At 63.2% G+C, this 56,368-nt stretch carries 51 protein-coding genes (2 of these 51 running past the window's edge); 25 read left to right on the forward strand and 26 right to left on the reverse strand.

The genetic code is table 11. The features are described 5' to 3' along the window. Positions 1–91, forward strand: partial view of a glycoside hydrolase family 15 protein gene (locus RS897_RS19435; protein WP_315838121.1) — the end only. The gene continues 1,715 nt to the left of window position 1, outside the view; 91 of the gene's 1,806 nt are visible here — the last part of the coding sequence; its start codon lies off the left edge, out of view; it ends in the stop codon at positions 89–91. Between the two features lie 148 nt (positions 92–239). Here RS897_RS19435 and RS897_RS19440 read toward each other — a convergent pair whose 3' ends face one another. From RS897_RS19440 to RS897_RS19470, 7 genes are all read right to left on the reverse strand, one after another. After that, a complete protein-coding gene (locus RS897_RS19440; protein WP_315838122.1) occupies positions 240–1,046 on the reverse strand; it encodes an HAD family hydrolase in 807 nt (268 codons plus the stop codon). After that, entirely contained in the window at positions 1,043–1,594 is a 552-nt protein-coding gene (locus RS897_RS19445) for a gluconokinase (RefSeq protein ID WP_315838123.1), read from the reverse strand. The genes RS897_RS19440 and RS897_RS19445 overlap by 4 nt, the downstream gene beginning before the upstream one ends. After that, positions 1,591–2,322, reverse strand: a complete 732-nt coding sequence (gene pgl, locus RS897_RS19450) for a 6-phosphogluconolactonase (RefSeq protein ID WP_315838124.1) — start codon at positions 2,320–2,322, stop codon at positions 1,591–1,593. Before pgl ends, RS897_RS19445 begins: the two co-directional genes overlap by 4 nt. Continuing rightward, a complete protein-coding gene (gene zwf, locus RS897_RS19455; RefSeq protein WP_315838125.1) occupies positions 2,319–3,836 on the reverse strand; it encodes a glucose-6-phosphate dehydrogenase in 1,518 nt (505 codons plus the stop codon). The genes pgl and zwf overlap by 4 nt, the downstream gene beginning before the upstream one ends. 51 nt (positions 3,837–3,887) lie before the next feature. Then, positions 3,888–4,874, reverse strand: coding sequence for a phosphogluconate dehydrogenase (NAD(+)-dependent, decarboxylating) (gene gnd / locus RS897_RS19460; protein WP_315838126.1), 987 nt, complete (start codon positions 4,872–4,874; stop codon positions 3,888–3,890). Positions 4,875–4,892: 18 nt separating this feature from the next. Beyond that, complete coding sequence (locus RS897_RS19465) at positions 4,893–7,742, reverse strand: bifunctional transaldolase/phosoglucose isomerase (RefSeq protein ID WP_315838127.1); 2,850 nt, start codon at positions 7,740–7,742, stop codon at positions 4,893–4,895. A 251-nt stretch (positions 7,743–7,993) separates the two neighbouring features. Further along, the gene (locus tag RS897_RS19470) at positions 7,994–8,479 is read right to left on the reverse strand and encodes a MarR family winged helix-turn-helix transcriptional regulator (protein ID WP_315838128.1); all 486 of its coding nucleotides are present in this window, start codon (positions 8,477–8,479) and stop codon (positions 7,994–7,996) included. A gap of 130 nt (positions 8,480–8,609) precedes the next feature. Between RS897_RS19470 and RS897_RS19475 the strand changes: the two genes are divergently transcribed. The 6 genes from RS897_RS19475 to fahA are packed head-to-tail and all read left to right on the forward strand — an operon-like array spanning position 8,610 to position 14,736. After that, positions 8,610–10,226 (forward strand): FAD-dependent oxidoreductase, encoded by a 1,617-nt coding sequence (locus RS897_RS19475; protein ID WP_315838129.1) that lies wholly within the window; start codon positions 8,610–8,612, stop codon positions 10,224–10,226. A 9-nt stretch (positions 10,227–10,235) separates the two neighbouring features. Next, on the forward strand, positions 10,236–10,445 hold the full coding sequence (locus tag RS897_RS19480; protein ID WP_315838130.1) for a DUF2783 domain-containing protein: 210 nt from the start codon (positions 10,236–10,238) through the stop codon (positions 10,443–10,445). Between the two features lie 24 nt (positions 10,446–10,469). Then, positions 10,470–11,426: an MBL fold metallo-hydrolase gene (locus tag RS897_RS19485; protein WP_315838131.1), complete on the forward strand. Its 957-nt coding sequence runs from the start codon at positions 10,470–10,472 to the stop codon at positions 11,424–11,426. A gap of 2 nt (positions 11,427–11,428) precedes the next feature. Further along, positions 11,429–12,775: a homogentisate 1,2-dioxygenase gene (hmgA, locus tag RS897_RS19490; protein ID WP_315838132.1), complete on the forward strand. Its 1,347-nt coding sequence runs from the start codon at positions 11,429–11,431 to the stop codon at positions 12,773–12,775. A gap of 14 nt (positions 12,776–12,789) precedes the next feature. Further along, positions 12,790–13,437 (forward strand): maleylacetoacetate isomerase, encoded by a 648-nt coding sequence (gene maiA / locus RS897_RS19495; protein ID WP_315838133.1) that lies wholly within the window; start codon positions 12,790–12,792, stop codon positions 13,435–13,437. A gap of 27 nt (positions 13,438–13,464) precedes the next feature. Beyond that, positions 13,465–14,736, forward strand: a complete 1,272-nt coding sequence (fahA, locus tag RS897_RS19500) for a fumarylacetoacetase (protein WP_315838134.1) — start codon at positions 13,465–13,467, stop codon at positions 14,734–14,736. A gap of 206 nt (positions 14,737–14,942) precedes the next feature. Here fahA and RS897_RS19505 read toward each other — a convergent pair whose 3' ends face one another. Next, positions 14,943–15,548, reverse strand: coding sequence for a c-type cytochrome (locus tag RS897_RS19505; protein ID WP_407654517.1), 606 nt, complete (start codon positions 15,546–15,548; stop codon positions 14,943–14,945). Positions 15,549–15,646: 98 nt separating this feature from the next. Further along, complete coding sequence (locus RS897_RS19510) at positions 15,647–16,906, reverse strand: PQQ-dependent sugar dehydrogenase (RefSeq protein ID WP_315838135.1); 1,260 nt, start codon at positions 16,904–16,906, stop codon at positions 15,647–15,649. A 633-nt stretch (positions 16,907–17,539) separates the two neighbouring features. Here RS897_RS19510 and RS897_RS19515 point away from each other — a divergent pair. After that, the gene (locus RS897_RS19515; protein ID WP_315838136.1) at positions 17,540–18,238 is read left to right on the forward strand and encodes a pirin family protein; all 699 of its coding nucleotides are present in this window, start codon (positions 17,540–17,542) and stop codon (positions 18,236–18,238) included. A gap of 102 nt (positions 18,239–18,340) precedes the next feature. On the opposite strand, the gene RS897_RS19520 is transcribed toward RS897_RS19515, so the two are convergent. Beyond that, positions 18,341–19,258, reverse strand: a complete 918-nt coding sequence (locus RS897_RS19520) for a LysR family transcriptional regulator (RefSeq protein ID WP_315838137.1) — start codon at positions 19,256–19,258, stop codon at positions 18,341–18,343. A 288-nt stretch (positions 19,259–19,546) separates the two neighbouring features. Here RS897_RS19520 and RS897_RS19525 point away from each other — a divergent pair, with 288 nt between their 5' ends. From RS897_RS19525 to RS897_RS19535, 3 genes are all read left to right on the forward strand, one after another. Beyond that, the gene (locus RS897_RS19525; protein WP_315838138.1) at positions 19,547–20,395 is read left to right on the forward strand and encodes an alpha/beta hydrolase; all 849 of its coding nucleotides are present in this window, start codon (positions 19,547–19,549) and stop codon (positions 20,393–20,395) included. A 9-nt stretch (positions 20,396–20,404) separates the two neighbouring features. Then, complete coding sequence (locus tag RS897_RS19530) at positions 20,405–21,631, forward strand: efflux RND transporter periplasmic adaptor subunit (protein ID WP_315838139.1); 1,227 nt, start codon at positions 20,405–20,407, stop codon at positions 21,629–21,631. A 145-nt stretch (positions 21,632–21,776) separates the two neighbouring features. Further along, positions 21,777–24,998, forward strand: coding sequence for an efflux RND transporter permease subunit (locus RS897_RS19535; protein WP_315838140.1), 3,222 nt, complete (start codon positions 21,777–21,779; stop codon positions 24,996–24,998). Between the two features lie 180 nt (positions 24,999–25,178). Here the strand turns inward: RS897_RS19535 and RS897_RS19540 are convergent, their stop codons facing one another. The 5 genes from RS897_RS19540 to kdgD form a co-directional block, all read right to left on the reverse strand. Beyond that, entirely contained in the window at positions 25,179–26,474 is a 1,296-nt protein-coding gene (locus RS897_RS19540; RefSeq protein ID WP_315838141.1) for a TRAP transporter large permease, read from the reverse strand. Continuing rightward, positions 26,465–27,022: a TRAP transporter small permease gene (locus RS897_RS19545; protein ID WP_315838142.1), complete on the reverse strand. Its 558-nt coding sequence runs from the start codon at positions 27,020–27,022 to the stop codon at positions 26,465–26,467. The genes RS897_RS19540 and RS897_RS19545 overlap by 10 nt, the downstream gene beginning before the upstream one ends. An 82-nt stretch (positions 27,023–27,104) precedes the next feature. Then, the gene (locus tag RS897_RS19550) at positions 27,105–28,079 is read right to left on the reverse strand and encodes a TRAP transporter substrate-binding protein (protein WP_315838143.1); all 975 of its coding nucleotides are present in this window, start codon (positions 28,077–28,079) and stop codon (positions 27,105–27,107) included. Positions 28,080–28,471: 392 nt separating this feature from the next. Beyond that, a complete protein-coding gene (gene gudD / locus RS897_RS19555) occupies positions 28,472–29,821 on the reverse strand; it encodes a glucarate dehydratase (protein WP_315838144.1) in 1,350 nt (449 codons plus the stop codon). 38 nt (positions 29,822–29,859) lie between these two features. Continuing rightward, a complete protein-coding gene (gene kdgD / locus RS897_RS19560) occupies positions 29,860–30,786 on the reverse strand; it encodes a 5-dehydro-4-deoxyglucarate dehydratase (protein ID WP_315838145.1) in 927 nt (308 codons plus the stop codon). Positions 30,787–30,885: 99 nt separating this feature from the next. On the opposite strand from kdgD, the gene RS897_RS19565 reads away from it, so the two are divergent. The 5 genes from RS897_RS19565 to RS897_RS19585 all read left to right on the forward strand — a co-directional run bounded on the left by RS897_RS19565 (position 30,886) and on the right by RS897_RS19585 (position 34,953). Continuing rightward, positions 30,886–31,152: a hypothetical protein gene (locus tag RS897_RS19565; protein ID WP_315838146.1), complete on the forward strand. Its 267-nt coding sequence runs from the start codon at positions 30,886–30,888 to the stop codon at positions 31,150–31,152. Then, positions 31,149–31,937, forward strand: a complete 789-nt coding sequence (locus RS897_RS19570; RefSeq protein WP_315838147.1) for a FadR/GntR family transcriptional regulator — start codon at positions 31,149–31,151, stop codon at positions 31,935–31,937. Before RS897_RS19565 ends, RS897_RS19570 begins: the two co-directional genes overlap by 4 nt. 49 nt (positions 31,938–31,986) lie before the next feature. Continuing rightward, positions 31,987–32,799, forward strand: a complete 813-nt coding sequence (locus RS897_RS19575; protein WP_315838148.1) for an NAD-dependent epimerase/dehydratase family protein — start codon at positions 31,987–31,989, stop codon at positions 32,797–32,799. Between the two features lie 169 nt (positions 32,800–32,968). Beyond that, entirely contained in the window at positions 32,969–34,072 is a 1,104-nt protein-coding gene (locus RS897_RS19580; protein ID WP_315838149.1) for a mandelate racemase/muconate lactonizing enzyme family protein, read from the forward strand. A 38-nt stretch (positions 34,073–34,110) separates the two neighbouring features. Then, the gene (locus RS897_RS19585) at positions 34,111–34,953 is read left to right on the forward strand and encodes an amidohydrolase family protein (protein ID WP_315838150.1); all 843 of its coding nucleotides are present in this window, start codon (positions 34,111–34,113) and stop codon (positions 34,951–34,953) included. Here the strand turns inward: RS897_RS19585 and RS897_RS19590 are convergent. Both RS897_RS19590 and RS897_RS19595 read right to left on the reverse strand, forming a co-directional pair. Next, complete coding sequence (locus tag RS897_RS19590) at positions 34,860–35,189, reverse strand: type II toxin-antitoxin system RelE/ParE family toxin (protein WP_315838151.1); 330 nt, start codon at positions 35,187–35,189, stop codon at positions 34,860–34,862. The genes RS897_RS19585 and RS897_RS19590 overlap by 94 nt on opposite strands. Then, positions 35,186–35,413 (reverse strand): hypothetical protein, encoded by a 228-nt coding sequence (locus RS897_RS19595; protein WP_315838152.1) that lies wholly within the window; start codon positions 35,411–35,413, stop codon positions 35,186–35,188. Before RS897_RS19595 ends, RS897_RS19590 begins: the two co-directional genes overlap by 4 nt. A gap of 255 nt (positions 35,414–35,668) precedes the next feature. On the opposite strand from RS897_RS19595, the gene RS897_RS19600 reads away from it, so the two are divergent. Together RS897_RS19600 and glsA are read left to right on the forward strand one after the other, a co-directional pair. Then, positions 35,669–36,835, forward strand: coding sequence for an acyl-CoA dehydrogenase family protein (locus tag RS897_RS19600; protein ID WP_315838153.1), 1,167 nt, complete (start codon positions 35,669–35,671; stop codon positions 36,833–36,835). 232 nt (positions 36,836–37,067) lie between these two features. Next, the gene (gene glsA / locus RS897_RS19605) at positions 37,068–38,912 is read left to right on the forward strand and encodes a glutaminase A (protein WP_315838154.1); all 1,845 of its coding nucleotides are present in this window, start codon (positions 37,068–37,070) and stop codon (positions 38,910–38,912) included. Positions 38,913–38,986: 74 nt separating this feature from the next. Here the strand turns inward: glsA and RS897_RS19610 are convergent, their stop codons facing one another. Then, positions 38,987–39,202 carry a CsbD family protein gene (locus RS897_RS19610; RefSeq protein WP_315838155.1) on the reverse strand — a complete coding sequence of 72 codons (216 nt, stop codon included), beginning with the start codon at positions 39,200–39,202 and terminating at the stop codon, positions 38,987–38,989. A gap of 121 nt (positions 39,203–39,323) precedes the next feature. Here RS897_RS19610 and RS897_RS19615 point away from each other — a divergent pair, with 121 nt between their 5' ends. Further along, positions 39,324–39,869: a cupin domain-containing protein gene (locus tag RS897_RS19615; protein ID WP_315838156.1), complete on the forward strand. Its 546-nt coding sequence runs from the start codon at positions 39,324–39,326 to the stop codon at positions 39,867–39,869. A gap of 20 nt (positions 39,870–39,889) precedes the next feature. Here RS897_RS19615 and RS897_RS19620 read toward each other — a convergent pair whose 3' ends face one another. Beyond that, positions 39,890–40,804, reverse strand: a complete 915-nt coding sequence (locus RS897_RS19620) for a LysR family transcriptional regulator (protein WP_315838157.1) — start codon at positions 40,802–40,804, stop codon at positions 39,890–39,892. 151 nt (positions 40,805–40,955) lie between these two features. Here RS897_RS19620 and RS897_RS19625 point away from each other — a divergent pair, with 151 nt between their 5' ends. The 4 genes from RS897_RS19625 to RS897_RS19640 are packed head-to-tail and all read left to right on the forward strand — an operon-like array spanning position 40,956 to position 45,975. Then, on the forward strand, positions 40,956–42,260 hold the full coding sequence (locus RS897_RS19625; protein ID WP_315838158.1) for a CitMHS family transporter: 1,305 nt from the start codon (positions 40,956–40,958) through the stop codon (positions 42,258–42,260). Positions 42,261–42,279: 19 nt separating this feature from the next. Next, positions 42,280–43,617, forward strand: a complete 1,338-nt coding sequence (locus RS897_RS19630; RefSeq protein WP_315838159.1) for an acyclic terpene utilization AtuA family protein — start codon at positions 42,280–42,282, stop codon at positions 43,615–43,617. 2 nt (positions 43,618–43,619) lie between these two features. After that, on the forward strand, positions 43,620–43,940 hold the full coding sequence (locus RS897_RS19635) for an AtuA-related protein (protein ID WP_315838160.1): 321 nt from the start codon (positions 43,620–43,622) through the stop codon (positions 43,938–43,940). A gap of 13 nt (positions 43,941–43,953) precedes the next feature. After that, positions 43,954–45,975, forward strand: a complete 2,022-nt coding sequence (locus RS897_RS19640) for a 3-hydroxybutyrate oligomer hydrolase family protein (protein WP_315838161.1) — start codon at positions 43,954–43,956, stop codon at positions 45,973–45,975. On the opposite strand, the gene RS897_RS19645 is transcribed toward RS897_RS19640, so the two are convergent. From RS897_RS19645 to hpaH, 7 genes are all read right to left on the reverse strand, one after another. Continuing rightward, the gene (locus RS897_RS19645; protein WP_315838162.1) at positions 45,976–47,988 is read right to left on the reverse strand and encodes an alkyl/aryl-sulfatase; all 2,013 of its coding nucleotides are present in this window, start codon (positions 47,986–47,988) and stop codon (positions 45,976–45,978) included. Positions 47,989–48,200: 212 nt separating this feature from the next. Continuing rightward, complete coding sequence (locus tag RS897_RS19650; RefSeq protein WP_315838163.1) at positions 48,201–49,832, reverse strand: thiamine pyrophosphate-dependent enzyme; 1,632 nt, start codon at positions 49,830–49,832, stop codon at positions 48,201–48,203. 16 nt (positions 49,833–49,848) lie between these two features. Further along, positions 49,849–50,721, reverse strand: a complete 873-nt coding sequence (locus RS897_RS19655; protein ID WP_315838164.1) for a fumarylacetoacetate hydrolase family protein — start codon at positions 50,719–50,721, stop codon at positions 49,849–49,851. Positions 50,722–50,733: 12 nt separating this feature from the next. Next, complete coding sequence (hpaD, locus tag RS897_RS19660) at positions 50,734–51,717, reverse strand: 3,4-dihydroxyphenylacetate 2,3-dioxygenase (protein WP_315838165.1); 984 nt, start codon at positions 51,715–51,717, stop codon at positions 50,734–50,736. A gap of 41 nt (positions 51,718–51,758) precedes the next feature. Further along, positions 51,759–53,300 carry a 5-carboxymethyl-2-hydroxymuconate semialdehyde dehydrogenase gene (gene hpaE, locus RS897_RS19665; RefSeq protein ID WP_315838166.1) on the reverse strand — a complete coding sequence of 514 codons (1,542 nt, stop codon included), beginning with the start codon at positions 53,298–53,300 and terminating at the stop codon, positions 51,759–51,761. A gap of 14 nt (positions 53,301–53,314) precedes the next feature. Continuing rightward, positions 53,315–53,707 (reverse strand): 5-carboxymethyl-2-hydroxymuconate Delta-isomerase, encoded by a 393-nt coding sequence (locus RS897_RS19670; RefSeq protein WP_315838167.1) that lies wholly within the window; start codon positions 53,705–53,707, stop codon positions 53,315–53,317. A gap of 16 nt (positions 53,708–53,723) precedes the next feature. Beyond that, complete coding sequence (hpaH, locus tag RS897_RS19675; protein WP_315838168.1) at positions 53,724–54,530, reverse strand: 2-oxo-hept-4-ene-1,7-dioate hydratase; 807 nt, start codon at positions 54,528–54,530, stop codon at positions 53,724–53,726. Positions 54,531–54,765: 235 nt separating this feature from the next. Here hpaH and hpaR point away from each other — a divergent pair, with 235 nt between their 5' ends. Both hpaR and RS897_RS19685 read left to right on the forward strand, forming a co-directional pair. After that, positions 54,766–55,230 carry a homoprotocatechuate degradation operon regulator HpaR gene (gene hpaR / locus RS897_RS19680; protein WP_315838169.1) on the forward strand — a complete coding sequence of 155 codons (465 nt, stop codon included), beginning with the start codon at positions 54,766–54,768 and terminating at the stop codon, positions 55,228–55,230. Positions 55,231–55,314: 84 nt separating this feature from the next. After that, positions 55,315–56,368, forward strand: the 5' portion of a protein-coding gene (locus tag RS897_RS19685) for a tryptophan 2,3-dioxygenase family protein (RefSeq protein WP_315838170.1). The gene runs 17 nt beyond the window's last position; 1,054 of the gene's 1,071 nt are visible here — the first part of the coding sequence; its start codon is at positions 55,315–55,317; its stop codon lies off the right edge, out of view.

Raw genomic sequence — 56,368 nt, forward strand, 5'->3', positions numbered from 1 at the left:
GCTGACCCATATCGCGCTGATCAACACCGCGCATAATATTTACGAGGCCGTGCAGTCGAGCAAAAAGCCGGTGGTGCAGCGGTCGAAGTGAAGTAAACCCTCATGGTGAGGAGCGCGGAACGCGCGTCTCGAACCATGAGGTTGAGGCGTTAGCCGCAGGGGGCCACATCCTTCGAGACGGCGCTTCGCGCCTCCTCAGGATGAGGAGAAACGACGAACATTGCGTCGAGCTTCTGCACTCAGCCGTTTTTTCGCAAAATCTCCGCCATCGCCTTCGCGAATCCATCCTCCGCGTTTGACGCGGTCACGTGACTGGCCTGCGCCTTCACCGCGTCGCTGGCATTGCCCATGGCGAACGACAGGCCGCTGGTGCGGAACATCGGCACGTCGTTCTGCATGTCGCCGATGGTCGCGACGTTGGCGAGCGGAACTCCAAAACGCGCCGCAATGGCGGTGACGAACGTGCCCTTGTCGACACCGGGCGGAGTGATATCGAGGTAATAGTTCTGCGATCGCGCCACATGAGCCTGCACGCCGATCTGGGCCTGCAACTCCGCCTCGCAGGCGGCGAGCAGGGCGAAATCCGCGCTGACGCCGACGATCTTGCAGGCCTTGTCGACATAAGGCGTGTCGTCGGTGACGAACACCGCGTCGGTCTGGACGGTGTTGCGTTCGTGCGGCACATACTGGCCGTCGTCACGGTGGGCAATCCATTGGCGGTCGGTAAAGATCCAGACATCGACACCCTTGCGCGCCAGGAAGGCAAGGCTGAGCTGCGCGGCCTTCGATGGAATGATCTCCGCCTGCACCACCGACAGATCGGGGTTGATGATTGCGCTGCCGTTGAACGCGCCGAACGGCAGATCAATCCCGAGGGTCTCGACCACCGCCCGCATGCCGAAGCTTGGCCGGCTGCTGGTGATGGTGAAGCGGATGCCGCGGTCGCGCAGCGCGCGCACGGCATCTCGTGTCGGCTGCGTCAATCGCTTGTCGCTGGTCACCAGCGTGCCGTCGACGTCCGAAATCACCAGTTGGATCTCGTTCATCGGCTTCGTTCCTTGATTGCGTTGGCAAGCGCCAATCGATCGATGATGTTGGTGACAATAATTTCGACATCGGCGTCGATATCGACAGTGACCACCGGCTCGTCGGGCGTTGGCTCTTCCAGGGCGGCCAACTGACTATCCAGCAGCGAGGCCGGCATGAAATGACCGTGACGGCCGGCGAGGCGCGCCGCGATCAAGTTACGCGTGCCCCGGAGATAGACGATCTGCACATCGCTGCGGCCATGCACCAGTACATCGCGATACGATCGCTTTAGCGCCGAACAGGCGATAATCACCGGCCAGCCGGTCTCGGCCTTGCGGTCGATGGCGTCGGCAATCGCGCGCAGCCAGGGCCAGCGGTCGTCGTCGGTGAGGGGAGTGCCGGCGTGCATCTTGTCGATGTTGGCCTGCGGGTGAAACGCGTCGGCATCCTCGATGGCAAAGCCGGTGCGGCGCGCCAATGCTTCGGCCACCGTGCTTTTGCCGGAGCCGGAGACACCCATCAGGATGATGGCGACGGGAAGCAGTGCTCTGGGCTTTTCGGTCATGGTGATGGCGCCGCCGCCTGGTCCAGCATCCACAGCGTGTTGCCGCCAGCTGCGCGTGCATGGCCTGCGGGCAGATCCTCGCCGGCGAACATGCGGCGCAGGATCTCCTGCTTATCGTGTCCTGCGGCCAGAAATAGCATCTCGCGGGTCTGCGCCAGGCAAGGCAGTGTGAGGCTCACGCGCGGTACAAAGGGCGCGACATTGGCGTGGGCGACGCCGACGACCGAGCGGGAGTGCTCTTTCAGCGCTGCGGCGTTCGGAAATAGCGAGGCGGTGTGGCCGTCGGGGCCGACGCCCAGCAACACCAGATCGAACAGGAGCTGTCCCGCGCGTCGCGTCGCCTGGAAATCCCTCAGCTCAGCCTCGTAGGCTGCGGCCGCATCGTCCGGCGTTGCAGCCGTCGTTGCGATGGCGTGAATGTTGCCGGCGGGCGCACAGACATCGAGAAAGGCGCGGCGCGCCATGCCCATATTGTTCAGGGGATCGTCCGGCGGCACAAAACGGTCGTCGCCGATGAACCAGTGCACCTGCAACCAGGGAATCCGCTCCCGCCACGGCGGCGTCGCCAGCAACTCGTACAGCCGTTTCGGCGTCGAGCCACCGGTCAGGCAGACCGCCGGATGATTGCCGCCGTCGGCGATTCGATCGACCACGCGCTGCGCCGCTGCTTCAGCCAGCGCTTGCGCATCCGGCACCACGATCACGTCGCGGGAATGATCCGTGCTCATGAACCGTTGAGCCTGCGCCAGCGGCGGCCGTCGCGCTCGATCAGGCCATGGGCTTCGCGCGGGCCGTCGGTGCCGGCGCGGTAGAGGGCAAGCCCTTCGCCGCCGGCTTTGGCCCATGCATCGAGGAACGGCTGCACCGCCTGCCAGCCGGCTTCGACGCTGTCGGCGCGCTGGAACAGGATGTTGTCGCCGATCATGCAGTCATAGATCAGGGTCTCGTAACCGGTGCTGGGCGAGGCCTTGAAGTAATCGCGGTACTTGAAGCCCATTTCGACGCCGTCGATCGCCACCGTCGGCCCCGGCACCTTGGTGTTGAACTGCAGGGTGATGCCTTCGGTCGGCTCGATCCCGATCACCAGATAGTTCTGCGACAGCCGCTCCACCTCGGTGGCGCGGAACATCGAGAACGGCGCCTGCTTGAAGCGGATCGCGACTTCCGTGCGTTTCGAGGTCAGCGCCTTGCCGGTGCGCAGATAGAAGGGAACGCCGGCCCAGCGCCAATTGTCGATGGTCAGTTTCATCGCGGCAAACGTCTCGGTGACGCTCAGGGGATCCACATCCGGCGTATTGCGGTAATCGCCGATCTGCTTGTCCCCGACCCGTCCTGCGACATACTGGCCGCGCACCGAGTTGTTCAGCGCTTCTTCCGGAGTCTGGATCTGCACGGCGGCGAGGACCTCGCCTTTCTCGGAGCGCACCGAATGGGCGTCGAACCGCGACGGCGGCTCCATGGCCACCAGCGACAGCAGCTGAAACAGGTGGTTCGGCACCATGTCGCGCATCGCGCCGGTCGCATCATAGAAGCTGCCGCGGCGGCCGACATCGAGAACTTCCGACACCGTGATCTGGACGTGGTCGATATGGTTGCGATTCCAGATCGGCTCGAACATGCCGTTGGCAAACCGAAACACCAGGATGTTCTGCACCGTCTCTTTGCCGAGATAGTGGTCGATCCGGTAGATCTGGTGCTCCTCGACGATCCTGAGCAGGTCGTGGTTGAGCTGCTTGGCGGAGGTGAGGTCGGTGCCGAACGGCTTTTCGATCACCAGCCGCCGCCAGGCGCCATTCTCCTCCTGCAACAATCCGGTGCGTCCCAGTTCGTCACAGATCGGCTTGAACGCGGTCGGCGGCACGGCGAGGTAGAACAGGTGGTTCTTGACACCGCGTTTTGCGAGCTCGTCGAGGCGCGCCTTCAGCCGGTCGAACGATCCCTCTTCGCTGGGATCGGCGTGTACGGCGCTGACGCAGTCGAACAGCTTCTTGGCGACATCCTTGTCGATCGGCCGGGTGGCGAACTGCTGCAGGGCCTTCATCAGGTCGTCGTGCAGCGACTGGCTCTGTATCTCGGTGCGGGTGACCCCGACTACGCAGAAGTCGTCCGGCAACAGCCCGGCTTCGGCGAGATTGTACAGCGCCGGCGTCACCAGGCGATGGGCGAGATCGCCGGTCACGCCGAAAATGACGAAGCAGCAGGGCTCGGGGACTTGCGGTTTGGCGGTGGTATCTGAACTCATAAGAGACCTTGCGCAGAAGAAATCTTGGACAGGATTTGGGAGACTTGCGTGTCAGGATTTCTTTGGCGGCTCGACGTGGCCGCCGAAGCCGTGGCGCATCGCTGAAAGAATCTTCTCGGCAAAGGTGTGCTCTTTGCGCGAGCGGAAGCGGGCATAGAGCGCCGTGGTGATCACTTCTGCCGGCACAGATTCGTTGATCGCCGCATCGATGGTCCAGCGGCCTTCGCCGGAATCCTCCACAAAGCCGGAATAGGCATCCAGCGTTTCGTTGCCGGCAAGCGCGGTCGAGGTCAGATCGAGCAGCCATGATGTGACGACGCTGCCGCGGCGCCAGACTTCGGCGATATCGGCGAGCTCGAGATCGAGGCGATGCTCTGCGGGCAGTTCCTCGATATTGGCGTTCTTGAGGATGTCGAAGCCTTCGGCATAGGCCTGCATCAGGCCGTACTCGATGCCGTTGTGCACCATCTTGACGAAGTGGCCGGCGCCGTTACGTCCGGCGTGGATATAGCCCTGCTCGGCGCGCGGATCGCGGCCGTCGCGGCCCGGCGTCTTTTGAATGTTGCCGGCGCCTGGTGCCAGCGCCGCGAAGATCGGATCGAGCCGGTCGACGATGGGCTTTTCGCCGCCGATCATCATGCAGAAGCCGCGTTCCAGCCCCCACACCCCGCCGCTGGTGCCGACGTCGACATAATGGATGCCTTTTTCCGCCAGCGTTTTTGCGCGACGGATATCGTCCTGCCAGAAGGTGTTGCCGCCATCAATGATGGTGTCGCCCTTCTGCAGCACGCCGCCGAGCGCCGTGATGGTGTCCTCGGTGATTTTGCCCGAGGGCAGCATCACCCAGACCGTTCGCGGCGCGTCCAGTTTCTTGACGAGGTCGTCGAGCGACGCGCTTGCGGTCGCGCCGTCGTCGGCGAGCTGGCTGACAGCTTTGGGGTTCTGGTCATAGACCACGACATTGTGTTTGCCCTTGGCGATCAGGCGGCGTGTGATGTTGCCGCCCATGCGCCCAAGGCCGATGAGGCCGATCTGCATTTGTCTGTCCTATCTATCTTACTTGAGCGCGGAATCGACCGCCGCATGAATCGCCGATAGTCCCTTGGCGAGATCGCCCTTGATGTGCAGCCGCAGCGCGCGCCGTCCCCGCTCGGTCAGCACGTCGAAATCGCCGCGGGCCTGCGCCGCCTTGATCACGCCGAAGCTTGCTTTCTGTCCGGGCACGGCCAGGTCCTGCGCATCGTCAGCGGTGATCTGCAGGAACACGCCGGTGTTCGGCCCGCCCTTGTAGGCCTGTCCGGTGGAGTGCAGGAAACGCGGGCCGAAGCCGACACAGGTGGCCACATGCTTGCGGTCGCGGATCGCCATGCGCATGGTGTGCGCCGTGGCGAGATGCGCCTCGTCGCGGTCGATGTAGGCGAGCACGGCGGCATAGTCGCCGCCCTGGATGCGCCCGAAATGTGCCTTCAGCCAGGAGGCGATCCCGCCATTGGCGCCGGCCTTGCGCAAGGCCTCGGCATTCTTCGCATCGGTGTAGATCGCGATCGATCCGTCGGTTGTCACGGCGGTCTCATCGGGCAGGGCGCCGGTTTTCTCAAACGCCGAGGTCAGCTCGCGGGTCTTGATCTTGGCGGCTTCAACGTCGGGCTGGTCGAACGGATTGATGTTCATCACCGAGCCGGCGACCGCTGTCGCGATCTCGAACCGGAAGAACTCCTGGCCGATATGTAGGGGATCGGTGACGGCAATGCGGATCACCGGATGGCCGGCCTTTTCCAGCGCCGCGAGTGAAGCTTCGCGCTCCTGGTCGCCATCGTCCTTCAGGCGCAGATCGATGAACACCCGGTCGTTGCCATAGACGTCGGGCTTGCCCAGGGTCTCGCCCTCAAGCGGGATCAGCGCCTTGCCGTTCTTGCCGGTGGATTCCGCGATCAGCTGTTCGCCCCAGGCGCCGAAGTCGGCAATCGGTTTCGACACCGTCAGCGTGATCTTGTCGCGGCCGTGTTGAGCGGCTGCGCCCAACGCCAATCCCAGTTGCACGCCGGGGTTTTCGTCCGGCGGCACATCCGGTCCGCAGGCGCGGATCATGGCCGCGGTGGCATCGAGGAATTTGGGGAGGTCGAGACCGCTGGCTGCGGCCGGCACCAGGCCAAAGGGCGAGAGCACCGAATAGCGCCCACCGATGGTGGGCTCGCCATGGACGATATGGGCGAAGCCGCGGGTCTTGGCGACCTTTTCGAGCGAGGATCCGGGATCGGTGATGGCGACAAAATGGCTGCCCGCCTTGTCGCCGAGCTTTTCACCGGCCCGGGCGAAGAAATAGTCCATCAGCGCGTTCGGCTCGGTGGTACCGCCGGACTTGCTGGAGACGATGAACAGCGTGGACTCCGGCTTGATCCTGGCGTCCAAACGCCGGACCTGGGCAGGATCGGTCGAATCCAGCACATGCAGCCTGGGGAAGCCCGCGCTGGAGCCAAAGGTGGTGGCGATCACTTCCGGGCCGAGGCTGGAGCCGCCCATGCCGAGCACCACGGCGTCGGCAAACTTGTTGTCCTTGACCCATTTCGCCAGCGCCTGATAGCGCGGCAGTGCGTCCTGTTCGCGGGTGAGGGCATCGAGCCAGCCCAGCCACTTGTTCTCGTCTTGGTTCGTCCAGACCGAGGCATCGCGGGCCCACAGCGCGCGGATCTTGCCACTGGCGCGCCAGTCGTTGGCGAGCTCCTTGAACGATTTCTCGGCACCGGCCGCAAGGCGGATCGATTGGCCATCGATGCGGGACGACAACAGCGCCGCGCGCTTGTGCGCCACCGCGCCCAGCAGCTTGTCGAAGGCCTCGGCGAACAGCTGCACGCCCTCGTCGACCAGTTTCTCGGTGATCGTTTCAAGCGAAATTCCGGCCTGCGCCAGTGCCGAGAGCACGCGCTGCGCTTCCGGCACATTTTCCTCCAGGCTGTCGCGCAGCTTGCCATGATCGCGGAAGGCGTCGAGGGTGGCGGGCGGCACAGTGTTGACGGTGTCGCGGCCGATCAGCTCTTCCACATACAGCACGTCGCTGTAGGCCTTGTTCTTGGTGCCGGTGGAGGCCCAGAGCAAACGCTGCACTTTAGCGCCCTTGGCGGCGAGTTTTTTCCAACGGTCCGAGGCGGCGATTTTCTTGTAGTGCTGGTAGGCGAGTTTGGCGTTGGCGATCGCCACCTTGCCCTTCAGCGCTTCGAGCGCGGCTTTCTTGTCCTTGTCGTTGGCGGCTGCGATCTTCTGGTCCAGCTCCTTGTCGACTGCGGCATCGATCCGGCTGACAAAGAAACTCGCGACACTGGCGATCTTTGAGGGATCATTGCCGCCGGCCACCCATTTTTCCAGGCCGGTGATATAGGCGTCCAGAACGCTTGCATAAAGCTTTTGCGAAAACAGCAGCGTGATATTGACGTTGATGCCCTGCGCAATCAATTTTTCAACGGCCGGCAGGCCTTCATGCGTGCCCGGCACCTTGATCATCAAATTGTCGCGACGGACCTCGCGCCACAGCCGCTCCGCTTCCGCGATAGTGCCGGCGGTGTCGCGCGCCAGATAAGGCGACACTTCGAGGCTGACATACCCATCATCGCCCTTGGCCTGGTCGTAGAGCGGACGCAGCACGTCGGCGGCATGCTGGATGTCCTCGATCGCGAGCGCCTCATAAAGGTCGCCCACCGGGCGGTCGCGCTCTTTCAAGAGGTTGGAAATCGTCTCATCATACTCGGCACTGCCGCCGATGGCCTTTTCGAAGATCGCCGGGTTCGACGTCACGCCGCGAACCCCGTCCTTGTCGATCAGCGCCTTCAAATCGCCCTTGGCGATGAAATTGCGTGCCAGAAAATCGAGCCAGACGGCCTGACCATGCTTTTGAAGCTGTTGAATGGGATTCATGATGCCTGTTCACTTCGATCCGGCGCGGGGCCGCGCCGATTACCAAATCGATTGCCAAGGGAGGTAACGCAGGACCCCCTCAAAAGTATCCCGGAACGGACACCAATATCTCTAATTTATTTGGAGAAATTCCCGAGTCAAAGCCTTGGTCGCAGGCTTGGCGATGGCGCCGCCTCCAAAATGCCATTCCCGGCGAATTCAATATGCTGTGAATTCACAATGCGGGTTGTGCGCACGTCGATCGGCGCGCTTTAAGCGCGTTCGTGGTCTTTCGGGGCGTCCGGCTGAGCTTCGGTTTGCGTCAGCTCGAAGCTTTTTTCGATCTTGGCCAGCGCATTTTCAAACTGTCGCAATTCCGTCGCCGACAGGCACGACAATATTTCGCGTTCGCGATTCAGTAGCCGGGGAATCAACCCCTGGTACATGGCCTTGCCTTCGCGTGAGAGCTGCAGGCTGTATTCCCGTCGATCCACCTGACTTTCCACCCGCTCGATCAGCCCGCGTTCGAGCAGGCTGGTCACCGCGCGGCTGATGGTCGATTTGTGAGTGCTGGTGTGTTGCACGATGAACTGCGCCGTGCAGGGCCCCTCGCGAAAGCCCAAGGTGGCGATCACCCGCCATTCCGGAATTTCGATGCCGTAACGGTCGCGATATTCACTCGACAATGCCGTACTGATTTCCGCCGACAGCCGGTTCATGCGAAACGGGACGAACTTCAGCAGGTCGAGTTTCTTCATCAAAGCGGTCCAGCACGGTTGACGGCCCGGAGGTCGGGGGAGTATATAGTTGCACGTGAGACTAATTTTAGCGTCCGGCGCCCGATAACGCCAGCACTTTATAAGAGAGACGCAAAGCGGGAGGATTTTGATGACCGCCGGTGCAGCGACCCAGTTCGGCTATCAGCGCCATCCGGACCAGGACCGTCCGGAGGGCTCAAATGCCCACCACCCGGTGGTTGTGGTCGGCGCCGGCCCCGTGGGGTTGTCACTGGCGATCGATCTGGCCCAGCGCGGGCACGGCGTGGTGCTGCTGGATGACGCAGACCGGATCGGCGAAGGCTCGCGCGCGATCTGCTTCTCCAAACGTTCGCTGGAATTCTGGGACAGGCTCGGCGTCGGCCAACGCATGGTCGACAAGGGCGTGGTCTGGAGCGTGGGCAAGATCTTCCACGGCGCCTCGCAGGTCTATCAGTTCAATTTGCTGCCCGAGGATGGCCACAAGATGCCGGCCTTCATCAACCTGCAGCAGTTCTATGCCGAGGCCTATCTGGTGGAGCGCGCGGCGGAGTTGCCGGGCATCAGCCTGCGCTGGCGCAACAAGGTCACGGGCCTCGCGCAGCGCAACGATCATGTCAGCCTCACGGTCGAGACGCCGGAGGGGCCTTATCGTCTGGCCGCCACCCATGTGATCGCCTGCGACGGCGCGCGCTCGTCGCTGCGGCAGATGGTGGGCGCGGATTTCGCTGGGCAAGTGTTCGAGGACCAGTTCCTGATCGCCGACGTCAAGATGGCGGCGGATTTTCCGAGCGAGCGCTGGTTCTGGTTCGATCCGCCGTTTCATGCGGGACGTTCGGCGCTGCTGCACAGCCAGCCGGACAATATCTGGCGGCTCGATCTGCAGCTCAGCCCGGACGCCGATCCGGTGGTCGAGAAAAAGCCGGAGAATGTGCGACCCCGCATCGCGCGGATGCTGGGGCACGACGACTTCGCGTTCGAATGGATTTCGCTGTACAAATTCCAGTGCCGCCGGATGGAGCGCTTCATCCATGGCCGGGTGATCTTTGCCGGCGATGCGGCGCATCAGGTGTCGCCGTTCGGTGCCCGCGGCGCCAACTCCGGGCTGGAAGACGCCGAGAACCTGGCGTGGAAGCTGTCGCGGGTGCTGCAGGGGACGTCGCCGGAATCCTTGCTCGAGACCTACAACATCGAACGCAGCGCGGCGGCGGACGAGAACATCCGCGAATCCACTCGCTCCACCGATTTCATGGCGCCGAGTTCGCGCGAGGAAGAACGGCTGCGGCGCGCCGTGCTGGCGCTGGCCAGCGAAACCGAGTTCGGCAAGCGTATGATCAATGGCGGCCGGCTGTCAGTGCCGTCGACCTATCAGACGCCACTGTCGAGCGACGATGCCGAGGCATGGGCCGGCGGCGTGAAGCCCGGTGCTTCGCTGCTCGATGCGCCCCTGGCCACTCGCGAGGGCGGCAAGACCTACTTCAGCGATGCGTTCAACGGCGCCGGCCGCGGCTTCACGCTGCTGCAGTTCGCCAATGGCGAGGCGGTGACGGCGCCTGACGGCGTCGATGTCGTCAGCATTGGGCCGAACGAAACCTTGACGGATGCGTCGGGTCTCTTGGCAAAGCGCTATGATGCGGCTCCCGGCACCGCTTATTTGTTTCGTCCCGATGGTTACGTTGCTGGCCGGTTTCGGCATCCGACCCGCGCCGCGCTGGAAACAGCGCTGGCGCGTGCGTCCGGGATTCAGTGAGAGGCGGCCATGGCCCTGTCGACCAGCTCCAATTTTGCCAAGCCGGACGATGCGTTCCGGCTTGTGGTCGAGGCGCATCGCGGCCTCGCCGATGACGCCAGTGCGGAGCTCGATGCCGCGCTGGTCCTCATCCTTGCCAATCATATCGGTGATATCGACGTCCTGCGCGACGCGATCGCCCTTGCCAAGCGCGGCCTTGCGAACAAGGCCGCAACGTAACGATCTAAAAGGAAAGACTATCGCATGAGCGCCAAAGGCTTCGCTTCAACGACCGATCTCGCTGATAAAAAGATCACGTTTTCCGAGATCGGCACCGATCTCTACGCGTTCACCGCGGAAGGCGATCCGAACACCGCCATCATTGTCGGCGACGACGGCTGCCTGGTGTTCGACGCTCAGGCGACGCCGGCCATGGCCAAGAGCGTGATCGAACGGGTCAAGACCGTCACCGACAAGCCGATCAAGTATGTCGTGTTGTCGCATTATCATGCGGTGCGGGTGCTCGGCGCATCGGCTTATCAGGCCCAGGGCGTCGTCGCCTCGAGCGAAACCTATCGGCTGATCCAGGAGCGCGGACAACAGGACTGGGATTCGGAATACGGCCGGTTTCCGCGGCTGTTCCGTGATGCCGAGAGCATTCCCGGGCTGACCTGGCCGACCCTGACGTTCGAAGGCGAGATGTCGATCTTCCTCGGCAAGCGCGAGGTCAAGCTGATTCAGCTCGGCGCCGGCCACACCTCCGGCGACATCGTCGCCTGGGTGCCCGATGCCGAGGTGATGTTCTCGGGCGACCTGATCGAATACCACTCCGCCTGCTATTGCGGCGACGCGCATCTGCGCGAATGGCCGATGACCCTGAACGAGATCCGCGAGTTCAATCCCAAGGCCATCGCGCCGGGCCGCGGTGATGCGTTGAAGGGGACTTCCACCGTCCGCGAGGCCATCGCCATGACCCGCGACTTCGTCACCACATTGTATGGCACCGCGGAGACCTCGGTCGCGAAGGGGCGTAGCCTCAAGGATAACTGGGCCGCGACGCGCGAGGCGATGGATCCGAAGTTTTCCAAGTTCGCGATCTACGAGCACTGCCTGCCGTTCAACGTCTCCCGTGCCTTCGACGAGGCGTCGGGGATCGACGATCCGGTGATCTGGACCGCGGAGCGTGATCAAGAGATGTGGGCGGCCCTTCAGGGAGGATGACCATGAATTACAACGCAGCTCCTGGCGTGATCGTAAAATCCAACGCCAACGTCACCCCCGGCTACATGTCCGGGTTCGGCAACAGTTTCGAGACCGAAGCGTTGCCCGGCGCGTTGCCGATCGGGCGCAATTCGCCGCAGCGCTGCGCCTACGGGCTCTATGCCGAACAGCTGTCCGGCTCGCCCTTCACGGCGCCGCGCGGCACCAACGAGCGCTCCTGGCTCTATCGCATTCGTCCCTCGGTGCGGCATTCCGGCCGCTTTACCAAGGCGGATGCCGGTCTGTGGCGCACCGCGCCGTGCTTCGAAGGCGAATTGCCGATCGGGCAATATCGCTGGGATCCGGCGCCGCTGCCGACAGGCGAGGTGACGTTCCTGCAGGGTGTGCAGACCATGACCACGGCCGGGGATTCCAACACCCAGGCCGGCATGGCCGCGCACATCTATCTCATCACCAAGTCGATGGTCGATCAGCATTTCTACAATGCCGACGGCGAGATGATGTTCGTGTTGCAGCAGGGCAATTTGCGCCTGGTCACCGAGTTCGGTGTGATCGATGCCGAGCCCGGCGAGATCGTGGTGATCCCGCGCGGCGTGAAATTTCGGATCGAGATCCCGGCCGGTCCGGCGCGCGGCTATCTCTGCGAAAACTACGGCGGCGCCTTCACGCTGCCGGAGCGCGGGCCGATCGGCGCCAATTGCCTGGCCAACGCCCGCGATTTCCTGACGCCGATGGCGGCCTATGAGGACAAGGACACGCCGACCGAGCTGTTCGTGAAGTGGGGCGGTGAATTGTGGTCGACCAAACTGCCGCATTCCCCGATCGATGTGGTGGCGTGGCACGGCAACTATGCGCCGTACAAATACGACCTGCGGACTTTCTCGCCGGTCGGCGCGATCGGCTTCGATCATCCCGATCCCTCGATCTTCACGGTGCTGACCTCGCCGTCGGAGACCGCGGGCACCGCCAACATCGACTTCGTGATTTTCCCGGAACGCTGGGCTGTCGCGGAAAACACCTTCCGGCCGCCCTGGTATCACATGAACATCATGTCGGAGTTCATGGGGCTGGTGTACGGCGTTTATGACGCCAAGCCGCAGGGTTTCACGCCGGGCGGCATCAGCCTGCACAACTGCATGCTGCCGCACGGGCCGGACCGCGAGGCGTTCGACCACGCCAGCAACACCGAGCTGAAGCCGGTGAAGCTGACGGGCACCATGGCCTTCATGTTCGAGACACGGTTTCCGCAGCGGGTTACCGCGCATGCTGCGTCCTCCCGTACGCTGCAGGACGATTATTCGGACTGCTGGAACGGGCTGGAAAAGCGTTTCGATCCGACCAAGCCGTAGCACCAAGAGTCCAGATGTCAGACACTCACAACGCCACACTCTACGGCTATTTCCGCTCCACCGCGGCCTATCGTGTTCGTATTGCGCTCGGCCTGAAAGGGCTGGGCGCGGAGCACAAGTTCATCCATCTGCGCAAAGGCGAGCAGAACGCGCCGGATTATCTCAAGGTCAATCCAGCGGGCCTGGTGCCGTACTGGATCGAAGGTGGATTCCATCTGGCGCAGTCGATCGCCATCATCGAGTATCTTGATGAGACCCACCCCACACCGCCGCTGTTGCCCGGCGATGCGGTCCAGCGCGCGATTGCCCGCGAGATCGCGCTGATTGTCGCAAGCGACATTCACCCGATCGGCAACCTGCGGGTGCTGAACCGGCTGATCAAGATGGGCGTCGACGAGCCGACCCGCACGGCCTGGTCGCAGCACTGGATCACCAGCGGCTTCGATGCCATCGAGGCGCGCCTTGCGGAATTGCCGGGGCCGTTCGCGCTGGGTGAGCAGCCGACGCTGGCCGACATCTGCATCGTGCCGCAGGTCTTTAATGCGCGGCGTTTCGGCGTCGATCTCGCGCCTTATCCGCGTATCCGCGGCATCGACGCGGCGGCTGCCAAGATCGAGGCCTTCGCCGCCGCCGAGCCGGGCCGCCAGCCCGACGCCGAATAATTTCCCGTTTTTGAAAGCGATGTCCCGATGAGTCATCCCAACGATCCCAAGCTGCGGTCCTTCATACCCGTCGAGCCCACGTCGGATTTCCCGATCCAGAATCTGCCCTATGGCGTGTTCTCCACGTCGGCCGATCCGGCGCGCCGCGTCGGTGTCGCGATCGGCGATCATGTGCTCGATCTGGCGGCGCTGGAGGCGGCGGGTCTGCTCGCAGCCGGCAACGCCAAAGGCGTGTTCGCGCAGCCGTCGATCAACGCCTTCATGGCGCTCGGCCCCGATGTCTGGAGCAAGACTCGCGCCCGCATCAGCGCGCTGCTGCGCCACGACAATGCGGAGTTGCGCGACAATGCGGATCTGCGTTCGCGGGCGCTGCTGGCGCGCAAGGACGTGCAGCTGCATTTGCCGGTGACGGTCGCCGGCTTCACCGATTTCTATTCGTCGAAGGAGCACGCCACTAATGTCGGCGTCATGTTCCGCGGCAAGGACAATGCGCTGCAGCCGAACTGGCTGCATATCCCGATCGGCTACAACGGCCGGGCCTCGACAGTGGTGGTCAGCGGCACTAAGGTGCGGCGTCCCAACGGCCAGCTGAAGCCGCCGACGGCGGAAGTGCCGACTTTCGGCCCCTGCAAGCGGCTCGATTTCGAGCTGGAAATGGGCGTCGTGGTCGGCCAGCCGTCGGAGATGGGGACCATGCTGACGGAAGCGCAGGCCGACGCGATGATCTTCGGCTTCACGCTGCTGAACGACTGGAGCGCGCGCGACATCCAGCAGTGGGAGTATGTGCCGCTCGGCCCCTTCCAGGCCAAGGTATTTGGCACCTCGATCAGCCCGTGGATCGTGACGCGCGAGGCGCTGGAGCCGTTCCGGGTGCACGGGCCACAGCAGGATCCGCAGCCGCTGCCGTATCTGGCGCAGAAGCTGGCCAACAACTACGACCTCAACCTCGATGTGACGCTGCGCACGCCGAAGATGTCCCAGCCGCAGCGCATCAGCCGCACCAACTTCAAATACATGTACTGGTCGTCGGTGCAGCAGCTCGTGCACCATGCCTCGTCTGGCTGCGCGATGAGTGTCGGCGACCTGCTGGGCTCCGGCACCATCAGCGGCCCCGAGAAAGACCAGCGCGGCAGCCTCTTGGAATTGAGCTGGGGCGGCGCCGAGCCCCTGACGTTTGGCGACGAGCGCCGGACGTTCCTGGAGGATGGCGATTCGCTCGCCTTTACTGGATGGTGTCAGGGCGACGGCTATCGCGTGGGTTTCGGTGAAGTCGAGGGGACGATTTTGCCGGCGGTGTGAAGGCTCGTGCATAATATGTTGCGGAGCGCCTTCACACCCACTCCGTCATTGCCGGGCTTGACCTCAGCGACTTGGCTGCGCCAAGTCGCGGTCACAATCCAGCTTTCCTCACTGATTGAGCTGGCGTTAAGCTGGATACGCGGGTCAAGCCCGCGTATGACGCAGTATATTGGGCTGCGTTGTCGCGTCCCCCACGAAACTATCCATCACTTATAATTCGCCAGATAGTGCGCCAGCGCCTTGAGCTCGTCTTCCTTCAGCGGGTAGGTGACATCGGCCATGGCGGCGACGCCGCCACCGGTTCGTGTCCCGGCCTTGTAGTCCATCAGTGCTTTTAAGAGATAATCCTCGCGCTGACGGGCGACGCGGGCCACGGCCTTGGTGCCGGCGTAGGTGTCAGTGTGGCATGAGGTGCAGCGGTTTTGCGCGGCGATCTTGGCGCCGGCTTCGCTGAGTGCGGGATTGTCGTCCGATGTCGCGGCCGGTGGCGGGGGCAGGGCGGCGAAGTAGCCGGCAAGGTTGCGCACGTCCTCGTTGCTGAGATCGGCTGATATCGGCCCCATCAGTTCGTTCGCGCGCGCACCGCTGCGGAAGTAGATCAGCTGCCATTGCAGGAACTGGTCGGGCTGTCCCGCGAGCGACGGCGTGTTCGGCGTCTCCGAGATGCCTTCCTTGCCATGGCAGCCCGCGCAGAGTTCAAGCTTGTCCTTGATGGCGGCGACGTCGGGGGCGGCGGTTGCCGATTGCAGCAGCAGGCCGGACAGCATAAGGGCAAAAAGCGGCAGGCCAAAAAAAGGCAGGCAACGGCGCATCGCGGACATCCGAAAGTTGTGAGGAGCTTTTGTTGTTATGAAAACGCCGCGGCCATCCCGGGGTTCCGGAATGGCCGCGATCGGGAGTCAGGATTGGATCACTTCTTGTAGCTGATGCGATAGATCGCACCGGCCCAGTCGTCGGCGACAAGGATCGAACCGTCCTTGTCGACGATGATGTCGTCGGGCCGGCCGGCATAGCTCTGGTCGCCGTTGATCCAGCCTTCGGCAAAGATCTCCTGCTTGGCGTTCTTGCCGTTGGTGTCGGCGGTGACCACTACGATCCGGCCGCCCTGGTACTTATGCCGATTCCAGGAGCCGTGCTCGGCGATGAACATCGCGTTCTTGTACTTCGCCGGGAATTGGCTGCCGGTGTAGAACTTCATGCCCAGCGGCGCGACATGCGAGCCGAGGTTGAAGGCCGGCGGTGAGAATTCCGAGCACGTGTGGCCCATCGCGAACTTCGGATCCGGGATGTTGCCCTGGTGGCAATAGGGATAACCGAAGTGCTCGCCGAGTTTGTTGATCACGTTGAGCTTGTCGCTCGGGCTGTCGTCGCCCAGCCAGTCGCGGGCGTTTTCGGTGAACCAATATTTGCCGGAGCGCGGATCGACGTCGCCGCCGACGCTGTTGCGCACGCCGAGCGCCACGACCTCCGCATTGCCGGTCTTGGGATCGACGCGGCGGATCTGCGAGAGACTGGTCGGCGGCAGGCCGATGTTGAAGGGCGGGCCGAACGGCAGGTAGAACCAGCCTTCCTTGTCCACGGCAATGTACTTCCAGCCGTGCGCCACATAGGACGGCATGTCGTCATAGACGACCTTGCCTTCCGGCATCTTGTCGAGATTGGCTTCCGCATTGTCGTAACGCAGCAGCTTGTCGATCGCGACCACATAGAGCGCGCCGTCCCTGAAGGCGAGGCCGGTCGGCATCTTCAATCCCTTGAGGATCGTCTTGACGGTCTTTTTGCCGCCATTGTCGGTGATGGCATAGACGTTGCCGAGATCGAACGAACCGACGAACAGGGTGCCCTTGTCGCCCCAGGCCATCTGACGCGCCTGCAACACGCCGCTGGCATAAACTTCAATCTTGAAGCCCGGCGGCAGCTTGATCTTGGGGATCAGGTCGGCGAGTTCCTTGTCGGAGGCGCCGGTCGGCGGTCCCGATGGCGGCGCCAGTCCCTTCTGGGCTTCGGTTTCGTCGCCCAGGAACCAGTCATTCGGCGGGTTGGTCCAGAATTCCTTGGTACTGGATTTGTAACTCTTGAGCTGGGCAGCGGCGTAACCGCCACCGCTCACGGCAATGACTGAAGCTAGTGCAAGGGTCTGAAGAATGCGACGACTGTAGCGTGAAACCATCGTTTCAACTCCTGTGCAGCACGCGGGGACTGCGACTTATTGTTCGATCGAGCGATCGTCTTTGGCCTCGAATGAGGCGTCATGGTTATACCATGTGAAATGCGGACGGCGACCTCCGCGCCGCGCAATTTTTTTTTGATCCTTTGCGGTGTGTGGTGAGAGACTGGTGTGATTTGCTGCAAATGCAAACGAAGATTCATGCACGTTTCAGCGGTTCTTTCTCGCGTTGGCTTGCAGTGCAGCAAACTTTGTATTGCAGACATGGTTTGCGACCCGCGATCATCTGCCGCTTTTATTTGCAGCAAAATGCACCATCGCTGTCGCAAAACATCTTGCCGCGCAATCATCGCGTGTGAGCCGTCGCGTGATGGAGAGCGTGATGCGTTGCACGGGTCACCGCGTGGTGACCGGGCGGGAGCCGTGGTGGAGATCGTCTGGAAGGGATCGGGAGCATCACGTCCCCCCATGTCTCTTAATACTAAACCTTGTCGTTATATTATTTTGCATATGACGTGGGCCGCAGCGTCGGCATTCTACCAGGCAGCAGGGTGGAAACAATGAGTTTCCCGGGTTTCTATTTCTCTGCCGCGGCCGCCCGCCTAGATCTGGTTGACCTTTAGCGGGAGGCTTCCGGTGATTGAGCGCAAACCCTTCGATCGGCTCGGCGGCGGTGATCACGGCTGGCTGAAAGCCAAACACCATTTTTCGTTCGGCCCGCACCATGACCCGGACAATATGGGGCTTGGGGCACTGCGGGTCTGGAACGACGATGAGATCGCGCCGAATACCGGCTTTCCAGCGCATCCGCACGCCAACATGGAAATCATCACCTATGTGCGTGAGGGCGCCATTACGCACCAGGATAATCTTGGCAACACTGGTCGCACCGTCGCCGGCGACGTTCAGGTAATGAGCGCAGGCTCCGGCATTCGCCATTCCGAATACAATCTGGAGGCGGCGCCGACCAAAATCTTCCAGATCTGGATCGAGCCCGATGAGACCGGCGGGCAGCCCGCATGGGGCGCCAAGCCGTTTCCGAAAGCCGATCGCTCCGGGCGCTTCGTGACGCTGGCAAGCGGCTTTGCCGCGGACAGCGACGCGTTGCGGATTCGCGCGCAGGCGCGCGTGCTCGGTGCCGCACTGAAGGCTGGCGAGACGGCGGAGTATCGTTTTGGCACTGAGCGCAACGGCTATCTGGTGCCGTCATCGGGCGCGGTCGAGGTCAATGGCGTGCGGATCGTGGCCCGCGACGGCGCCGCCATTCGCAGCGAGGCCGTTGTGACAGTCACCGCTCTGGAGGATTCCGAGATCGTGCTGGTCGACGCGGCTTGACGGAAAGCTTGTAGCCCGGATGAGCGCAGCGATATCCGGGACTCTTCCAGATGTATCACCCGGATGTCGCTGCGCTCATCCGAGCTACTTTGCTGCTGTTACTCACGCCTTCGTCTGCATCAACTCGTTGTTGGCAAACAGATCGGCGATCCAGTCGACGAACACCCGCAGCTTGTTGCTGAGATGGCGGTTGGGCGGATACACCACATAGATGTTCGCCGGCTCCGAGGTCCAGTCCGTCAGCACTTGCGTCAGCCTACCGGCCTCGATGTGCTTTTTCAGCATGAAGATCGGCGCCTGGACGATGCCAAGCCCGCTGGTGGCGGCCGTGACATAAGCCATGCTGTCGTTGACGGCGATCATGTGCCGTCCTGTGGTCTCGATTCGCTCGCCGTTTGACGTGAAGTCCAGCGGCAGCATCCGGCCCGAGCGCGGATGGAAGAAATTCACCGCATAGTGGCCGTGGTCGAGATCGGTCGGATGCCGCGGTGCGCCGTAACGCTGCAGGTAGGACGGCGCCGCGCAGGTGACGAAGGTCATCTCCGCGATGCGTCGGGCGATCAGCGACTGGTCGGTAAGGTCGCCGCCGCGGATCACGCAATCGACATTCTCGCCGATCAGGTCCACCGGGCGGTCGGTGACGCCGAGATCGATCTGGATATCGGGATAACGGGCGTAGAAGTCGGGCAGGGCCGGAATGATGACAAGGACCGCAAGCGCGGTGCCGACATCGACACGCAGCCGTCCCTTGGCGTTGGCCTGCGACAGCGCCATGCTGCCGTCGAGTTCGTCGAGTTCGCCAAGCAGCCGGATCACGCGCTCATAATAAGCCGCGCCGTCCGGGGTCACGGTAACCCGCCGGGTGGTGCGGTTGAGCAGTTTGGTCGAGATGTGGGTCTCGAGCGACTGGATCAATTTGGTGACGGTGGGCTTGGGCATCCGCAGGGAGCTTGCGGCCTGGCTGAACGTGCCGGCTTCCACCACCCGGACGAAAGCGCGCATGGCTGCGAGCTGATCCATATCTTAGGTCTCGATGTCTTTAAGATCTCGACGAGTTTGGGTCTCGAATTCAGGTCGCCCGAGATCTATGTCATGTCGCAGGCGGATTCGCTGAAACGCTGTTTCATTTTTGTGCGCCGCGAAGAAATTTTGTTTCTAAAGTCGTTTTAGGGGGCTTATTATTTCTATATGGAAATAATGAAATCATAAAGCGCATATTTATTCCCCCAAACCTCATTATTAGCTTCCCCATCGCTGGAGACGATTCTGCGATGCAACATCGCGGTCGCCCGGCAGGGGCATTCACAAATGGCGACGGGACGGACCGATAGCGCGATCGACGTGGACGAGGCGGCCAAACTGCCGGTCCGGGTCTACCGCGACTCCCGGTCGCCGCGCTCTGCGCCGCTGGTGTTTCATCTCCATGGCGGAGCGTTCTGCGCCGGTTCCATCGAGGTCTGCGAAACCATTCCGGAGCTGCTCGCCGAGGCGGGTGCCGTGGTGGTGTCGGCGGATTATCCGCTTGCTCCCGAGTTTCAGTTTCCCCATGCGCTGCGCACGATTTTCGGCGCGCTGAAGACGCTGCACAAAACCCGCACCCGATGGGCCGGCAAGATGTCCCGGCTGTTTGTCGCCGGCGAAGAAGCCGGTGGCAATCTTGCCGCAAGTCTCGCTTTGATGGCGCGCGATCAGCACGCGCCCGAACTCGCGGGACAGATTCTGCTGTCGCCGATGCTCGATGCCTGCATGGCGACCACATCGATCCGTGGCGCCGATGCCGGTCCCGCTGGATGCAAATGGGCCGATGGCTGGCAGCACTATCTGGGATCCGCCGACAAGGCCGCGCATCCCTATGCCGCGCCGTCGCAGTCCAGCAGGTTGTCCGGGCTGCCGCCCGCACTGGTCGTCACCGCGCAGGACGATCCGATGCGCGATGAAACCCTGAGTTATGCCACGCGGCTGCAGGAATCGGGTGTCGCCGTCAGCCGCCATGTGTTGACTGCACCCACGGCGTGGCCCGATGCGCTCTGCGCGGGTCGTCCCGCCGACAGCGGCTGGGGCACGGCGCTGCGCGACCAGTTCATTCAGTTTTTCGCGGACAGCGCGGCGCGGCTGCGCCGGCCCGCGTCTCACCATCTCGTTCAAGCTTCAAGTTAGGGGTCGGCTATGTCGTATTCGTCTCGTTATCGCGCTTTTGCTCTGGGCACCGTGCTGGTCGGCGCTGCCGTCAGCGCCGGCGTGTTGTTTTCGCTGCAGAACAACGCCGCGCAGGCCAACAATCAGGCCGCGCCGCCGCCGTCGGTGCCGGTTTCTGTCGCCACCGTCGAACAGCGCAACGCGCCGACCTGGGATGAGTTCTCCGGCCGTCTCGAAGCGGTGGAGCGTGTCGAGATCCGTCCGCGGGTCGCCGGCGTGGTCGAGGCCGTGCACTTCCGCGAAGGTGCGCTGGTGAAGCAGGGCGACCTGCTGTTCACCATCGATCCGGCGCCCTATGCCGCCGAGGTCGATCGTGCCAAGGCGCAGGCGCTTGCCATCCAGGCCCGGATCGCGCTGACCAAGAATGATCTCGAGCGCGGCCAGCAGCTGTGGGAGTCCCGCACCATTTCGACGCGGGATCTCGACCAGCGCGTCAATGCGCAGCGCGAGGCCGAAGCCAATCTGCGTGCCGCGGAAGCCGCACTCACTTCGGCGCAGCTCAATCTCGACTACACCAACGTCAAGGCGCCGGTCGCCGGCCGGGTCGGCAAGATCGAGATCACCGTCGGCAACCTCGTCGCCGCGGGACCGGGGTCGCCGGTGCTGACGTCGCTGGTGTCGATCAATCCGATCTACGCCAGTTTCAACGCCGACGAGCGGGTGGTGATGCAGGCGCTGAAGCAGGCCACGGCATCCAACGGCCTTGTGGCGATGGATCGCATTCCCGTGCAGATGGGCACCATCCTCAGTGGCGACGCCACGCCCTTCGCCGGCCACTTGCAGCTGATCGACAACCAGGTCGATGTCCGCAGCGGCACGGTGCGGGTGCGGGCGGTGTTCGACAATGCTGACGGCAAGCTGATGCCGGGCCAGTTCGCCCGCGTCCGCATGGGCCACGCCGAGACCCAGCAGGCGCTGGTGGTCAGCGAGCGGGCGATCGGCACCGACCAGGACAAGAAGTTCGTCATGGTGGTCGATGCCGAGAACAAGGCGAATTACCGCGAGGTCAAGCTCGGCGAGAGTTCGGAAGGCCTGCGTATGGTGACCAATGGCCTGAAGGCCGGTGAGCGCATCGTGGTGAATGGATTGCAGCGGGTGCGGCCGGGCAGCTTGCTGGCACCGACGCAAGTGTCGATGGACGGTTCGGCCGAGCGGTCGGCGTCCGCGGCACCGGAGGAGAAGACGGCGCAGCAGTAAGCTGCGCCGCTCAGTAGCCCGGATGAGCGCAGCGACATCCGGGTTGGCCGATCGAGATGAGCCCCGGGTATCGCTACGCTCACCCGGGCTACAGACAAATGAAGCGTAATACAGCGAACCGCAGCACGGCTGCGTGGGGCGAGCCATGAATATTTCCCGATTTTTCATCGACCGGCCGATCTTTGCCGGGGTGTTGTCGATCCTGATCTTCCTGTCGGGCCTGTTGGCGCTGCGGGTGATGCCGATTTCCGAATATCCGGAAGTGGCGCCGCCGTCGGTGGTGGTGCGTGCGCAGTATCCCGGCGCCAACCCGAAGGTGATTGCCGAGACGGTCTCGACGCCCATTGAAGAGCAGATCAACGGCGTCGAAGGCATGCTCTATATGAGCAGCCAGTCGACCACCGACGGCCTGATGACACTGACGGTGACATTCAAGCTCGGCACCGATCCCGACAAGGCGCAGCAGCTGGTGCAGAACCGCGTCTCCCAGGCCGAGCCGCGGCTGCCCGAAGACGTCCGCCGGCTCGGCATCACCACGATCAAGAGCGCGCCCGACCTGACGCTGGTGGTGCATCTGCTGTCGCCGAACGACCGCTACGACATGACTTATTTGCGCAACTACGCCGTGCTCAACGTCAAGGATCGCCTCGCCCGCATCGATGGCGTGGGACAGGTGCAGCTATTTGGCTCCGGTGACTATTCGATGCGGATCTGGCTCGATCCGCAGAAAGTCGCCGAGCACGGCCTGTCCGCCAGCGACGTGGTCCGCGAAATCCGCGCCCAGAACGTGCAGGCGGCGGCCGGCGTGGTCGGCGCCTCGCCGGGCCTGCCCAACATCGATTTCCAGCTTCCGGTGAATGCCCAGGGGCGCCTGCAGACCGAGCAGGAGTTCGGCGACATCATTGTCAAGGGCGGCAGCAATGGCGAGGTGACGCGTCTGCGCGACATCGCCCGCATCGAGCTCGGCGCCTCGGAGTATTCGCTGCGCTCGCTGCTCGACAACAAGTCGGCGGTGGCGATTCCGATCTTCCAGTCGCCGGGATCGAACGCGATCCAGATCTCGGACAACGTCCGCAAGACGATGGCCGAGCTGAAGAAGAACATGCCTGAGGGGGTGGACTACAAGATTGTCTACGATCCCACCCAGTTCGTCCGCGCCTCGATCGAAGCGGTGATCCATACGCTGCTGGAAGCCGTCGCACTGGTGGTGCTGGTGGTGATCATCTTCCTGCAGACCTGGCGGGCGTCGATCATCCCACTGCTGGCGGTGCCCGTGTCGATCATCGGCACCTTCGCGGTGATGTATCTGTTCGGCTTCTCCATCAACGCGCTTAGCCTGTTCGGCCTGGTGCTGGCCATCGGCATTGTGGTCGACGACGCCATCGTGGTGGTCGAAAACGTCGAGCGCAACATCGAAGAGGGGCTGACGCCGCGCGAGGCGACATACCGCGCCATGCGCGAGGTGTCGGGCCCGATCATCGCGATCGCGCTGGTGCTGGTGGCGGTGTTCGTGCCGCTGGCTTTCATCACGGGCCTCACCGGGCAGTTCTATCGCCAGTTCGCCTTGACCATCGCGATCTCCACCGTGATCTCGGCGATCAATTCGCTGACGCTGTCGCCGGCATTGGCCGCGCAATTGCTGAAGGGGCATGACGAGCCGAAGGACATCCTTACCCGTGCCATGGACAAATACCTGGGATGGTTTTTCCGCGGCTTCAACACCGCGTTCAAGCGTGTCGGTGGCGGTTACAGCTCCGGCGTCAAGGGCGCGATCTCGCGCAAGACCATCATGGTCGGCATCTATCTGGCGCTGGTCGGTGTCACCTGGGGCCTGTTCAAGTCGGTGCCGGGCGGCTTCGTTCCCGGGCAGGACAAGCAGTACCTGGTCGGCTTCGCGCAATTGCCCGACGGCGCGACGCTCGATCGCACCGAGGACGTCATCCGCCGCATGAGCGAGATCGCGCTGAAGGAACCCGGTGTGGAGAGCGCGGTGGCGTTCCCCGGCCTGTCGATCAACGGCTTCACCAACTCGTCCAACGCCGGCATCGTGTTCGTCACCCTGAAGCCGTTCGATGAGCGCAAGACGGCGGCGCTGAGCGGTGGCGGCATCGCGAAAACGCTGAACGGCAAGTTCGCGACCATCCAGGAAGCCTTCATCGCCATGTTCCCGCCGCCGCCCGTGCAGGGCCTCGGCACCATCGGCGGCTTCAAGCTGCAGATCGAGGACCAGGCGGGCCTCGGCTACGATGCGCTGAACGATGCGACCAAGGCGTTCCTCGCCAAGGCCCAGCAGGCGCCGGAGATCGCTGGGCTGTTCTCCAGTTACCAGGTCAACACGCCGCAGCTTTATGCGGATATCGACCGCACCCGGGCGCGGCAGCTCGGCGTTCCCGTGACGGACGTGTTCGACACGCTGCAGATCTATCTGGGCTCGCTCTACGTCAACGACTTCAACAAGTTCGGGCGCACCTACACCGTCCGCGTGCAGGCCGATGCGAAATTCCGCGCCCGTCCCGACGATGTCGGCGAGCTCAAGGTCCGCTCGGGCTCCGGCGACATGATTCCGCTGGCGACGTTGCTGCGGGTGAAATCGAGCGCCGGGCCTGAGCGTGCCATGCGCTACAACGGCTTCCTCACCGCCGACATCAATGGCGGCGCGGCGCAGGGCTATTCGTCCGGCGAGGCGCAGGCGGCGGTGCAACGGATCGCCGACGAAACCTTGCCGAAAGGCTTTGGCTTCGAATGGACCGAACTGACCTACCAGCAGGTGCTGGCCGGCAATTCGGCGGTGGTGGTGTTCCCCTTGGCCCTGCTGCTGGTGTTCCTGGTGCTGGCGGCGCAGTACGAAAGCCTGACGCTGCCATTGTCGATCATCATGATCGTGCCGATGGGGTTGATGGCCGCGATGTTCGGCGTCTGGGTCTCCGACGGCGACAACAACGTGTTCACCCAGATCGGGTTGATCGTGCTGGTGGGCCTGTCGGCCAAGAACGCCATCCTGATCGTGGAGTTCGCGCGCGAACTGGAGTTCGCCGGCCGCAAGCCGATCGAAGCCGCGATCGAGGCCAGCCGGATGCGGTTGCGCCCGATCCTGATGACGTCGATGGCGTTCATCATGGGTGTGGTGCCGCTGGTCACCTCGACCGGGGCCGGCGCGGAAATGCGCCATGCCATGGGCGTGGCGGTGTTCTCCGGCATGATCGGTGTCACTGCGTTCGGCATCTTCCTGACGCCGGTGTTCTATGTGCTGCTGCGCCGCCTGAGCGGCAACAAGCCGCTCAAGCTGCATGGCGAGGTGCCGCACGGCTCCGAACTCGGCAGCACGCCACACACCCCGCACCCTCCAATCAGCCAGGCCGCCGAGTAGCCCCCCTCCGGAGCCAAGCTGATGTCGGTGACGGCCCGTGTCCCCAGCACGGGCCGTCATTGTTTTGTGATGGAGCACATGTTGCTCAACAGCAAAATGTCCCGCAAGCGGGGCATTTTAGTATTCGGAAGCGAGTGTGATGAAAGGATGCGCGGCAAAGCCGAGTGGCTGCCGCTTCGCTCAAAGTGGTTTGTAGCCCATCAGCAGTGAAGGCAACCACAGAGAGAACCCCGGTATATATGTCACGAACATCAAAGCTGCGACTAGCGCAGCATAGAACGGCAGGATCGTCTTCATGACGGCACCCACCGATATTCCGCCGATGGCGCAGCCGACGAATTGCGTGGTGCCGACGGGCGGTGTGTTGAGGCCGAGGGCGCAATTGATCAGCATCAGGATGCCGAACTGGACGGGATCCATGCCGGCTTTCATGGCGATCGGCAGGAAGATCGGCGTGCAGATCAGGATGGTGGCCGCCATGTCCATGAACGTGCCGAGCACGAACAGGATGATGTTGATCAGCAGGAAGATGACCCACGGGCTGCTCGAGACCTTGCTCATGAGAGCGCCGGCGTAATCGGCAACTTCATAGAGGCCCATCAGGTACTGGAACATGGTCGAGACGCCGATCAGCAGCAACACGATGCCGGTCGTCTTGACCGCCTTGGCGGCCGCCGCGATGAACTTGTGCCAGTTCATGGTGCGGTAGAGGAAGAAGGTGAGAATGATGGTGTAGGTCACCGCGACGGCCGCCGACTCCGTTGCCGTGAACACGCCTGAAAGAATGCCTGCAAGAATGATGGCGACGATCAGGAGGCCCGGGATCGCAGCGGCCAGCGAGCGCCAGACAGCTGCCCAGCCGGGGAATATTCCCGCGGGGTAACCGCGCTTGACGGCGACCAGATAGGCGGCCACCAGCATGCAGATCATCAGCACCAGCGACGGAAGCAGGCCGGCCGCGATCAGGGCGCCAATGGACACTTTGCCGCCGGCGGCGAGCGAATAGATGATCATGTTGTGGCTGGTCGGCATCAGCGCGCCAACGAGCGAGGCGTGCGTCGTCACGTTGACAGCGTAATCGACGTCGTAGCCTTCCTTCTTCATCATCGGGATCATCACCGATCCCATTGCCGACACGTCGGCCACCGGCGAGCCCGAGACACCGCCGAACAGCGTGCAGGCCAGCACGTTGGACATGCCGAGGCCGCCGCGGATGTGGCCGACCAGGTTCTTGGCGAGCTGCACGATCTTGTCCGCGACGCCGCCGTGGAGCATCAGCTCGCCACTGAAGACGAAGAACGGAATGGCCAGGAACGAGAAGATGTTCATTCCCGACATCATCTGCTGAAAGATCACCGCGACCGGCAGGCCCTCATACAAGATGGAGCATAGCGCCGAGAGCCCGATGGCAAAGGCCACGGGAACGCCGAGGATGAGGAAGCCGAAGAACGAGACGGAGAGGACAATCAGTTCCATGAAGGGACAACTTCTTCATTACGCAGCAATGCGATGATGTGTTCGATCGAGAAGGAGATGATCAGCAGCCCCGACAAAACGAGCGGCACGTAGCGGACGAACTCCGGCAGGCCGAGATTGGCGATCTTGACCATGCCGACCGAACTGCCGAGCAGCCAACCATTGTAAACCATCGCCGCGCCGAACAGCACGACCAGTGCGTGGATGACCAGTTCGATCTTCTCGCGTGGACCTTCCGGCAACAGCACCAGCAGGGATTCCATGCTGACATGCCCTGCATCGCGCACGCCGACCGCCGCGCCGATCAGCGTGACGTAGAGAATCAGCACCAGGGCAAGATTTTCGGTCCAGGTCGGGCTCGAATTGAGAACGTAGCGGCCGAACACCTGGTAGAAGACGATCGTGACGATCACCAGCAGTCCGGTCACCGAGAGATACATGCCATAACGCGCGATCGGTGCGTTAATTCGCGTCAGCAAGCCGTCAGCCGGGCGTCGGGAGCTGGCCCCCTCCGCTGGCATCTCATCGATCAGTTCAATCTCTTTCATCGGTCACGCCGCCATTCGTTGCGTGTTAAAGCGGCCTGCACCGCGTCGCGGGGAGCGAGCGGTGCAGGCAGGAGTGGAAGCGTTACTTCGTGTCCTGAATGCGCTGGACCAGGCCCTTCAGTTTCGGGTCACTGGCATACTTGGCGTAGACAGGCTTCATCGCATCGATGAATTCCTGCTTGTTGGCGATTTCGATCACCTGAACGCCGGCCGCTTCGACGGTCTTGCGCGATTGAGTCTCGCGCTCATCCCACAGCTTGCGCATATACGGAACGGAATCCTTCGCCGCTTTGCGGACTGCCGCCTGGTCTTCCTTCGACAAGGTGTCCCAGATCTTCTTCGACATCACCAGCACTTCGGGAGCGAGCGAGTGCTCAGTCAAGTTGTAGAACTTCGCGGCTTCAAAATGCCGCGAGGATTCATAAGACGGCCAGTTGTTCTCGGCGGCGTCCACCAGGCCCGTCTTCAGCGCGGTATAGACCTCGCCATACGGCATCGGCGTTGCGTTGGCGCCGAGTCCTTCGATCATGGAGACGAACAGATCGGACTGCTGCACGCGGATCTTCAGGCCCTTGAGATCGGCGAGAGACTTGACCGGTTTCTTGACCGTGTAGAACGAGCGCGCGCCGCTGTCATAGAAAGCGAGGCCGATCAGGCCGGCGGGCTCCATGGCGGCCAGAATTTCGTCACCGATCGGTCCGTCGAGCACCTTGCGCATGTGCTGCGTGCTGCGGAAGACGAACGGCAATCCGGTCACGATCGTCTCGGGCACGAAGTTGTTGAGCGGCGCGGAGTTGATCCGCATGATATCGAGGCCGCCGATCTTGATCTGCTCGATCGTGTCCTTCTCCGAGCCGAGCGCGCCGTTGGGGAACACCTTGACGCCCAGGCGTCCGTTGGTGGCCTCGGACAATTGCTTGCCCATGAAGCGGACGGCTTCAACGGTCGGATAATCAGTCGGATGAATATCGGCCGAACGGAAATCGCGTGCTTGAACTGTTGTCGCGAATGCAAGGATCGCCAGGCACGATCCGGCCACGCGCGCTATCTGCTTCATATGTCTCACAGTGTTTCCCCCTTGTTGATTGCCGTGATTGCGGCATTGGTCATGTGTCACTCCCGTTATCGAGGGTGACGCCGCCTCTATTTAGGTGTCAAGCCGATCACGACGAACGGTGTGCGATCGGATCAAGCCGCCGCACGATCGATCCGCCGATTTGTCAGCACTCGATCGCGGCGCGTCTTCGGTTGCCGCCTCGCAGGATCAAATGCTGAACAACTTGTCTGATAACCTGACATCCTACCTGTAGCAGCTAGGCCTGTTCGTGACAAGTGACGACTGTTTTTGCCACGGAGACCAGCGCGTCCAGAATGCTCTCCTTACGCTCGTGATGAACGGCTCAAGCGGCAGGCAAGTTGCGAGCAGGCCAACTTGCCGGGCGCCGTGCTTCACCGCACCATGCACGGCCGCTTGTTGTTGAAGGTCCAGCCCGGGATCAGGAACTGCATGGCAATGGCGTCGTCGCGGGCGCCAAGGCCGTGCTTTTTGTAGAGCTCGTGGCCGGCTTCGACCTGCGCCATGTCGATCTCGATGCCAAGGCCGGGACGATCCGGCACGGCAACAAGCCCGCCGACGATCTCGAGCGGCTCCTTGGTCAGCCGCTGGCCGTCCTGCCAGATCCAGTGGGTGTCGATCGCGGTCACCTTGCCGGGCGCGGCCGCCGCGGCGTGGGTGAACATCGCCAGCGAGATGTCGAAATGGTTGTTGGAGTGCGAGCCCCAGGTCAGGCCGTGGTCGCGGCAGGTCTGCGCCACCCGCACCGCGCCCTGCAGTGTCCAGAAGTGCGGATCGGCCAGCGGAATGTCGACCGACTGCAGCGCCAGTGCGTGGCTCATCTGCCGCCAGTCGGTGGCGATCATGTTGGTGGCGGTGGGCAGCCCGGTTGCATGGCGGAATTCGGCCATGATCTCGCGGCCGGAGAAGCCGGCTTCGGCGCCGCAGGGATCTTCGGCATACGCCAGGATGCCGTGCATCGGTTTGCACAGCCGCACGGCTTCGTCGAGCGACCAAGCGCCATTGGGATCGAGGGTGATGCGGGCCTGCGGAAACGCCTCCGCCAGCGCCTTGATCGCGAGGATCTCTTCGTCGCCGGCGAACACGCCGCCCTTCAGCTTGAAATCCTGGAAGCCATAACGCGCATAAGCGGCTTCCGCGAGCCGCGCCACGGCTTCGGGCGTCACGGCTTCTTCGTGGCGCAGGCGGAACCAGTCGTCCTTGGCGTTTGGCTCCCCGCGATAGGCGAGGTTGGTCTTGCGGCGGTCGCCGACATAAAACAGATAGCCCAGCATCTCGACCTTGTCGCGCTGCTGTCCCTCGCCGAGCAGTGCCGCCACCGGCACATCGAGGTGCTGGCCCAGCAGGTCCAGCAGGGCCGCTTCCACCGCGGTCACCGCATGGATGGTCACCCGCAGGTCGAAGGTCTGCAGCCCGCGGCCGCCGGCGTCGCGGTCGGCAAAGCGCGTGCGCATGGCGTTCAGCACCGCATTGAATTTGCCGATCGGCTGGCCGACCACGAGATCGCGGGCGTCTTCCAAAGTCTTTTTGATGGTCTCGCCGCCGGGGACTTCGCCCAGGCCGGTGTGGCCGGCGCTGTCGGTCAGGATCACGATGTTGCGGGTGAAAAACGGGCCGTGCGCGCCGCTCAGATTGAGCAGCATGCCGTCATGGCCGGCGACAGGAATGACCTTCATGTCGCGGACGACAGGGGTCCCGGAAACGATTGTGGTCGACGCAGTCATGAGGGTCACACTGTTCTTTGCGGGTTATTCGGCGGCGTTTACTTCGACGTCGGCTTGAGTCGTTCTACCAGCCCGGTCAGTTCCACCATTTCGCCGGCATCGAGGTCGTTCAGCGGCGGGCGCACCGGCCCGGAATCGCGGCCGATCACCTTCATGCCGGCCTTGATGATCGAGACGGCATAGCCCTTCTTGCGATTGCGGATCGCGATCAGCGGCAGGATGAAGTCGCGCAGGCCCGCATGCACCGCATCGCGGTCGCGCTTGCGCACCGCCGCATAGAACTTCACGGCGAACTCCGGCACGAAGTTGAACACGGCGGAGGAGTAGGTGGTCACGCCCATTTCGAGATAGGGCAAGGCGAAGGTTTCCGCCGTCGGCAAGCCGCCGACATAAGTGAGGCGATCGCCCATGCGGGAGTAGACCCGTGTCATCAGCTCGATGTCGCCGATGCCGTCCTTGTAGCCGACCAGGTTTGGGCACTTGTCGCAGAGTTTCGCCAGGGTGTGCTCGTTCACAATCGCATTGTCGCGGTTGTAGACGATGACACCGAGCTTGGTGGCGCCGCACACCGCCTCGATGTGGGCGGCGAGGCCGTCCTGTTCGGAGTGCATCAGGTAGGGCGGCAGCAGCAGGATGCCGTCGGCGCCGGCGCGCTCGGCGGCCGCGGCCATTTCCTTGGCGATCGCGGTGCCGTACCCGGCTCCGGCGAGCACCGGCACACGGCCGCGTGTTTCATTGACGGCGACGCCGACCACTTTTTCCACTTCCGCTGGCGTCAGCGAGAAGAACTCGCCGGTGCCGCCGGCGGCGAACAGGCCGGCAACGTCGTAGCCGCACAGCCAATCCATGTTGGAGCGGTACTGCGTCTCGTTGAAGGAATAGTCCGCGTTGAATGGCGTTACCGGAAACGACAGCAGGCCTTCGCCGATCTGCTTCGCCATTTCCTTTGGTGTCATCTTGCTCATGCGCATCGTGCCCCTGTTTGCGCCGCTCAGCCGCCGTTGATCTCAACCGCTTTGCCGGCAGAATCTCGTTGAATAGCCATTGTGGGGATCGCGCCGGTCATGAATGGCGGCGCGATGACGTTCCGGAAGTTTGCTGTGCGCCGTGCTCGGCAGCGCCATTGCCCGGCGTTGGGCCGGACGAAAATCAAGCACTTCCTGACCGTTTCCCCAGTTTCTTTCCTCAACTCTGGTCTGTGGTCGCCTGACCAGTTGACGTTCGTTGTGAATTCGGCGCGCCGTCCGCTGGTTTTTGCGATCAAGCCGATGGAGAGTGGGGCAACGGTGTTGCCCGGATGGCGCGCCTATGTTAGTCAACTTGTACGATGACCAGACAACGAGCGTCAAGTCCACCCGCCGCCGGTTCCGTGCGCCCGTCCTCGGACGCGCTGCTGCGGCCTGTGCAGCCCGTGCGCAGTCTCAGCGACGAAGTCTGCAACCGTCTGGCCGAGGAGATCACCTCGGGCAAGCTCAAGGCGGGCGCCAAGCTGCCGTCCGAGCAGGAGATGATGACGGCGATGGGCGTCAGCCGCACCGTCATCCGAGAGGCCGTTGCTGCATTGCGTGCGCGCGGCCTGGTCATCACCCGGCAGGGCGCCGGCGCCTTCGTCAACACCGATACCAGCCGGCAGCCCTATGTGATCGATCCCGATGGCCTGGGATCGCTCAATGGCGTGATCGAGGTGCTGGAATTGCGCATGGCGGTCGAGGCTGAGGCCGCCGCGATCGCCAGCGAGAGGGCGACCGCCGCGCTGATCAAGGACATTCGCAACGCGCAGCAGGACCTCACCCGTGCCATCGCCAATGGCGACCGCGGCATCAAGGAGGATCTCGCTTTCCACCGCGCCATCGCGGTGGCCACGCAGAACAATCGGTTTGTCGAGTTCCTCGAGTATCTGGGCCGCCTGATCATTCCCCGGCAAAGCATCCGCTCGTTCGAAGGACAGCCGGACGATATGCGCAGCTACCTGCAGCGCATCGAAAAGGAACACGAAGCCATCCTGCAGGCGATCGAAGCCCGCGCCGCAAAAAAAGCCCGCGACGCCATGCGCAAGCATCTCTTGAATTCGCGCGAGCGATATCGTCAGCTTGCGTCGACAAAAGACGATCGCTAATCACCGTTCGGTTCAAAAATTAAAGTCAAAAATTAAAGAAGGAAAGCGAATGCCACGCATTCTGTTGACCGGCGCGGCCGGTGGTGTTGGAGCACGGCTGCGCAAGCTGTTGCCGGCGATCTATCCGGATCTGGTGCTCAGCGACCTGGTCAAGCCGGATGACCTGGCTCCAGGCGAAAAATTCATCGCCGCTGATCTCTCTGATTTCGCCCAGGTGCAGAAAGCGGTTGAAGGCGTCGACGGCATCATTCATCTCGGCGGCTTCTCGGTCGAAGGTCCGTGGGAAACCATCCTCAACGCCAATATCATCGGCTGCTACAATCTGTTCGAGGCGGCGCGTCTCGCCGGCGTCAAGCGCGTGGTGTTTGCATCGTCCAACCATGCGGTCGGTTTCCATCCGCGCGGTGAGACCATCGATACTCATGCGCTGGTGCGTCCGGACACCCGCTATGGCGTCAGCAAGGCGTTTGGCGAGGCGCTGGGATCGCTCTATGCCTTCAAGCACAACATCGGCGTGCTCTCGATCCGCATCGGCAATGTCGGCGAAAAGCCGATCGACGAGCGCCGCCTGGCGATCTGGCTGAAGACCGAAGACCTGGTGTCGTTGATCCGGATCGGGCTGGAACGCGAAAATCTCGTGTACGAAGTGATCTACGGCATGTCCGACAACAAGCGGGCCTGGTGGGACAATTCGCGGGCGAAGGAACTGGGATATCAGCCGACCGGCGTGTCGGAGGATTCCGCCGTCGAGGTTCTGGCGGCAAAGATACCGAAGGCCGATCCGGTCAGCGAGTTTTTCCAGGGCGGCACATTCTGCGGTGCCGAGTTTACCGGTGATTTCGAGGCGATCAAGAAGGCCTGACGTTCAGGCAACGTACGCCGCCCCTCATCCTGAGGAGCGGCTACGCAGGCAAGTTTACGCAGCCTGCGGCTGCTATGGCCGCGTCATCGAAGGATGAGGCCACGTAGATCGAGGCGGCGCTTTGCGCCTCCTCACCCCATTAAACAAAACAACAAGAGCGTGATCAGCCATGCAACACACGCCGTTCACCATCACGAAGCTCGACGCATATCCGCTGCGGGTGCCGTTCGACGATCTCGTCCGCGGGCCACGCGCAACAGCTCAGACCTGGCGCGAATTCGACATGGTGCTGGTGCGGGCGGAAACCTCGGACGGCGTGGTCGGCTGGGGCGAGTGTTTCGCCTATCACTGCCTGCGGCCGGTGCTGACGGCCGTGCAGGATATGATGTTTCCGTCCGCGCAGGGGCGGACGATCACCAGCATTCCCGATCTCAACATCGAGCTGCAGCAGAAGTTTCACATCTTCGGCGGCCGCCACGGCATCGGCATGTACGCCCTGTCGGGACTCGACATCGCGCTGTGGGACATCGCGGCGAAGCTGGGCGGCCAGTCGCTGGCGGAGTTCATTGGCGGTTCGCGGCGCGGCAGTGTGTCGGCGTATGCGAGCCTGGTGCGTTACGGCGAAGTGGGGCCGGTGGAAGAGGTCACGGCGCGCGCGGTGGGCGAGGGTTATCGCCATATCAAGCTGCATGAGATCGCGTTCGATCCGATTGTCGCCGGGCGCCGCGTGGTCGGACCCGACATCAAGCTGATGACGGACGTCAATTGCAGCTGGAGCCTTGCCGAGGCGGAAGCGATCCTGCCCAGGCTCAAGGAACTCGGTCTCTATTGGGTGGAGGAGCCGATTTTTCCGCCGGAGGATTTTGCGACGATTGCCAAGCTGCATCGTTTCGGTGTGCCGCTGGCGGCTGGCGAGAACGCCTGCACTGCACTGGAGTTCACGCGACTTGCCGATGTCGTCACCTATCCGCAGCCGAGCGTCACCAAGGTCGGCGGCATCAGCGAATTTTTGAAGGTGGTGGCGCTAGCCAAGGCTTCGGGCAGGGCGTTGATGCCGCATTCGCCCTACTTCGGGCCCGGCTACTGGGCCACGCTGCAGCTTGTGTCGCTGCTTTCCGAGCCAAGCCTGTTCGAATTCCTCTACGTCACGACGGAGGCCTGGATCGATCCGGCCATTCCGCTGCCGAAGGACGGCCGGCTGAGTGTGCCTCAGGCACCGGGCCTCGGCTTCACGCCGGATCCCGCCCTGATCGAACGTTTCAAGCCGCGCTGATCGCCAGCACCAAGAACAAGAGACAAGGGAGAGAAGCCATGGAACGCCCGCTGACCGGACGCTCGCCCAAACTGAAAATCGAAGAGCTTTGCGACACCCACATTCATATCTACGACAGCAGCTTTCCGACCATTCCGGGAACGCCGTTGCCGGCCGATGCCAGCGTTGCCGACTATCGTCAGGTCATGACCTGGCTGGGCATCGCGCGCACCGTGGTGGTGCAGGCGAATGCTTATGGCGACGACAACCGCTGCACCATGAAGGCGGTGAAGGACCTCGGCGACTGCGCCCGCGCGGTGGTGGTGGTCAAACCCGGCGTGTCCGACGACGAGATGGACCGGCTGACCAGGGAGGGCGCGCGCGGCATTCGTTTCATGTCCCTGCTCGGCGGCACGCTGTCGTGGCCGCAGATGGACGAGATGGGCCGCCGCGCCCACGAGCACGGCTGGCACGCGCTGGTGCAGCTCAATGGCCGGGACTTTCCCCAGCACGAGGCGCAGATCGCGCGTCTGCCCGGGCGTTTCATCATCGACCATGTCGGCAAGTTCATGGATCCGGTGCCGCCGGATCACGACAGCTTCAAATCGCTGCTGCGGCTGCTCGATACCGGCCGCGGCTACGTCAAGCTCGCGGGCCTTTATGAATTCTCAAAGACCGGCGCGCCGCATTTCGAGGACGTCGCCGTGCTGGCCAAGGCCCTGATCCGTCACGCACCGGACCGCATCATCTGGGCCAGCAACTGGCCGCACTCGCAGGCTCACATCTTCGGTTATCCCGACGATGTGAATCACCTCGAATTGCTGCTGGACTGGGCGCCGGACGACGCGGTGCGCCGGAAGATCCTGGTGAGCAATCCGGCGGAGCTGTACGGATTTTCGTAGACGTCCGCGAGAATTCTCGCCTCGTAAAAAACAAGATAGCGGTAAGGCGGGATCGTCAAGCGGCGGATGGTCGGATCGTCTGTCCGGACTCCGATATCCGGGTGGCTTGAGAGCAGGTCGATAATGTCTTTGAGGCGTTGCTGCACGTGCCGCGCGCCGCGAGGGGAATGAGCGGAAATGTAATCAAGGATCGAACTGAGATCGTCGAGCGTGGGAAGGGTGTAACGGATTCTCACAGGCCGTGTTTGGCCCAGGTCTGGCGGACCTGTTCATCCGTTGCGAACTCGCCACGAGCCGCCGCTGCCTTCGAGGCCGTGATTGACTTTCGTTCGTCGGCTGAAAGTGGGATCTGTTGCTCTTGGTTGCCGGCGAGTTGCAGAACGATGCGTGCAATATCGTCCTGAACATCCGCAGGAAGGTTGCGTGTCGCTTCGAGCGCGCGATCGAGCAATTTGGTCATGGTGCAAGGATATCTGATTTCACGTCTTGATCCAAGGCGTGAAACGTGGGGCAGCTCGTTCAAAGCTGACGTAACAGCCTGTATAATTTCATGAATTCTGCCCGGATAGGCAGGCTTGGGCCGGGAAGGGCCAGTTTTCTATCCGGTTTGCGCTCCATGCACGCAGGTTGGAGGGCTCTGCTGTCTGGTGTGCTTGACGCGCGCGGCCGTTGGCCCCCATTCATGGACGGCCCTCGCATCGAACGGACCGCGACCATGGATTTTGCACTGACCCCGCAACAGGACTCGATCCGCGACGCGATCGGGAAGATCTGCGCGCGTTTCGACGATGCCTACTGGCTTGCGAAAGATCACGACGGCGGTTTTCCGCACGATTTCCATAAAGCCATCGCGGACGCCGGCTGGCTTGGCATCTGCATTCCCGAAGAGTATGGCGGCTCGGGTCTCGGGATCTTCGAGGCGGCGCTGATGATGCGCACGATTTCGGAATCCGGCGCCGGCATGTCCGGTGCTTCCGCGGTGCACATGAACGTGTTCGGGCTCAACCCCGTGGTGGTGTTCGGCGATGACGCGCAGCGCCGGCGCATGCTGCCGCCGATCGTCGACGGCAGCGAGAAAGCCTGCTTCGCTGTGACCGAACCGAATACCGGTCTCAACACCACGCAGTTGAAGACCCGCGCCGAGCGGCGCGGCGACAGGTATATCGTCAACGGCCAGAAGGTCTGGATCTCCACCGCCCAGGTTGCGCAGAAGATGCTGCTGCTGGCGCGCACCACGCCGCTGGATCAGGTGAAGAGCCCGACCCACGGCCTGAGCCTGTTCTACACGGACTTCGACCGCACCCGCGTCACCGTGCACGAGATCGAGAAGATGGGCCGCAAGGCGATCGACTCCAACGAGTTGTTCTTCGAGAACTTCGAAATTCCGCTGGAGAACCGCATCGGCGAAGAAGGCCGCGGCTTTGAATATATCCTGCATGGCATGAATCCGGAGCGCATCCTGATCGCCGCGGAAGCTGTCGGACTCGGCAAGCTGGCGCTGGAGCGCGCGGCGACCTACGCCAAGGGGCGCATCGTGTTCAACCGTCCGATCGGCCAGAATCAGGCGATTCAGCATCCGCTGGCGAAGAACTGGATGGAGCTGGAAGCCGCCTGGCTGATGACGCTGTCCGCCGCCTGGCAATACGACCAGGGCCTGCCCTGCGGACCGGCGGCCAATGCGGCCAAGTATCTGGCCGCCGAGGCCGGCTTCCAGGCCTGCGAGCAGGCTGTGATGACCCATGGCGGTTTCGGTTATGCCAAGGAGTATCATGTCGAGCGTTACCTGCGCGAAGTGATGATCCCGCGCATCGCGCCGATCAGCCCGCAGTTGATCCTCTCCTTCATCGCCGAAAAGGTGCTGGGCCTGCCGAAATCGTACTAGCGGTCTCCCGGTAAATTCGGATGCCCTCTGTGATCCGTCACCCTGAGGTGCGCGCTCTTGCGCGCCTCGAAGGGCGACGGCCCGAGCGGCCGCACATCCTTCGAGGTTCGCCTTCCGGCTCGCACCTCAGGATGACGGAGATAGGATATTGTTGGCGCTTGACTTGATGTCCCTTCCGGGCGCGCCGGTGTACAATGGGTCCCAGTATCCGTCTGATAACGAGATCATTGCGATGACACCGATTGCCGACGAGAGCCAAACGGCGACCATCCATCCGCCGCTGCAGCAGTTTCTCGAGGCTTGTCACGCGCGATTTGCGACCGACAATGCCGGCAAGGTCGCTGACTACATTCCCGAACTGGGTAAAGCCAACCCGGATCTTTTCGGCATCAGCCTCGCCACCATCGATGGACATCTCTACGAGGTCGGTGACACCGAGGTGCCCTTCACCATCCAGTCGATGTCGAAGCCGTTCGCGTTCGCACTGGCGCTCGATTCGCTTGGTGCGGCCGCGATCGAGGCGGTGATCGGGGTCGAGCCCAGCGGCGATGCCTTCAACTCGATTCGGTTGAACGCCGACAACAAGCCGTTCAATGCGATGGTCAATGCCGGCGCCATCACCTGCTCCGGGCTGATCGTCGGCGCGAAAGGCGAGTGGGCTTTCGATTTCATCCGGCAAGGACTCAGCCGTTTTGCCGGACGCGAGCTCGGAGTCGATGAGGCTGTCTATGCCTCCGAACGCGCGACCGGCGATCGCAACCGCGCCATCGGCTATCTCCTGCGCAACTCTGCGGTGCTGCGCGGCGATGTCGGCGGCGTGCTCGACGTCTACTTTCGGCAATGCTCGATCCTGGTGACCGCACGCGATGTCGCCGTGATGGCGGCGACGCTGGCCAACCGCGGCATCAATCCGTTAACCGGCGAGCAGGTGGTCGCGCCCTATGCTGTCGCGCGCACGCTGTCGGTGATGACCACGGCCGGCATGTATGATTTTGCCGGCGAATGGATCTATCGGGTGGGCATTCCCGCAAAAAGTGGCGTTGGCGGCGGCATTCTCGCGGCGCTGCCTTCGCAGTTCGGCTTCGGCAGCTTCTCGCCGCGGCTGGACCAGCACGGCAACAGCGTGCGCGGCATCCAGGTCTGCGAAGTGCTCTCGGCGCATTTCGACCTGCACATGCTCAACCGCAACGGCAATTCGCGCACCAGCGTGATTGCCGACTACGACATTGGCCGCGGTGCGTCGCGGCGCAGCCGGCGCGCCGACGAACATACGATCCTGCGCCAGCACCATGGCGACGTGCGGGTGATCGAGCTGGTCGGCTCTTTGTCGTTTGCCACCATCGATTACATCACGCGACAGGTTGCCGGCAAAGCGTTGCCGCAGATTCTCATTGTCGACTTCCGCCGCGTGGCCGATGTCTCCAGTGCTGCGGCACGCCTGCTGGCCGACGGCCTGCGCGAACTCGAGCGCTTCAACATCACCACGGTGCTGTCGGGCCTGGCGCGGTCGTCGCTGACCTGGGAGGCGATCAGCCAGTGGACCGACGGCATGACCCGGGTGCGCAACTTCGTGGTGCTGGATGAGGCGATCGAATGGGCGGAAGACCAGATTGTCTATCGTTACGGTGGCCGGGTCGATCATGGCGGCGAAATGCCGCTGGCCGAGCAGGCGCTGCTGGCCGGGCTGTCGCCGGATGACCTTGCGGCGATCACCGGTCTTGGGACCGTGAAAAAATTCACACCAGGCGAAGTCATGATCCGCGCCGGAGAGCCCGGCTCGTCGCTGTTCCTGATCCAGAATGGGCAGGTCAGCGTCCGGTTGCCGAGCGGCGTGCGGCTGGCGGCGCTCACCGGCGGCATGGTGGTGGGGGAGATGGCGCTGCTGGGCGACAAGCGCGCCGCCGATGCTATCGCCGATACGGACGTCGCCTGCCTCGAAATTCCGGTCGATCGTTTCCGGCAGTTTGCCGATCAGCATCCGCAGGTCGGAAAGCAGATGATGCAGAATCTCGCTGGATTGCTCGCCGGCCGATTGATGCGGGCGAATGTGAAGGTGGATCTCCTGAGTTCCGATTGAGTGACATGCGACGCTCTCGACAAGCAGAAAAGACCGGCCGCGAGGCCGGTCTTTCGTCGAACGTTGCGCGAAGCTCAGAGCTTCTTGTTCGCGACCTCGGCCACCTTGTCGGCAGCATCCTTGGCCGCGGCCTTGGCGTCGCCGACGGCCTTCTGGCCATGGCCCTTGGCTTCCTGCAGGGCGCCTTCGCTCTGCAGCTTCGGCGAGTCGATGGCTTCGCCAATTCCCTGTTTGGCCTTGCCGATGGCTTCGTTGGCGGCGCCTTTGATCTTGTCGGTGGTGCTTCCCATGATCGTGCTCCTCATTTTGCAATCGATGCATGACAACCTGTCGATTGACGGAAGGTTCCTGATCTGATGACGTGCGATAAGTCATTGAAAGTTGTTCTGGATAAAGCGGAACCATACGGCCATGAGCGGACACGATCACGATCATTCGCATTCGCACGACCACTCGCATCCTCACAGCCATGATCATGGTCACGGCGATGCGGAGCGCTGGAAGCACGATGGCATCCGGGTGATCCCAGGCAATCAGCTGGATCCGAATGTGCCGTCCACCGCCGGCATGGATCGCAAGGCAGCGATCAATTTTGCCCGTGTCGGCGCCCAGAAGCTGTGGGCCGGAACGGTGACCATCAAGCCCGACGCCAAGACCGGGGCGCACCACCACGGCCATCTCGAAAGCATCATCTATGTGGTGCGCGGCAAGGCGCGGATGCGTTGGGGCGAGAACCTGCAATTCACCGCGGAAGCCAATCCCGGCGATTTCATCTTCGTGCCGCCCTATGTGCCGCATCAGGAAATCAACGCCAGCCCGGACGAGCCGCTGGAATGCGTGCTGGTGCGCAGCGACGGCGAGGCGGTGGCGATCAATCTCGACATCGAGCCGGTGGAAAAGCCGGAGACCGTGCTGTGGGTGGACCCGGTTCACCCGGATACGTCGGGAAAGAAATAAGTCTGTTTGATTGCCGGCGGCTAACGCACGCCGTCCTTTGTCAGCAGCTGCTTGCGATGTTTCGCAAGGAAATCGGCGAACGCCTGGGTCAGCGGCGGCAGCGTGCGGCCAGCCTTCTTGATCAGGGCAACGGGCCGCGAAAAATTCGGATCGTTGATGCGCCGGCTCCGCAGGGACGGTTCCGCCGCGATTTCCCGGGCTGAGGCCGGCAGAATGGTCAGGCCGATGCCGGCGCGCACCATGCCGATCGCCGTCATCATGTAGGTGGCTTCCGAAGCCGGGCCGGGAATCAGTCCCGCCTTGTTGAACGCGGCATCGGTCACGGCGCGCACACTGGTGCCGGAATCCATCAGCACCAGGGGATAGTCGGCCAGCACGCTTGCGGTGATGCGCGCCACCTCGCCGATCGGGTGTCCCTGCGGATACACCACAGTCATCTCGTCGCGCGCACTGAACACGGTTTCGATGTCGGCGAACGATGTGTCGCCGCCGGTGAAGCCGAGGTCGACCTCTTCCGAACGCACCATCGCCAGCACCCGGCTCGCGATCACGTCCTTGAGCGCGAACGAGACGCCGGGATGGATGTCGCGGAACTGCTTGATGGCGCCGGGCAGGGCGCCGGCGGCGAACGACGGCAGCGCGGCGATGCGCACCACGCCGCGCCGTTCCAGCGCCACGTCCTGTACGTCAAGCAGCACGGAGTCCAGATCCTGCAGGATGCGCTCCAGCACCGGCAGCAGTTCGCGTCCCATCCGCGTCAGTTCGACCGAACGCGGGGTGCGGTCGAACAGCCGCAGCCGCAATGTGTCTTCGAGGCCTTTGATTTGCACCGTCAGCGTCGGCTGGGCCACGTGCAGCAAGGCGGCGGCCTGGGTGAAGCTTTTCAGCTTCGCCACCGCAACAAAGGAGCGCAACTGCCTGACGCTTACATCCATAGGACTTTTCCATCCATAGGATTTTTCTATAGCTGAGATTGAATCATTTCAATTGCATAATTCAAGCCGCCGGGGCTGAGTTCGGGAAATTCGACCGCGGGGCCGTCTCTGTCGCGGTCCGACAAGAAAGAGTTCACGAGGAAACCCCGTCATGCTGGCATTGCTCGGCGTCGTCACCATCGCTCTGCTGCTGCTGGTCATCATGACCAAGCGGATGTCGCCGCTGATCGCACTGATCCTGATTCCTCTTGCCGCATGCCTGGTTGGCGGCTTTGGTTGGGACACCAGCAAATTTATTGTCAGCGGCCTGCAGAGCCTCGCGCCTGTGGTCGGCATGTTCGTGTTCGCCATCCTGTTCTTCGGCGTGGTCACCGACGCCGGCATGCTCGATCCGATCATCGATCGCATCCTGCGCACCGTCGGCACCCGTCCGACCCGCATCGTGATGGGAACCACGCTGCTGGCGCTGCTGATCCATCTCGACGGCTCCGGCGCGGTCACCTTCCTGATCACCATTCCGGCGATGCTGCCGCTGTACGATCGGCTCGGCATCGACAAACGTATTCTGGCCTGCGCCGCCTCGATGGCGGCGGGCGTCAACTTCCTGCCGTGGACCGGGCCGATGATCCGCGCTTCGGCCTCGCTGAAGCTGCCGATCCCCGAGATCTTCAATCCGCTGGTGCCGGTGCAGATTGTCGGGATCATCTTCATTTTCGCGGTGTCCTACTGGCTGGGCCGCCGCGAGGAAAAGCGGCTCGGTCTTGTCGGCGGCGCCGGCATCGATCTGATGGCGCAGCGACAGCTGACCGATGCAGAGCGCGAGTTGCGCCGTCCGCAGAACTTCTGGATCAATATCGTGCTCACCGTGGTGGTGCTCGGCACCATGGTGGCACTCGGTGACAAGCTGACCCCGGCCATCGTGTTCATGGTCGGCACGTGTCTGGCGCTGCTGATCAACTATCGCGATGTCGACATGCAGCGAAAGCGCGTCGATGCCCATGCCCGCGCGGCGCTTTTGATGGCGTCGATCCTGCTCGCAGCCGGTGTGTTTACCGGCATCATGCAGGGCTCGGGCATGCTCAAGGCAATGGCGCAGACCGCGGTCGGCTTCGTGCCGGTGGCAGCCGCCAAGTATATGCCGGTGGCGCTTGGTCTCGTGTCCATGCCGCTCAGCCTGCTGTTCGACCCGGACTCGTTCTATTTCGGTGTGCTGCCTGTGATCGCCGAGGTCGGCGGTCAGCTCGGCGTGCCGAAGGTGCAACTCGCGCAGGGTGCGTTGCTGGGCCAGATGACCACGGGCTTTCCGGTCAGTCCGCTGACGCCTGCGACGTTCCTGGTGGTCGGCCTGACCGGCATCGATCTGGCGGATCATCAGAAGTTCACCATCCCCTTTCTGTTCGCCGCGTCGGTCGTCATGACCTTCGCATGTGTGCTATTGGGCCTGTTCCCCCTCTGACCTGCACGGGAGAGCGATCATGAAGACCATCAGGCTGGGCGCCGGTGCCGGATACGCCGGCGACCGGATCGAACCCGCGGTCGAACTCGCCGAGCATGGCGACATCCAGTACCTGGTGTTCGAATGTCTGGCCGAGCGCACCATTGCGCTGGCACAGCAGGCCAAGTTGAAGGATCCCGCCGGCGGCTTCGATCCGCTGCTGCGCGAACGCATGAAAGCGGTGCTCGGCATCTGCAAGGCCAAGGGGATCAAGGTCATCACCAATATGGGCGCGGCGAATCCGCTGGCGGCGGCGCAGGCGACACGTGAAATCGCGCGATCGCTCGACCTGCAGGGCCTGAAGATCGCGGCGGTGACAGGCGATGACGTGCTGCCAGCGATCCGGGCCGGCGACTATCGGATTGAGGAGACCGGCGGGGCGGTCAACGATTTCGGCAACCGCATCGTTTCGGCCAATGCCTATCTTGGCGCCGGTCCGATCCGTGATGCGCTGGCGGGCGGCGCCGACGTCGTGATCACTGGGCGGGTGGCCGACCCCGCGCTGTTCCTCGGGCCGCTGCTGCATGAATTCGGCTGGGCCCTGGACGACTGGGCGGCGCTGGGACGCGGCACGGTCGCCGGTCATCTCTTGGAATGCGCTGGCCAGATCACCGGTGGTTATTTCGCCGATCCCGGCGTGAAGGATGTCGCGGGCCTCGGCCGGCTCGGATTTCCGATCGGCGAGATCGGCGCCGACGGCAGCATCGTCATTACAAAGGTCGATGGCTCCGGCGGGCAGGTAACGCTTGCCACCTGCAGGGAGCAGTTGCTGTACGAGATTCACGATCCGACAAGATATTTCCAGCCGGATGTGGTGGCGGATTTCTCCGACGTGTCGATGCAGCAGGTCGGGCCGGATCGCATCAAGGTCGAGGGCGGGCGTGGCGCTGCGAAAACCGGCCTGCTCAAGACCTCGATCGGTTATCTCGATTCCTATGTCGGCGAGGGCCAGATTTCCTATGCCGGCCCCGGCGCGGTCGGGCGCGGCAAGCTGGCGCTGGAGATCGTGCGCGAACGCCTGGCGCTCACCGGCGTCGCAATGACGGAAACGCGGTTCGAGCTGATCGGCATCGACTCGCTGCACGGCGACAGACTGTCGGCGGGATCGGAACCCTATGAAGTGCGGGTGCGGGTCACCGGGCGCACCGACAGCATGGCCAACGCGGTGCGGATCGGCAACGAGGTCGAGACGCTCTACACCAATGGTCCTGCCGGCGGCGGCGGTGTGGCCAAATCGGCTCGGGAGGTGATCGGCGTCGTCTCGGCCTTGCTGCCTGAGAACCTTGTCTCGCCGTCCGTGCAGATGTGGGAGGCGTGACCATGAAGCTTCGCGACATCGCGCATTCGCGCACCGGGGACAAGGGCAACACCTCCAACATCAGCCTGATCGCCTATGACGACAGGCATTACCAGCTGCTTGTGCAGCATGTTACCGCGGAGCGGGTCAAGGCGCACTTTGCCGGCATCGTGAAGGGCGAGGTGTTGCGTTACGAGCTGCCGAAGCTCGCGGCACTGAATTTCGTGCTGCAGGACGCGCTCGCCGGTGGCGTCACGCAATCGCTGGCGCTCGATGCCCACGGCAAGAGCCTGAGCTCGGCGCTGCTCGATCTCGAAATTCCGGACCTGTTGACGATCACCTAGCAGGAATTCATCCATGACGATCAGATCGATTGGCTTCGCGCTGCTCATGAGCTGCGTGGTATTGATGTCGCCCGCGTCTGCTGGCGATCCGCTGATGCCGCCGTGGCTCAAGCTCGGTCCGCATGCGGTATACGATGGCCGGACCGACGACCTCGTCACCGGCGGCCTTGGTATCGAAGCCATGTTGGCAGCGCCTCCCGCGGCGCTGTACAAGGATGCGCTGAATCCGACGGCCGCTGAATTGCGGCGCGCGGCTCTGTTTCTCCGGGGCAGTGACGGCCAGGGATTCAGCCGGCTGTTCGGTCCCAATGTTCGGTCCACCACTGGCGAATTGCTGCCCGATCACGGCAAGATCGCTGGTGAAGAGTATCTAGCCTATGCCGATGACGGCGACGGCAAGCAGAATGTTGCGATGCTGCTGCAGATCCCGGCTGATCTTGCGCGCGAGCGTCGCTGCCTCGTGGCCATTCCGGTAAACGGCTCGGCTAGTCTGTTCCGGGACGTGGTGGATTTCGGCTTCTGGGGCCTGCGTCATGGCTGTGCGGTGGTCTACACCGACAAGGGCCACGGCGATGGATTCCACAATCTTGAGGTTGACAGCGTCGGCACCCTCGACGGGCGTCAGGCGTTTGCCAAAGCTGCTGGCAACGACGCCCATTTTCGGGCCGACCTGGACGATGCCGCGCGATTGCGCTTCCTCGTGGACTGGCCGCACCGCATCGCTTTCAAGGCGGCGCATTCCAAACAGAACCCCGAAAAGGACTGGGGCCTGAATCTGCTGCGCGCCATCGAGTTCGCTTTTGTGCAGATCGGCGGCCGCGATCCGGGATTCACACGCGCCAATACCATGGTTCTCGCCACCGGCAGCTCGAATGGCGGCGGCGCCACGCTTTATGCCGCTGAAAAAGATGCCGAGCATCTGATCGACGGGGTGGTGGTGCGTGAACCACAGGTTCAACTGCGGCCGGATGATCGCGTGAGCGTGACCCGGGGCGCCGTGACGCGCCAGGGCAGCGGCCGCACCCTGCTCGACTACTTCTCGTTCGGCAATCTCTATCAGCCGTGCGCCGTCCTTGCCGTTCCCGACGTGCCGTTGCGGGAGCGGATCGAGTTCGCCGCCAATCGGTGTGTCTCGCTGCGGGACAAGGGGTTGCTGACCTCAGACACGCTGGAGGCACAGGCGAACGAGGCGCTGCAGCGCATGCATGCCTACGGCTGGGATGCCGAGACCGACATCGGTCACGCCTTCGGTTATTTCGTCGCGCCCGATGCGACGGCGACCAAATACGCCAACGACCACGGCCGCTTTGACGTGCGCGACCGTCTCTGCGGCTACAGCTATGCGGCCGTCGACAAGGACGGCCGTCCGATGGCGGTGCCGGCGGCACAGATCGCGCAGAATTTCGCGATCGCGCCCGGTGGCGCGCCGGCGGGAAGCATCGACGTCATCAACGACAACGATCCCACCGGCCCGCGTCGCAACTGGCTGTCCGCGTCGCGGAGCACCGGCCGCCAGGACTATAATCTGGATGGCGCGATCTGCATTCGCGGCCTGATCGAGGAGCATTCGCCCGAAGCCGAGCGGGTGCAGGCCGGTATCCGCGAATTCATCGCGACCGGGGCGCTCGGCGGCAAGCCCACCATCATCGTTCATGGCCGCAGCGACGACCGCGTGCCAGTGAGCTTTTCCTCGCGGCCCTATGTCGGTTTGAATTCGCTGGTGGACGGCGCCGCGTCGCAGCTGCGCTACATCGAAGTGACCAACGCCGAACACTTCGGCACCGACCTGCCGGGTTTCGATACCCGCATGGTGCCGTTGACACTTTATCACCTGCGTGCGCTGGACTTGATGTGGGATCATCTCACGGCTGGCCGGCCGCTGCCGGCAAGCCAGGTCGTCCGCACCACGCCGCGCGGCGGCGAAGCGGGGCGCGCGCCGCCGCTGCAGCTCTCCAACGTGCCGCCGATTGTGCTTGAGCCGGCACCAAGTGATGCGATCACGGTGCAGGGCGGTCACGTGCGGCTTCCGGATTGATTATCGCACCTGCGCCACCGGCTCCATGATCGGGAATGACGGCGAGAACTCATCGAGTGTGTCCATGAACTCCCGCAGTTTCAGCGGATTGCCCGAAACCTTGACGTCGCCGGTGAGCATGGCGGCGGCGAAGCTGCGCTGCTTCATGATGATCTGGTCGAAGGTCGCGCGTGTCAGCGTGACGCTGGCATCCGCATCCGGCGCTTGGATGCCGGCGCGCTGTGTCAGGGCTGAATTCTCCAGGTTGAGCACGATCTTTTCACCGACATCGGTGAAATCCCAGTTCAGCACGATGGTCTTGCCCTCGGCCTTGCCGGCGTTGACGCGCACGCCCATGAAGTCGAACAAGAGGTTGAGCGAGAGCGCTTTCAGTACCTCGGCGTTTGGTGCGTTGTTCGGCATTTGCGGAATGCCCGTGCGCAATTCCATGGCACCGGTGAGATAGGCATTGCGCCAGGTGCCGGCCTCGGCCTGGTAACCGAGCTGCTCCAGTGCGTCGGCCTCCAGCTCGCGCGCCGCTTTGTTCTGCGGATCGCTGAACACCAGGTCGCTCATCACGCTCGCCACCCAGCGATATTCACCGGCCTTGAAATCTTCCCGCGCTTTCGCGAGCACGGCATCGGCGCCGCCCATATAGGCGATGGTCTTGCGGGCGCTGTCCGCGCGCGGCAGCGGCGCGAGATGCGCGGGGTTGCCGTCGTACCAGCCGAGGTATTTCTGATACACCGCCTTGGAATTGTGGCTCAGCGTGCCGTAATATCCGCGCACCGACCAGGTCGCGGCGAGGCTCGGCGGCAGCTTCAAGGCTTCGGCGATTTCGGTTGGCGTATAACCGTGGTTGAGCAGCCGCACCGACTGATCGTGGATGAATTTGTAGAGGTCGCGCTGTTTTTTCAAGTAATCCGTGATGCGGCCTTCGCCCCAGGTCGGCCAGTGATGCTGGGCGATCAGCGCATCCGCCTTGTCGCCCCAGCGCTCCAGAATGTCGCTGAGGTAACGCGACCAGGCGCGGCCGTCGCGCACCTCGGCGCCACGGATGGTGTAGAGCTGGTGCATGGTCTGGGTGGCGATTTCCGCGGCATCGATGACGCGGAATTGCGGGAAGTACATCACCATCTCGGACGGCGCCTCGGTCTCCGGCACCAGATGGAAATCGATGTCGACGCCATCGATGCGATGGGTCTCGTAGGCCTGCTTGATCGACAAGGTCGGCGCCATCAGGGTCAGCGTACCCCGCGCCAGTCCCTTGCCGAGGCCGGCGTCGACCTGGCCGCGCTCGCCGCGCGGCAGGAAATTGCCGAACTGGTATTGCGCCCGCCGGGTCATGGCGTTGCCGGCGATGATGTTCTCGGACACCGCGAAATCCATGAAACGATCCGGCGCGATCACCTGCACCTTGCCAGCGTGCACATCGTCCTCACTGATCACGCCCTTGACGCCGCCGAAATGATCGGCGTGGCTGTGGGTGTAGATGACGGCGACGACGGGCTTGGGCGGTCGATGCTGCAGGTAAAGATTGAGGCCGGCGCGCGCGGTCTCCGCAGTCAGCAGAGGATCGATCACGATCAATCCACTGTCGCCCTCGATGATGGACATGTTGGAGATGTCGTAGCCGCGGATCTGGTAGACGCGGTCGACCACCTTGAAGAGGCCGTGCACCAGATTGAGCCGCGCCAGCCGCCACAGGCTGGGATTCACCGTCGGCGGCGGATCGGTTTTGTCGAGAAAGCCATAGGGCTTGAGGGAGTAAGCCGGCTGCGGACCGGATCCGGCGATGGTGTCGTCGGGTAGCGTTGCGATCAGGCCGCGCTTGGCGTCGTCGAAGGCTGTGGTATCAGCCAGCGGCAGCGTCGCCACGATGTCGCTGTTGGCTTTTTGTGTCGCCGGCTCGGCCCCCTTCGATTGCGGGAGGCCGGGAGATTGCGCCAGTGCGGGTGCTGCAGCAGCCAGCGCAGCGATCAGGGCCACCACAGCAAGGCGAGTGGCGTGACATGGGGTGCGATGGGTCGCCATGCGGGGATCTCCGGCCTGCAGAAGGGGCCGGATTATCGCCCGCATGGGCGCGAACTCAAGGCCGCAAGTTATGCTCCGTCATCCTGAGGTGCGAGCCCTACGGTGCACTTGCACTGTAGGGTGAGCCTCGAAGGATGAACGGCCCGAGAGGTCGCGGCCGTCGCCCTTCGAGGGCCGCGCTGCGCACGGCCACCTCAGGATGACGGATAACTTTAAGACGGCTTGGCGGGATGGATGAAGGTCCAGGGGCTGCTCTCGGAGTCCTGCGGCACATCGATGGCGATAAGCTGGGGACCGCCGTCTGCCAATGCCTTCTCCAGTGCCGGCCGGAAGGCCTCCGGTGACGACACCCGCGCCGCGCCGACGCCAAACGAATCGGCAAGCTTGACGAAATCCGGATTGACCAGATCGGCGGCCACCACACGGCCGTCGAACACGGTCTTCTGGTCGCGGCGCACATTGCCATAGGCGTTGTTGTCGAACACCAGCGTCACCACGCCGATCTTGTACTGCACGGCGGTGGCGAGTTCCTGCACGCCGAACATGAAGCCGCCATCGCCGGTGATTGCCACCACCGGTTTGTCAGGGTTGGCGACTTTGGCGCCAAGCGCGGTCGGGAAGCCGGAGCCGAGGGTGCCCTGATAGCCCGAGGAAATGAAGGTGCGCGGCTTGTAGATCGGCAGGCCGTACCAGGAGGCAAAGCCGACCTGCGACAGCTCGTCGGTGACGATGCCGTTCTCCGGCAGCACGTCGCGCAGCACATTGAGATACCCCATCTGCGGCTGCACCGACTGGATCTGCTGCTGCGCCGCCGATGTCGCTTCGCGGATAACACCGCGACGGCCGTTGGTCTTGCTGTAGCCCTGCTTGCGGACGGCAGTAAGCAAAGCCCGGGTGCCGTCACGCGCATCGGAGACGATCGCGGCGTCCGGGGTGAAGCGACGCATTTCCGAAGCGTCGATGTCGATGCGGACGGACTTCTGTCCGGCCGGTCGATAGGGCCAGCGCCACGACGGCAATTCCAGCCGCGTGCCGATGCCGATCATCAGATCGGTGTGCGGCCAAAGCCGGTAGGCGGCAGCCATGGTCAGTCCCAGTTCATGGGCGTTGCTGACAATGCCGCGGCCACTGCGGAAGGCCACCACTGGCGCGTCAATCAGTTCGGCCAGCTCCAGAATCTCGTCCGCTGCCTCGATCGCGCCGGCGCCGACAAAGATCATCGGCGCCTTGCTGCCGGAGATCAGCGCAGCCGCGGCTTTGACGCGGTCGGGATCCGGTTCCGGCGACGGCAATGGCGCCAGCGGGGCGAGCGGCGTGGTCGCGGCGCGCTGGGTGAAGATGTCCCACGGCATCTCGATCGACACCGGTCCGCGCCGTCCCGACATCATCTCCTGGAATGCGCGCGCCACCGTCGCGGGCGCAGCTCCCGGGTGCTCCATGCGCTCCGCCCATTTCAGGATGCTGCGCAGGGTCGCGAGTTGGTCCGGCATCTCGTGCAGATGGCCGCGGCCCTTGCCGAGGAACTGCGTCGGCACCTGGCCGGTCAGGCACAGCACCGGTTCGTTGCAGCCGAACGCGGTCAGCATGGCAGCACTGGCGTTGAGCACGCCGGGGCCGGGCACCACGCTGAACACACCGGGCTTGCCGCTGGAGCGGGCATAACCGAACGCCATGTAGCCGCAGGCCTGCTCATGCCGTGCGCCGATGACTTTGAGTTTCGGCTCCGCCAGCTTGAAGGCGTCGAACAGGCCGTAGATTTGCGCGCCCGGCAGGCCGAACACCGTGTCGACGCCATGCGCCAGCAAACCGTCGACGATTGCCTCACCGCCCGAACGTACCGCCATCATTCCACTCCCTGAATCACTGCTCGTCGACGACGCCGTTGCGCAACACGCCGACGCCGCTCGCTTCCACCTCGATCACGTCGCCCGGCTTGAGATAGCGCGGCGGATCGAACCGCGCACCGGCGCCGGTCGGCGTCCCCGTCACGATGACGTCGCCGGGCACCAGCGTGGTGAAGGTGGAGATATAATTGATGAGATAACGGAAGCCGAACATCAAACGGCTGGTGCGGTCGTCCTGCCGCAGTTCGCCGTTCACTGTCGTGGTCAGATGCACGTCGGCGATCTGCGCTTCGCCGGTGAACGGCACCAGCCAGGGGCCGAGGCTTCCGGTGGCGTCAAAGTTCTTGCCTTGCGTCACGTTGAATTTCGCGTGCCGCACCCAGTCGCGGATGGTGCCTTCGTTGCACAGCGTCACCGCGGCAACGTGATCGAGCGCGTCCGTCTCCGCGATATGCCGGCCGGCCTTGCCGATCACCAGCACCAGCTCGCCTTCATAATCGAGCTGCTGCGAAGCGCGCGGGCGCACCAGCGGCGCGCCATGGCCGACAAAGGAGCGCGGCGTGCGCATGAACATGCTCGGATACTTCGGCGCATCCTGGCCGTCCTTGTATTCGGCATTGCGGTCCGGATAGTTGACCCCGATACAGATGATCTTTTCCGGCGCCGGAATCGGTGGCCGCAGCGCGACGTCGTCCAGGCGATGATCCGCCGTCCGGACAGCCGCGGTGTCGGCGAGCCGGGCCAGCGCGCCGGCCGCGATGACTTCGCGCAGGGTCGGAAACTCCCTGGCGAAATGTGCGGAGAGATCGACAATACTGTCGCCGATGATGGCGCCGTAGCGCTCGGTCCCGTCCCGGAGATAGGTGGCAAAGCGCAAAGGCAAGGTCATCACCACATCCGATCAGCTTGCGACAATGACGTCGGCGACAAACAGCGGATCGTGCACCGCCTGTCCGGTGTAGGGCGAGCCCTCTTCGAACCAGGACTTCGGCGCAGGCGCGCCCCACAGGGTCTGCCGGCGCGGATCCCGCAGCGACCAGCGCAATGGGTCGTGGTCGTGATCCATGGTGTTGTAGTCGCTGGTATAGAGCTCCAGCCGATGGCCCGCGGGATCGCGCACATAGAGGAAGAAGGCGTTGGCGATGCCGTGCCGCGCGGGTCCGCGTTCCATGTTGCTGACATAGCCGCTCGACGCCATCACGTCGCACAGATGCAGGATGTTCATCGCGGTCGGCACCCAGTAGGCGAAGTGATGCAGCCGCGGTCCCCGGCCGTTGGTGATGGCGAAATCGTGGACGTTGCCCTTGCGGTGCATCCAGGCGGCGGCGATGCGCCCGTTCGGGCCGTCTTCCTCGGCATATTCGGTCAGGCGGAAGCCGAGCTGGGCGTAGAAGTCCACGGTGCCTTGCACGTTGTTGGCGAACACGTTGAAATGGTCGAACCGCTGCGGATGGCAGCCCTTGTAGAGGTCATAGCGGCGCAGCAGATGCGGGCGTTTGTCCATTTTGGCATAGAGCTCGATCGGATAACCCAGCGGGTCGATGAATTGCAACGTGCGGCCCTGGAACGGCTGCTCGGAAAAATCCGCCGCGATGCCACGGCTCTTGAGGAACGATGCGGCCTTGTCGAGGTCGGCCTCGTCGCCGACCTTGAAGCCCATGCGCCGGCAGGCATTTTCTTTGGCCTTGCGCAGCACCAGCGAGTGATGCTGCTGCTCCTCATAACCGCGGAAATATACCGCCTCGCTGTCAGCGTCTTCCACATGCAGCCCGATGGCGTTCTCGTAGAACGTTCTGACGGCGGCGAGGTTCGTGACGTCGAGCACCACATGGCTGGCACGGCGGACATTGAAGGGCGGATCGAAAATGTGCTGCGGGACGGGCATGGTGGTTTCCTCGTGGATCTTTGTTTGTTGTCAACGTGTCGTCAGACGCCGAGCCGCTGGATCTTGTGCGTGCCGCGGGCGAGGCTGACGTGCTTGGTTTCCATGTAGAACTCGAACGAATAGTCGCCGCCGTCGCGCCCGATGCCGGATGCCTTCATGCCGCCGAACGGGGTCGGCAGGTGGCGGACATTTTCCGAATTGAGCCAGATCATGCCGGCTTCCAGGTCGTCAGCGACGCGCAGTGCGCGGCTCATGTCCTTGGTCCAGACATAGCCGGTGAGGCCGTACTCCACGCTGTTGGCGATGGCGATCGCCTCGACCTCGTCCTTGAACGGGATCACGGTCAGGAACGGGCCGAACACCTCTTCCTGGGCCACGCGCATGCTGCTGCTGGCGCCGGTGACCAATGTGGGCTGCACATAATGTCCGCCGCCCGGTCCGGCATGGGCGCCGCCGCCGACCGCGATGGTGGCGCCGTCCTGCCGCGCGATATCGAAGTATGAGCAGACTTTTGCCAGATGGCGCTCGTGGATCAGCGGCCCGATTTCGGTGGCGGGATCGAGCGGGTGGCCGATCTTCAATGCCTTGACCCGCGCGGCGAGTTTTTCGTTGAATTTATCGGCGATGCTGTCCTGCACCAGCAGGCGGCTGGACGAGGTGCAGCGCTCGCCGTTCAGCGAGTAGATCATGAACACCACCGCATCGAGCGCGCGCTCCAGATCCGCATCGTCGAACACGATCACGGGGTTCTTGCCGCCGAGTTCGAAATGCACCCGCTTCAGGGTCGGCGCGCCCTGCGCCATGATGGCGGAGCCGGTCGAACTCTCGCCGACAAAAGCGATCGCCTTGATGGCGCGGTGCTGGGTCAGCGCCTTGCCGGCGTCCTCGCCAAAGCCGTGCACGGTGTTGAACACGCCCGGCGGAAGGCCGGCCTCATGCGCAAGGCGAACCAGCAGGTCGGCGGTGATCGGTGACCATTCCGCCGGCTTGTGCACCACGGTGCAGCCGGCGGCCAGCGCCGGCGCGATCTTCCACGTCGACAGCATGAATGGTGTGTTCCACGGCGTGATCACGCCGACCGGGCCGATCGGCACCCGCGTCGAGATGTTCCAGTGCTCTTCACTCGGCAGGTTCAGGCCGTCACGGGCTTCGGTGGCGCGGTCGGCGAAGAAGCGGAAATTCTCCGCGGCGCGGATCGCGGCCTTGGCCATGAAACGATGCGCCTGTCCGGTGTCGATGCATTCCAGCACCGCGATGTCGTCGGCATGGGCCTCGATGGCATTGGCCACCTTGTGCAGCAGCTTCTTGCGCGCCGCCGGCGCCACGTCGCGCCAGGGCTTGAACGCCTTCTCCGCGGCCTTTGCGGCTGCATCGATGTCGGCGGCGCTGCCGCGGGCGACGGTGGCAAGGGCCTGGTTGTCGATCGGCGAATGGGTCTCGAAGGTCTCGCCCTTGATGGCGGGGACGACCTTGCCGTCGATGAAATGCCCGATGCCGTCGGTGCGCAGCTTCGCCAGCAGCGGCTTGGCGCGGTCGATATTGGCCGCGTACATGGCGGCCGGATCGGCGGGTGAATTTGCCATTGGTCGGCCTTCCCTTAAACGGCGTTGGCTTTGAGATAATCGTGGATGTTGTTCTTCTTCCAACTGGTGTCATCGCTGTTCTCGACGATGTCGAGCGACAGCGACAGCCGGCTGGATTTGAAGACCGGTTCGAGATGCGCCGATAGCGCCTTGAACACATGCTCGCCGGCGCGCTGGCGGCTGGCGAGGTCGCGCCCCTGGCCCATCCGCAGCACCATGGCGATAAATCCGAACTCCGGATTGCCGTCGGCGATGGCGTAGTCGTCGCAGCGGATGGCGCGGACGCGGATGCCGCCGAGCGGAAATACGCCGGTCTCGGCCGCGGCGCGGCGGACCACGTCGACGAGTTCGCTCATGTCGGTGCGCCCGGCGACGTTGGCGGAATATTCGATGGTGAAATGCGGCATGGTTGCTCCGTTGCCGTCAGGCGAAGTAACAGCTGACCGAACCATAGGCGCCGAAATCGGCCTGGATGGTGTCGCCACTGCGGGTCTCGATCGGACGGATGAACGATCCCGCCAGCACGACCTGGCCCGGTTCGAGCGCAAGCCCGAGCGGGGCGAGTTTCCTGACCAGCCAGACAATGCCGTTGGCCGGATGATTGAGCACCCCGGCGGCGAGGCCGGTCTCTTCCAACTGGCCGTTACGGTAGCACAACGCGCCGATCCATCGCAGGTCAGTGTCCAGCGGGCGCAGCGGCCGTCCGCCCAGCACGATGCCGGCATTGGCGGCGTTGTCGGCAATGGTGTCGACGATCTTACGGGTGGCCTTGGTCTCCGGATCGATGCGTTCGATCCGGGTATCGAGGATTTCCAGCGCGGGAACGACGAAATCGGTGGCGTTGAGCACGTCGAAAATCGTGCAGTCGGGCCCGCTGAGCCGATGCTTGATGACAAAAGCGAGCTCGGCCTCCACGCGGGTGCCGATGAAGCGGTCCGCCGGCACGATGCCGCCGTCGCTGAAGAACATGTCGTCGAGCAGCACGCCGGAATCCGGCTCATCGATATTCAGCGCGCTCTGCATCGCCTTCGAGGTGAGGCCGATTTTGTGGCCGCGCACCACGGCGCCTGCGGCCACCTTCAGCGCGACAAGCGCTTTCTGCACCGCATAGGCGTCGTCGACGGTCATGCCGGGAAATTCGATCGACAGCTGGCGAATCTGCTTGCGGCTCTTTTCCGCCGCAAGCAGCCGCCGGGCGGCATCGCGGATGGCCTCATCGGTCAAACTCATCTGGATAAGTCCGTGTTTTCTCCCCGTGGAAAAGTATTTAACATGTTAAATTAATCAGATCAACGCCGTTGTGAACTAATCTTTTGGGGGTGGCACGGTGGCGGGGTATGCTGCAGCGCGTGATGGACAGGTGATGATGGCGGGACGTTTGCGGACAGCATCGATACAGGGCAAACCCCGGGCGGGGGCGCCATCGGACGTTGCCACGGCCGAGCCGGTGGCGCGAAAAGCGCCGATGCGCGAGTTCTCGCGCTCGCTGCCGATGGCGCTGTTGCGTGCACGCGAAGCGGTGATGCGTCAGTTTCGCCCCTCGCTACGCGACCACGCTATGACCGAGCAGCAGTGGCGGATCCTGCGCGCCCTGACTGCAATCGACCAGATCGAAGTCAGCGAACTGGCGCGGGCGACGTACCTGCTGGGTCCGAGTCTGTCGCGAATCCTGCGGGATCTTGAAGGGCGGCAATTGATTCAGCGCCGCTCCCCCGAGAGCGACCTGCGCCGTGGCATCGTGTCGATCACGCCGGCCGGCTTGGCGCTGATCGAGGCGGTGGCGCCGATTTCGGAAGAGATCTACGCCGAGATAACCCGGCGCTTTGGCGCCAAGAAGCTCGAAACGCTGCACGCCATGCTGCGCGAACTTGAAATGGAGCTGCTGGCGATTCCGGTCAGGGGCGGTGCGGAGGAGGCGGCCGAAGATTAGTTCGCTCGATATGCTTTAGATATAAAATATCTATTGACCCGGGGGGCGCCGTATCGTCAGCTTTGTCGCTGAGGAGATCTCACCATGGCTCGCGCCCCCGTCTATTATGGCGACTACCTGAAGCTCGATCGGCTGCTATCGTCGCAGGAGCCGGAAAGCGCCAAGATCGGCGTCAAGGCCCATGACGAGATGCTGTTCATCATCGTCCATCAGGCCTACGAACTGTGGTTCAAGCAGATCCTGCACGAACTCGATCGGATCGAGGCGGATTTCGGCACCATCCCGGTCACCGACGATGCCATGGCGCGGATCGTTCACGGCCTCAATCGCATCCATGAGGTGCTGAAGCTCACCGTCGCCCAGCTCGATGTGCTGGAGACCATGACGCCGTTCGACTTCCTGGATTTTCGCGACCTCTTGATGCCGGCGTCCGGCTTCCAGTCGCTGCAGTTCCGGCAGATCGAGACGCGGCTTGGGCTCGCCACCGCCACCCGCATTCCATTCGACGACAAGGCGATCGACGAGCGACTGTCGGACGGCGATCGCACGGCGCTGCGCACGACCGGCGGCAAGCCGTCGCTGTTCGATCTGCTCGACCAGTGGCTGGCGCGGACGCCATTTCTGGACTGGGGAGGGGCCACCTTCCGTGAGGCCTATCGGACCGCGGTGGAAAAGCATCTGACACGTGATGCCGACATGGTGCGCAATGATCCTGCGATTCCCGAGGAAAAACGCGCGCTGGAGCTCAGAAATATCGAGCGCGCGATCGCGGCGTTCTCGGCGATCTTTTCACCCACGGAGGATGGCGGTGGCTGGCGTCTGTCGGCGCCGTCGGTGCAGGCGGCGTTGTTCATCACGCTTTATCGCGACAAGCCGGCGGTGCAGCCGGCGTTCCGGCTGCTTGCCGCACTGATGGATATCGACGAGACCATGACGCTGTGGCGCTATCGCCATGCGCTGATGGTGGAGCGCATGATCGGGGTCAAGATCGGTACCGGCGGCTCGTCGGGTCACGCCTATCTGCGCACCACCGCGGAGCGGCACCGCATTTTCTCCGACTTGTTCCGGCTCTCCACCTTCCTGATCCCGCGCTCGGCGGTGCCGGAGCTGCCACCGCAAATTCAGTCGCTGATGGGCT

The sequence above is a fragment of the Bradyrhizobium prioriisuperbiae genome, assembly GCF_032397745.1.
In the GTDB taxonomy this organism is placed as follows: Bacteria; Pseudomonadota; Alphaproteobacteria; order Rhizobiales; family Xanthobacteraceae; genus Bradyrhizobium_A; species Bradyrhizobium_A prioriisuperbiae.

Bases quoted from the DNA above. Each gene is read 5' to 3' on its own strand.
- RS897_RS19440 (WP_315838122.1), bottom strand. From the start codon at position 1,046: ATGAACGAGATCCAACTGGTGATTTCGGACGTCGACGGCACGCTGGTG.
- RS897_RS19445 (WP_315838123.1), bottom strand. From the start codon at position 1,594: ATGACCGAAAAGCCCAGAGCACTGCTTCCCGTCGCCATCATCCTGATG.
- pgl (WP_315838124.1), bottom strand. From the start codon at position 2,322: ATGAGCACGGATCATTCCCGCGACGTGATCGTGGTGCCGGATGCGCAA.
- zwf (WP_315838125.1), bottom strand. From the start codon at position 3,836: ATGAGTTCAGATACCACCGCCAAACCGCAAGTCCCCGAGCCCTGCTGC.
- gnd (WP_315838126.1), bottom strand. From the start codon at position 4,874: ATGCAGATCGGCCTCATCGGCCTTGGGCGCATGGGCGGCAACATCACA.
- RS897_RS19465 (WP_315838127.1), bottom strand. From the start codon at position 7,742: ATGAATCCCATTCAACAGCTTCAAAAGCATGGTCAGGCCGTCTGGCTC.
- RS897_RS19470 (WP_315838128.1), bottom strand. From the start codon at position 8,479: ATGAAGAAACTCGACCTGCTGAAGTTCGTCCCGTTTCGCATGAACCGG.
- RS897_RS19475 (WP_315838129.1), top strand. From the start codon at position 8,610: ATGACCGCCGGTGCAGCGACCCAGTTCGGCTATCAGCGCCATCCGGAC.
- RS897_RS19480 (WP_315838130.1), top strand. From the start codon at position 10,236: ATGGCCCTGTCGACCAGCTCCAATTTTGCCAAGCCGGACGATGCGTTC.
- RS897_RS19485 (WP_315838131.1), top strand. From the start codon at position 10,470: ATGAGCGCCAAAGGCTTCGCTTCAACGACCGATCTCGCTGATAAAAAG.
- hmgA (WP_315838132.1), top strand. From the start codon at position 11,429: ATGAATTACAACGCAGCTCCTGGCGTGATCGTAAAATCCAACGCCAAC.
- maiA (WP_315838133.1), top strand. From the start codon at position 12,790: ATGTCAGACACTCACAACGCCACACTCTACGGCTATTTCCGCTCCACC.
- fahA (WP_315838134.1), top strand. From the start codon at position 13,465: ATGAGTCATCCCAACGATCCCAAGCTGCGGTCCTTCATACCCGTCGAG.
- RS897_RS19505 (WP_407654517.1), bottom strand. From the start codon at position 15,548: ATGCGCCGTTGCCTGCCTTTTTTTGGCCTGCCGCTTTTTGCCCTTATG.
- RS897_RS19510 (WP_315838135.1), bottom strand. From the start codon at position 16,906: ATGGTTTCACGCTACAGTCGTCGCATTCTTCAGACCCTTGCACTAGCT.
- RS897_RS19520 (WP_315838137.1), bottom strand. From the start codon at position 19,258: ATGGATCAGCTCGCAGCCATGCGCGCTTTCGTCCGGGTGGTGGAAGCC.
- RS897_RS19525 (WP_315838138.1), top strand. From the start codon at position 19,547: ATGGCGACGGGACGGACCGATAGCGCGATCGACGTGGACGAGGCGGCC.
- RS897_RS19530 (WP_315838139.1), top strand. From the start codon at position 20,405: ATGTCGTATTCGTCTCGTTATCGCGCTTTTGCTCTGGGCACCGTGCTG.
- RS897_RS19535 (WP_315838140.1), top strand. From the start codon at position 21,777: ATGAATATTTCCCGATTTTTCATCGACCGGCCGATCTTTGCCGGGGTG.
- RS897_RS19540 (WP_315838141.1), bottom strand. From the start codon at position 26,474: ATGGAACTGATTGTCCTCTCCGTCTCGTTCTTCGGCTTCCTCATCCTC.
- RS897_RS19545 (WP_315838142.1), bottom strand. From the start codon at position 27,022: ATGAAAGAGATTGAACTGATCGATGAGATGCCAGCGGAGGGGGCCAGC.
- RS897_RS19550 (WP_315838143.1), bottom strand. From the start codon at position 28,079: ATGAAGCAGATAGCGCGCGTGGCCGGATCGTGCCTGGCGATCCTTGCA.
- gudD (WP_315838144.1), bottom strand. From the start codon at position 29,821: ATGACTGCGTCGACCACAATCGTTTCCGGGACCCCTGTCGTCCGCGAC.
- kdgD (WP_315838145.1), bottom strand. From the start codon at position 30,786: ATGAGCAAGATGACACCAAAGGAAATGGCGAAGCAGATCGGCGAAGGC.
- RS897_RS19565 (WP_315838146.1), top strand. From the start codon at position 30,886: ATGAATGGCGGCGCGATGACGTTCCGGAAGTTTGCTGTGCGCCGTGCT.
- RS897_RS19570 (WP_315838147.1), top strand. From the start codon at position 31,149: ATGACCAGACAACGAGCGTCAAGTCCACCCGCCGCCGGTTCCGTGCGC.
- RS897_RS19575 (WP_315838148.1), top strand. From the start codon at position 31,987: ATGCCACGCATTCTGTTGACCGGCGCGGCCGGTGGTGTTGGAGCACGG.
- RS897_RS19580 (WP_315838149.1), top strand. From the start codon at position 32,969: ATGCAACACACGCCGTTCACCATCACGAAGCTCGACGCATATCCGCTG.
- RS897_RS19585 (WP_315838150.1), top strand. From the start codon at position 34,111: ATGGAACGCCCGCTGACCGGACGCTCGCCCAAACTGAAAATCGAAGAG.
- RS897_RS19595 (WP_315838152.1), bottom strand. From the start codon at position 35,413: ATGACCAAATTGCTCGATCGCGCGCTCGAAGCGACACGCAACCTTCCT.
- RS897_RS19600 (WP_315838153.1), top strand. From the start codon at position 35,669: ATGGATTTTGCACTGACCCCGCAACAGGACTCGATCCGCGACGCGATC.
- glsA (WP_315838154.1), top strand. From the start codon at position 37,068: ATGACACCGATTGCCGACGAGAGCCAAACGGCGACCATCCATCCGCCG.
- RS897_RS19610 (WP_315838155.1), bottom strand. From the start codon at position 39,202: ATGGGAAGCACCACCGACAAGATCAAAGGCGCCGCCAACGAAGCCATC.
- RS897_RS19615 (WP_315838156.1), top strand. From the start codon at position 39,324: ATGAGCGGACACGATCACGATCATTCGCATTCGCACGACCACTCGCAT.
- RS897_RS19620 (WP_315838157.1), bottom strand. From the start codon at position 40,804: ATGGATGTAAGCGTCAGGCAGTTGCGCTCCTTTGTTGCGGTGGCGAAG.
- RS897_RS19625 (WP_315838158.1), top strand. From the start codon at position 40,956: ATGCTGGCATTGCTCGGCGTCGTCACCATCGCTCTGCTGCTGCTGGTC.
- RS897_RS19630 (WP_315838159.1), top strand. From the start codon at position 42,280: ATGAAGACCATCAGGCTGGGCGCCGGTGCCGGATACGCCGGCGACCGG.
- RS897_RS19635 (WP_315838160.1), top strand. From the start codon at position 43,620: ATGAAGCTTCGCGACATCGCGCATTCGCGCACCGGGGACAAGGGCAAC.
- RS897_RS19640 (WP_315838161.1), top strand. From the start codon at position 43,954: ATGACGATCAGATCGATTGGCTTCGCGCTGCTCATGAGCTGCGTGGTA.
- RS897_RS19645 (WP_315838162.1), bottom strand. From the start codon at position 47,988: ATGGCGACCCATCGCACCCCATGTCACGCCACTCGCCTTGCTGTGGTG.
- RS897_RS19650 (WP_315838163.1), bottom strand. From the start codon at position 49,832: ATGGCGGTACGTTCGGGCGGTGAGGCAATCGTCGACGGTTTGCTGGCG.
- RS897_RS19655 (WP_315838164.1), bottom strand. From the start codon at position 50,721: ATGACCTTGCCTTTGCGCTTTGCCACCTATCTCCGGGACGGGACCGAG.
- hpaD (WP_315838165.1), bottom strand. From the start codon at position 51,717: ATGCCCGTCCCGCAGCACATTTTCGATCCGCCCTTCAATGTCCGCCGT.
- hpaE (WP_315838166.1), bottom strand. From the start codon at position 53,300: ATGGCAAATTCACCCGCCGATCCGGCCGCCATGTACGCGGCCAATATC.
- RS897_RS19670 (WP_315838167.1), bottom strand. From the start codon at position 53,707: ATGCCGCATTTCACCATCGAATATTCCGCCAACGTCGCCGGGCGCACC.
- hpaH (WP_315838168.1), bottom strand. From the start codon at position 54,530: ATGAGTTTGACCGATGAGGCCATCCGCGATGCCGCCCGGCGGCTGCTT.
- hpaR (WP_315838169.1), top strand. From the start codon at position 54,766: ATGCGCGAGTTCTCGCGCTCGCTGCCGATGGCGCTGTTGCGTGCACGC.